Origin of the sequence: Comamonas sp. (genome assembly GCF_036643215.1) — a bacterium.
Taxonomy (GTDB): Bacteria; Pseudomonadota; Gammaproteobacteria; order Burkholderiales; family Burkholderiaceae_C; genus Comamonas.
In genome coordinates this window covers 57672-114884 of the sequence record NZ_JAVXSJ010000012.1, presented here as the reverse complement: position 1 = coordinate 114884, position 57213 = coordinate 57672, and the positions used below count along the sequence as shown (strand labels likewise).

The following is a 57213-nucleotide window of genomic DNA, read 5'->3' as shown; positions in this document are numbered from 1 at the left end:
TTTGACGGGCGACTGGTGGTATCTGCTGGCCGCGCTGGTCTGCGGTTACGCCTTTGCCTGGGTGGGCCATTTCGGTTTTGAGAAAAACCGGCCTGCCAGCTTCAAGCGCCCGCTCTACAGCTTTCGCGGCGACTGGATGATGTGGCGCGACATTTTGCTGGGCCGCATCAAGATGTGACCCACGCTCATCCACAAAAAAACGGGCCGCATGGCCCGTTTTTGATGGATCAATTGGCACTTAGCCCACGCGGCGATTGCCGTAGATGCTCTCAATTTCATCAGCATAGCGCACCAGAATAGGGGCGCGCTTGACCTTCATCGTGGGGGTGAGCAACTGGTTTTCTACGCTCCACGGCTCCAGCGTCAGCAGCAATGCACGCGGCTGGGCGTAGCTGGGAAAGTCCACACTCAAGGCCTGCAGGCGCTTGAGCACAGTCTGCACCACCACGGGCTGGCGCAGGGTTTCGGGGTTGCCTGCATCCCAGCCGTTTTCGCGGGCAAACAAGGCCCAGTTTTCTTCATTGAGTACCGCAATCGCGCTCACATAGGGGCGGTGGTCGCCCAGCACCATGATTTGATCGATCAGCGGGTCGGCAAGCAGCGACAGCTCCAAGTCAGCAGGCGAAATTTTCTCGCCGGTCGAAGTGACGATGATTTCCTTGAGTCGCCCCATCAGGCGAATGCGGCCCTTGACCAGCTCAGCCTGATCGCCGGTGCGCAGCCAGCCGTCTTCGGTAAAGGCGGCAGCCGTTTCTTCGGGACGCTTCCAGTAGCCCTTCATCACAATCGCGCCGCGTACTTGCAGCTCATGCTGCTCGCCGATGCGAACTTCAACGCTGGGCAGGGGCTCGCCCACCGTGGCAGGGTCGTTGCTGTCCAGCGTGACGACGGAGATCACGGGCGTGGTTTCCGTCATGCCATAGCCTTGCAGCAGCGGCACATCCAGTGCCAAAAAGGTGCGGGCCGTGCTTTGCGGAATGGCGGCGCCACCCGTAATCGCCATGCGCACGCAGCCGCCAAATATCTGGGCGATCTGCTGGCTGAGCTGCGCATGCGCAGCGGGTGCAGGCGTGCCAATCAGCGCCGCATCATGCTTGTGCAGATCGGTAATGTCTTGGCGCGCACAGAAGTTGGCCCAGCCCCACTCCACCGCAGCTTCAAAGGCCTGACGCTCTTCCTCGGGGCCCGCCAGAATTTTCTCCAGCATCTTGGCGTGCACGCGCTCATAAATGCGGGGCACGCAGACCAGGATGGTGGGCTTTTCGGTCTGCATATCCTGCATCAGCAAGGCGGCAGAGCGTGCATAGGCAGTGCATGCGCCGCTGGCAATGGCCAGGTAGTAGCCCACGGTGCGCTCAAAGGTGTGCGAGAGGGGCAGAAAGGACAAAAAGCGGTCGTCCTGACGCGGGTGCACGCGCTCGGCAAAGTCTGAGACATCGGCCATCACATTGGCGTGGGTCAGCATCACGCCCTTGGGCTTGCCCGTGGTGCCCGAGGTGTAGACGATGGCCGCCACATCACCGGGCTCTGGCAGGGGCGGTGCGGGCTGGCTTGTCATGGCTGTGCCTTCTTGCAGCCAGTCGGCCAGCGCCAGCACGCGGGGCTGGCCGGGGCTGACTTGCGGGGCTGGCAAGCCATCCGCCACCACCACGGTCTGCAGGCTGGACATTGCATAGTCTGTGGCGCGCAGGCGCTCCCATTGGTTCAGGCTGCTGAGCACCAACAGGCTGATTTCGGCATTGTCAAAAATATAGGCAATGCTGGCCGGGTTGTCCGTGGTGTGCACAGGCACCGAGATGACCCCCATCTGCAAGGCGGCCTGATCCGCGCACATGGCGTTGACACTATTGGGCAGCCAGATGCCGATGCGGTCACCATGCTGCAGCGCGCTTTGCTGCAAGGCCGCACGAAACTGCATGACAGCGGCACCAGCCTGCGCCCAGCTCAGCTGAGTCCAGGGCTGGTCTTTGCCCGCAAATTCACGATAGGCAGGCAGTTCAGGCGTGGCCGCCACGCGCGCTTGCAGCATGTGGGCCAGGCTGCGCTGCTGCCAGGGGTGGGTGACCGGTTGACCCAAAACAGATTGGCTCATAAATATCAAAAAATAAAATGCAACAAAGCGCAGGCTAGAGCCATGCTCTGAGCATGTTTGTAGGCTGGAATGAAATTCGCCCGAAGGCTGGGCCTGCGCAAGAGCATGTTTGCGACATAAGGCCTCAGTCTACCGGGCAGGTGATGGATTCGCTGATTGTGCAGCGCCCCACCAGGAAGCGCGCACTTGCTATCAAATATCTAGCTGGTCTCGCTGGCTATTCATAGAGTTTCGTGGTTTTCATCAACTCTATGAATACCCTCTATGGGAGCCGCAATCAGCTCGGCCACAGTCATCACATCCAGCTGGGCGCGCTGCCACAGCGGCTTCACCGCTTCAGATGGCTGCAGCAGCAGGCGCTGCACTAGTGGCTCGACCAGCGTGGTGTGCGGGTCCACCAGCAGCACATAGCGGGGCTCCGTGCTCTCCAGCGACACATAGGCATCTGGCGGCTGCACGGCACCCACCCAATCCAGCTGGGCCAGCGCCTGCAGCACAGGCTGAATCTGCGAAGCTTCTATGCGCAGGCGGCGCGAGAGCTGGTGCACAAACAGGCCTTTGTGGGGCAGCTCTCGCTCTTTGGCCAGGCATTGCAGCACCTCGACGGCCAGCTCAAACTGCCAGCCCTTGTGGCCCGTCATCCGCTCTACCCCGCTGAGGATGGTGGGCAGATAGGCGGTGACCAAAGCACCCGTCAGCACAATGCTCCATGCCACATACATCCAGATCAGCAAGATGGGCAGCGTGGCAAATGCGCCGTAAATCACCGAGTAGGTGGGCACGGACGACAGGTAAATACCCAGCGCCTTCTTGGCCACTTCCATGAAAACAGCCACAAACACGCCGCCCACCATGGCATGGCGCCAGCGCACCGGCGTGTTAGGCACGTAGTGATAAAGCCCGGCCATGCCTGCGGCCAGCACCACAAACTCGATGGAATCAAACACAAAGCGCAGACTGCCTGGCAATGCGTTAACCAGCCCTTTGGATGCCGACATCACATACGACGACAGCACCAGACTCAGGCCCAGCAGCAGCGGCCCCAGCGTAATGGCGGCCCAGTAAATCAGCACGCGCTGGCCCAGCGGGCGCAACTGGCGCACGCGCCAGATGTTGTTGAGCGTGCGGTCAATGGTCAGGATCAGCGCAAGCGCCGTCACCATCAAAATGGAAAAGCCCACCAGACCCAGCTGACTGGCCTTGGACGCGAACTGCGTCAGATAACCCAGCACCTGCCGCGCAATGGTGTCGGGGATCAGGCTGTCCATCAGCCAGCGCTCCAGCACCTGTTGCGCCTTGCCAAAGATGGGGAAGGCCGTGAACAAAGCCAGCGCCACGGTAAAGAACGGCACCAGCGCCAGCAGCGATGTGAAAGTGAGGCTGCTGGCCGTAACTCCCAGCCGGTCTTCCTTGAAGCGGGCCAGCAGCACCTGCGCGGTGTTTTGCCACGGGAAGGTGCGCATCCGCAACTGCACGCGGCGGCTTTTGCGGTGGAATTCGTCCTTCAGCTCTTGTTTGCTGGGCACGCGTGGTTTGGGAATGCGCCCAGCCAGGTCTTTACAGCCAGCCAGCAGCACTTTCGCCTTGCCAAACCTGTCGGCAGACGCTGCGCTTGCTCCTGAAACAGAAGCATCTCCCGCCTGATGTGACTGCGCTGGCGGCATGTTTGGTGCTGAATTCGCAGCATAGCCAGACCAGCTCTGACCCGCCTGACTGAAGGATGCGGCCGGTGGCGCAGCCTGTGGTGCAGCGGGTGGAACGGCTTGCTGTGGAGGCTGCTCCGCATGGGACAAATCCAATGGCGGCGCAAACTGAGGTTCTTGTGCATCAAACTGCGGCTCTTGCAAGCTGGGCTCTTGACGCAGATGCGGCTCGGGCGAAGGCGTCACGCCAGCGGGTGATGGCTGCTGCACCTGCGCATTTCCTTCCAGCGCAGCCCAGAAACCAGTCCGATCATTTTTCTTCATGACTGCACTCCTTTCACGCAAAAAAAGGAGTCGCGGGCCTGCGCAAAATCAAACGCAAGATCGAAAAGAAAAGATCCGGATTCAAAGGAAGCTGCCATGGTCGATATGATGCCACTGCTATGACCGACGCCCTCTCGCCCCACGCCCCCGAAAACACTTGCTCACCAATCAATCAGCCCGGCACCGACGTGGCCGCCACACGCTGGCTGGCCGTTGGCAGTCTGCTTGCGCTGATGGTGCTGTGCGTGGCCTGGGAGCTGTGGCTGGCGCCCTTGCGCCCCGGCGGCACACTGCTCTTCCTCAAGGCGCTGCCGCTGGCCTTTGCAGTGATTGGTCTGCTCAAGCGCCGCATGTACACCTATCGCTGGATGAGCCTGCTGGTGTGGCTGTATTTCACCGAAGGCGTGGTGCGCGGCTGGAGCGACCCTGCCCCCAGCCGCTGGCTGGCGCTGATTGAGGTGGCGCTGTGCGTGCTGCTCTTCATCGCCTGCGCGGCCCATGTGCGCCTGCGCCAGAAGGCAGCCAAGGCGGCCTTGGCTGCTGCCACGGCTCAATCCGGCGCGATGCCCTCATAACGCGCCAGCGTCTGCACCTGCCCGGCTAGCGCTTCAAACAGCAGTTGCGCAGCGGGTGACAGCGCCCGGCGTGGCCGCTGAATCAGCAAGGTGCGGCGCAGAATGCGCGGTTCATCAAGCAGCCTAAAGCCCAAGTCCCCCTGCAAACCCAGCGACGGATGCCGCGCCGTCAGCGCCGGGACAATGCTCACGCCCAGCCCCAGACTCACCGCTTCAAACAGCAATTGCGGGTTAGACAGGCGCAGCGACGGTTGCAGCACATTCACCGGCATGCCCGGCGCAGCGGCCAGCAACTGGCTGATGGCGGTATCGGTGGTCAGCCCCACAAACGGCAGATGGGCCAGATCAGCCGCCACCAGCCGCTGGGCCTGCAACAAGGGCTCGTCCGCGCGGGCGACCAGCCCCATCGCATCACTCACCAGCGGCTGGGTCAGCAAATCACCGCCTGCCGGGTGGGCCGCACCCACGCCAAAATCCACCAGCCCGGCCTGCACACGCTGGGCAATGCCTTCGGCGCTGTCTTCAACCAAGTCCACCTCAATACCCGGGTACTGCTCACGCAGCGCGGGCAGCACCGGCAAAAGCAACACAGCCAGCACCGAAGGCGCAGCCGCAATTCGCACCTTGCCCCGGCGCAGCGCCGCCAGATCGCCGAGGTTCTGAAAGCCCTGCTCCAGCGTGTCAAACGCCTGGCGCACATCGACCAGAAAGGCCTGGCCCGCGCTGGTCAGCCCCACGGTGCGTGTGGTGCGGTCAAACAGGCGCATGCCAAGCGCTTCTTCCAGCTGACGAATGGATTCGGACAGGGCCGACTGCGTCAGGCACAGCTCCCGCGCTGCCGGGGCAAACGCGCCCTGCCGCGCCACTTCATCAAAGGCGCGCAGCTGGCGCAAGCTGACATTATTCGGAAAAACTGGCATAACCCATCAATTTATTTCGATTGCCCCGAAGTCTGCCATGTTCTACGCTTGCGGCTTCATGGTTTTCCTCGGCCAGTGCCGGTATGTGGCTTAGGATTTCCTCTGTTCTCCCTCTATGCCGCTCCTGCTGCGGCCCGCTTGCCATGACTTCCACTGCCCTGCTTGATTCCCTGCGCCAGATCGTTACTGCCAACCATGTACTGACCGACGGCGATTTGAGCGCCTATGAACAGGACTGGCGCAAGCGCGTGCACGGCAAGGCGCTGGCCGTGGTGCGCCCCGGCAATACCGCAGAAGTAGCGGCAGTGGTCAAGGCCTGTGCAGCAGCGGGCGTGCAGTTGGTACCCCAGGGCGGCAACACTGGTCTGTCGGTGGGCTCCACCCCTGACCAAAGCGGCCAGCAAATCGTGCTGAACCTCACACGCCTGAATGCCGTGCGCCATATCGACAAGGACAACCTGACCTTCACCGTCGAAGCGGGCTGCATTCTGCAAAACCTGCAAGAACTGGCAGACAAGCAAGGCCTGCTGTTCCCTCTGTCGCTGGCCGCCGAAGGCAGCTGCACGATTGGTGGCAATCTGGGCACCAACGCAGGCGGCACACAGGTGGTGCGCTATGGAAATACGCGTGATCTGTGCCTGGGTCTGGAAGTGGTCACGCCGCAGGGCGAGATCTGGGATGGCCTCAAGGGGCTACGCAAGGACAACACCGGCTACGACCTGCGCGACCTGTTCATCGGCAGCGAAGGGACGCTGGGCATCATCACCGCCGCGACCATGAAGCTGTTCCCCCAGCCCGCCGCGCAGCTGACGGCCTTTGCCGCTGTGCCCAGCATGGAAGCCGCCGTGCGCCTGCTGGGGCTGGCGCACCAGCATCTGGGTGCTGGCCTCACGGGTTTTGAAGTCATGGGCCAGTTTGCGCTGTCTCTGGTCGTCAAACACATGCCGCAGCTGCGCGTACCGTTTGCCGATATGCGTGACGAAGCCCCTTACTGTGTGCTGCTGGAAAACAGCGATAGCGAATCCGAACAACATGCGCGCCTGCGCTTTGAGCACCTGCTCGAACTCGCTTTTGAAGACGGCTGCGTGGTCAACGCCGTGGTGGCAGAGAGCCTGAGCCAGGCCCATGATCTGTGGCATATCCGCGAGAGCATTCCGCTGGCGCAGGCCGAGGAAGGCCTGAACATCAAGCACGACATCTCGGTCGCTGCATCGCGCATTCCCGCCTTTGTGGAGCACGCTGATGAGGTGCTCAAGCGCGAGATTCCCGGCGTGCGTCTGGTCAACTTCGGCCATCTGGGCGACGGCAATCTGCACTACAACGTGCAAGTCCCCGAGGGAGAAGACGGCAAGCAGTTTCTGCGCGAGAAAGAAGCGCTGGTCAACCACCTCGTCTATGAAGCCGTGGCGAAGTTTGACGGCTCTTTTTCGGCCGAGCATGGCGTGGGCGCACTCAAGACGGACAAGCTGGAAAAATACCAGTCTCCTGTTGCCCTGCAAATGATGCGCGCTATCAAAAATGCACTGGATCCGCAGGGCATCATGAACCCCGGCGTAGTGCTGACACGGGCCTGATCACCAGGCGCCCACAAAAAAGCCCTGCAAGAAATTGCAGGGCTTTTTGCATGTTCACGACTCAGGATACGGGCTGCTGATTGGCAATCAAGGTCTGCATATCCTTGGGCCATGGAATGTCTGCGCCATCCACATCGGTAAACACGATCTGCTTGCCCTCCGTCAGCAGCCAGATGCGCAGGCCGTTGCGGGCGGGGTCAATCACCACGCCCGCAGACTCTTCGCCACCCATGCGCTGGCGGTTGCCAAACACGGTCAGCATGTTTTCCTGCATCTCAAGCGGGCCCACAGTCTCCAGATTCTTGAGCACGGTTTCATAGTATTGGCCCGTCAGCGCCTTCAGGCGCTCAGCCAGCACACCGGTTTTCAAATAGTCCACGCCATCCCAGCGGTACTTGCCTTCCATGCTTTTCAGGCTGACCAGTCCCTCTTCGCCATCCTTGGCCACATGCAGCACGCGCACTTGCTCAATGGCGGTGCCGGGGACGACCTGGGCGGTCGCCGCAGGGACTTGCTCAGTCGCGGTGGCCGCTGGTACGGCTGCTGGCTCAGGAGCCGGTGCAGGTGCTTGCGCAGGGGCATCAACGGGCGCTGATGCTGCAGGGGCCTTGGTCTGGTCACAGCCCGCCAGCAAAGCCGCGCAGGCCAGTGCACTTGCGGCGGCAGTCATCAAAATTCGCGACATCCAGCAACTCCTTATGTAATGGCTCAATTGTGCAGGTGCAGCAATGCATCAGCCCACTTAACGCCGCAGCACATAGGCCTTTGATCTGACCCACACTGTCAATCAACCTACACGTGGCAAACTCAAACCATTGCACCCGCGCAGAGTTCTGATCTGGGTGCCAGCCCCATTCAAGAGTCGGCCCGCGTCCTGTACGCTGAGCCGTCCCGTCCATCTATAGCACCATGAACGCCAACACCCCTCTGCGCCCCGTGCGCAACCAGTACGAATCCTTTATGCGCCATGTCTTTGAGCAAGGCGTGGCCAAGGGCGACCGCACCGGCACGGGCACGCGCAGCGTGTTCGGCCACCAGATGCGCTTTGACCTGAGCGAAGGCTTCCCGCTGGTGACGACCAAGAAGGTTCACCTCAAGTCCATCATTCTGGAACTGCTGTGGTTTCTCCGTGGCGACAGCAACGTGAAGTGGCTGCAAGAGCGCGGCTGCACCATCTGGGACGAATGGGCCGACAAGACCACGGGCGACCTGGGTCCCGTGTACGGCGTGCAGTGGCGCAGCTGGCCTAAGGCCGACGGCACGCATATCGATCAGATTGCAGAAGTCGTCAAGCAGCTCAAAAGCACCCCCGACAGCCGCCGCATCATCGTCAGCGCTTGGAACGTGGCCGAGCTCGACCAGATGGCGCTCATGCCCTGCCACTCGTTCTTCCAGTTCTATGTAGCCGAAGGCAAGCTCAGCTGCCAGCTGTACCAGCGCAGCGCCGATATCTTCCTGGGCGTGCCCTTCAACATCGCCAGCTATGCGCTGCTCACCCACATGCTGGCCCAGCAATGCAACCTGGAGGTGGGCGACTTCATCTGGACTGGCGGCGACTGCCATATCTACAACAACCATTTCGAGCAGGTGCAGACCCAGCTGGCGCGCCAGCCCTTTGCCTACCCGACGCTGAACATCAAGCGCAAGCCAGACTCCATCTTCGACTACGAGTTTGATGACTTTGAAGTGCTGGACTATCAGCACCACGCGGGCATCAAGGCGCCTGTTGCGGTTTAAGCTGCACACTGTTCACTATAAAAATCAAAGCTGCTTGCGCTTGATTTCAATAGGTTTCAAGGTTTTTCACCCATGAAATCTATGAATAACAAGCGCAAGCAGCTTCTTTATTGATAGCTATATGGCCATCCAACTCATTTACGCCCGCGCAGCCAACGGTGTCATCGGCAAGGACAACACCATGCCCTGGCACCTGCCAGAAGACATGGCTCACTTCAAGGATCTGACCCGGGGCAGCGCCGTCATCATGGGCCGCAAGACTTGGGACTCCCTGCCAGCGCGCTTTCGCCCCCTGCCCGGCCGCACCAATATCGTCGTCACCCGTCAAGGCGACTGGCAGCCCGAACCCGCATCCGACAAAGTGGTTCGCGCAGCCAGCCTTGAAGAGGCGCTGGAGCTGGCCCAGAAGCTGTCGCAAGATGTCTGGGTCATAGGCGGTGCGCAAATCTACGCGCAGGCCCTGCCCCTGGCCGATGCCGTAGAAGTCACAGAAATCGGCCGCGACTACGAAGGTGATGCCTACGCGCCCGAGTTGGGAACCGACTGGAAGGAAGTGCGCCGCAGCAGCCACATTGCCGCCAACGGTCTGCCCTACAGCTTTGTGCGCTTTGAACGATAGGTTTCATCACGTCGCCGACTGACACATAGACAGTCCAGCAAGAGACAGCGTCCCTCTTGCCGTATCACTGCTGCATTGCAACAATCGTCAGGTTCACGCTGGCTTGCCGTATGACAATGGCAAGTCCGTCATCGCCCCTCCAACCGCGCAAGCCCACAGCCTTTCACCATGAGCCTAGTCCAGCCTCTTCCCCCTGGTGCCCTCGACATCGTTGGCGATATCCACGGCGAATACTCCGCGCTGGTTCAGCTTCTGGCCAACCTGGGCTATGACCTGCAAGGCAATCACCCAGACGGAAGACGCCTGGTCTTTGTGGGCGATTTTTGCGACCGCGGGCCAGACAGCCCTTCCGTGCTCGCGCTGGTAGGAGGCATGCTGGCCTCAGGCAAAGCCCATGCGGTGCTGGGCAACCACGAAATCAATCTGCTGCGTGAAGATGCCAAAGACGGCTCCGGCTGGTTCTTTGACAGCCGCGTTGATGCTGATCAGCCCAAATACGCCCCCTTTGCACGCATGCCTGCGGCCGAGGCACCGGCCATGCTCAGGCTACTGAACCAGCTACCCATTGCGCTGGAGCGCGAAGACCTGCGCATCGTGCATGCTGCATGGCGGCCCGAGCAGATCGCCATGATTCGCAAGCTGCCCAGCGGCAGCGCCCGAGCCTCCTACGATCATTTTGAAAAGCTTGCCGATGCACAGTCCACCGCCCAGCGCGTGGCTGAGCGCATGCGCCAGGAAGAGCTCAGCTGGCCGCACAGTCTTGAAGACTACCGCTACGAGCCGCCCTTTCTGCCCGCGCACAGTGAAAACGAGCTGAACAAAGCCATGGTCAACCCCCTCAAGGTGCTGACAGCCGGCGTGGAGCGTGAGTGCCGCAACCCGTTTTACGCAGGTGGCAAATGGCGCTTTGTGGAGCGCGTGGCCTGGTGGAATGAATACAGCGAAACGCCCGCCGTCATCGTCGGCCACTACTGGCGCCGCATGCGCGCAGCCGATGCGCCCGCGCACGGTGCGCAGTTTGAAAACCTGTTTGGCGGCACCTCGCCGCTTTCATGGCATGGCCTGCGCAGCAATGTGTTTTGCGTGGACTACTCCGTCGGCGCACGCTGGCTAGATCGCCTGCGCGGCGATGATCCCATTCAACGCAGCAAACTGGCCGCCATGCGCTGGCCCGAGCGCGTACTGGTCTTTGATGACGGCATGCAAGCCGCAACCGAAAATTTTGGGGTCGAGGTGGTTTTGCGGGACTAAGCCGAGCTTGTTACGCGCTTAGCCCCTGCGTATCAATGGCTGCGCTATCGGTTCTTATTGCGCGACCAGCAACACACGGCTCAGATCCACACCCAGACCCTGAGCCTTTTCAAGCAGCTGCTTGAATTTCTGCTCAGGGATGGACTTGCTGCGCGAGAGCAGCCAGAAATAGTCAAGGCTATCGCCAATCACCAGCGAGGTCTGGTAATCATCATCCAGACTCACCACGTTGTAGCCGCCATAAAACGGGCCAAAGAACGAGACCTTGAGCGCCGCCACATCGGACTCGCCCAAAAAACGTGCCTTGCCATTGGCTTGACGCCATTCTTTCTTTGCCGCGTCATAACCCCGGTTGACCACCAGCACCGAGCCATCGTCATTGAAGCTGTAGTTGGCCGATACCTCAGTCAAGCCCTTTTCAAACCGGTGGTCGATACGGGCCAGTTCATACCAGGTGCCCATATAGCGCTTGGCATCAAAACCAGTGACCGGCTTGATGCCTCTTGGCACCGAGACCGCGCAACCCGAAACCACCGCAGCGACGCCTGCCGCCGCCACGGTCAAAGCAGCTGTACGGATCAAAGAGCTTCTCGATAAACGCATTGTTGTGTCCTCAGGTTCAAAGCCCTATTCAACCATCGCACAGCAGGCTTGGCACCCAAAGCGGGTTTTGCATTCAGAGGAACATTTGGACAAACAACACCGCCGCGAATCCCTTGAAAAACACCTCAATGCGCTACGCATTCAGAATGATGGGAGCGCCGCTTTGGCAGGCCTTGAGTGACTGGCGACTAGACTCACCTCAGGACCCCGAAGACGAAGTCACAACTGATTGAATAAAGTTTTTATGACGATGAAAATTGCCACCTGGAATGTGAACTCTCTGACGGTGCGTCTGCCTCAAGTACTGGACTGGCTGGCGGCCAACCCCGTCGATGCGCTGGGCCTGCAAGAGCTCAAGCTCACTGACGACAAGTTTCCCCACATGGCTTTTGAAGAGGCCGGGTACAAGGCCATCAGCCACGGACAAAAAACCTATAACGGCGTGGCATGGATCACCCGCGACACTGGCCGCGATGTGGTGCGCAATATTCCCGGCTTTGAAGATGAGCAAGCCCGCATCATTGCAACAACGATTGATTCACCCTCAGGCGAGATTCGCCTGATCAATGGCTACTTCGTCAACGGCCAAGAGCCGGGCTCTGAAAAATTTGCCTACAAGATGCGCTGGCTGCAAGCGCTTCATGACTGGGTCAAAGAACAGTTGGCTTTGCATCCGCGTCTGGTGCTGGTGGGCGACTTCAACGTAACCCCCGAAGATCGCGACTCCTATGATCCTGTTGGACTCAAGGACACGATTCACCACACAGTCGAAGAGCGTGGGCATTTTCAGGACTTGCTGAAATTGGGCCTGAGCGATTCATTTCGCATGTTTGAGCAGCCCGAAAAAAGCTTCTCATGGTGGGATTACCGCATGCTGGGCTTCCAGAAAAACCGTGGCCTGCGCATCGACCATATTCTGGTCAGCGACGCACTGAAAAGCAGTGTGACCGCCTGCGTCGTGGACCGCACTCCTCGCAAAAACAAACAACCCAGCGATCACACCCCTGTGGTGGTAACGCTGGGTTGAAGTGAGCAAGTGGCGGCGAAATACGCTGAATATGTCTCAGGCTGGGCCGCGGCTCAGCCACTGCAAAGCCTCAACGTGACCGCGCAGCACCATCACATGGTGCTTGAGCAGCTTGGTGACGTCTGACGGCAAGGCCTGCTGAACAATGCACTCAGTTCTGTCTAGCCATGTCTGCAAGCGCTGCAAAACGCCGCTCAATGTCTCGGCAGCCGCTGCACCCAGATAGCCAACCCAGGCCCTGCGCAGGCGCTCCAGCAGGCCCAAGTGCTCTTCTGCTGTTACCACCTCTTGCACAGACGTGCCGTCAATCAGCCCTTCCAGCTCGACCACCAGTTTGTGAGAGTCATGTGAGAAGCGACGCAGCGCATCATTGGTCATGCTGGACTCTGCCGTGCGCAAAAAAGAGCTTGAGCTTTCTGCAAAACTCTGTCCGGCCTGCAACACCAGCGCAAGACCCATTTTTGCGGTGTCACCCAAAGGCTTGGGCTGCAGCTCCCTCTTTTGCGGTGCAACAGCGCGGCTATAAGCAGCTTTGACAGCGGCTTTGACCTGCGCCCAATCGAGCAGGCTGTGACCATGCGCTTGCAGCCAGCGGGCGCGCAATTCGTTTTCCTGAGATTCAAAACTGGGCAAGCCCACCTGACTAGCCCCTTGCTCATGGCCAGCTTGCCAGCCCAGTTGATAGGCGGGCGCGTACTGATCAAAGCCGCGCCCGGCGACAAAGTAGGACTCAAGCGTGTACTGGGTGTGCCAGAAGGCGTCTTCCGCCTCGGGCATCTGCGGAAGAAGTGACCCACTCGCTGCAGACTGCGGCTCAGACATTGTTGCAGGCAGGTGATTGGTAGAAAGCAGGTCAGCGAGCAAGGCAGTGATCCAATTGACAAAGTATTTGTTAATTTTTGTCGAGCTGCCAATCAACCTGTGTCGTCAGCCGTAATTGCACTCCGTAGGACTAATGCACTCAAAAAAGAGAGCAAAGGCAATCACGGTCTTACTGAACACCGCAAATACAAGCCAGAAACTGAAGATTCGCCTTTGAGATAAAGCCCTTAACCAGGGATTCAATCAAAGTTTTCGTTCTCCAGCCCCAGCTCCTGCAGCTTGCGGGTAATGGTATTGCGACCAATGCCCAAGCGGCTTGCCGCCTCAACGCGTCGGCCATGGGTAGCGGCCAGCGCTGTACGCAGCAGTTGCGCTTCAAACTTGTGTGAGAGTTGATCCCACACATCGTTATGCCCCTCTGCGAGCAGCTCTTGAGCTTGCTTGCCAAGCCCTTCCAGCCAGGCTTCAGTCTCTGCAGGCAATGGAATGAAGGACTGAGTCGCCTCTGCACTGAGCACAGGCTCCACTTTCTCAGCAGGCTGTGCAGCACCTGACAGTGCAGACGACTCAGCCACTGCGCCGCTATTGAGCACTTCAGGCGGCAAATCTTTAAGTGCAATCTGCTGCGCAGGGGCCATGACGGTGAGCCAGTGGCAGATGTTTTCCAGCTGGCGCACGTTGCCCGGAAAGCCAAAAGTCTGCAACCGGTTCATGGCGACACCGCTCATGCGCTTGGGCTCCACCCCCAGCTGGCGTGCGCTTTGCTGCAGAAAATGCTGGGTCAGCATGGGCACGTCCTCCTTGCGCTCACGCAGGGCGGGCAAACGCAGGCGAATGACGTTCAAGCGATGGAACAAATCCTCGCGGAAGGCGCCATCCTTTACGCGGATTTCTAGATCTTGATGGGTGGCTGCAATCACGCGCACATGGGCTTTGACGGCCTGATGACCGCCCACCCGGTAAAAATGTCCGTCAGAAAGCACACGCAGCAGACGCGTCTGCAGCTCAAAAGGCATGTCGCCGATTTCATCGAGAAACAGCGTGCCACCTTCGGCTTGTTCAAACCGGCCACGACGCTGGGTTTGCGCGCCGGTAAATGCACCGCGCTCGTGCCCGAACAGTTCGGACTCCAATAGGTCTTTGGGAATTGCTGCGGTATTGATAGCTACAAACGGTCCTCCAGCAACGGGAGAGTGCTTGTGCAAGGCTCTAGCAACCAGCTCCTTACCCGAACCGGATTCGCCAGTGATCAAGACCGTGACCTGGCTCTGGCTCAATCGACCAATGGCACGGAACACATCCTGCATGGCCGGGGCCTGACCCAGCATTTCGGCCTGCACAGGGGCCTGCACATCGGCCACTTCTTCGCGCTGGCTTTCCTCAACCGCGCGGCGGATCAGCTCCACAGCCTTGGGCACGTCAAAAGGTTTGGGAAGATATTCGAACGCACCGCGCTGAAACGCAGAGACCGCGCTATCAAGATCGGAGTAAGCCGTCATGATGATCATGGGCAGGCCGGGTTGCTGCGCCCTCACCTGCTCCAGCAGCTCAAGGCCTGAGCCACCGGGCATGCGGATATCGCTGACCAGCACTTGCGGGGCCTGACGCTCTGGGTCGCTGCTGTCTACATCTGCCAGGGCCTTGAGGACATCACGCGCCTGGGTAAAGCTGCGAATGGGCCAACCTTCGCGCCCCAATGCCTTTTCAAGCACAAAGCGGATGGAAGGGTCGTCGTCCACAATCCAGATCGGCTTCATTCGTGCAACACCCTTTCCTTGTTCGGAATATTAGTAATGTCAGGCTTTATGGCAGCGGAATCAGAATTCGGAAATCCGTCCTCCCGGGCTGGCTATCGCATTCGATCAAGCCATGATGGCGCTGCACAAAGGTCTGAGCGAGCGTCAGACCAAGGCCTGAGCCACCATCTCTGCCAGATACCAAGGGATAGAAAATTCGCTCCTTGATGGCATCGGGTACACCTGAACCGTTATCAATGACATGCAATTCCAGTGCCAGTCTGTGGCGCTCACGCCCTAAAGTGGCCTGCCTAGCCACACGGGTCTTGAGAATGATCTCAGCATCGCCTTCGGCAATACGCCTGCCCAGTGCCTGCGCAGCGTTCTGGACAATGTTCAGCAGAGCCTGAATCAGCTGCGCGCTATCGCCGCGGAACTCAGGGATGGAGATGTCGTAGTCACGCAGAATCTTGAGCCCTTGCGGGTGCTCGATCAGCACCAGCGAACGAACGCGCTCACACACCTCGTGAATGTTGACGTCGCCCACATCATGCGGCTGGCGATGCGGTGCCAACAAACGATCGACCAGGGCCTGCAGGCGATCTGCCTCATGGATGATGACGGTGGTGTATTCCAGCAGCTCCGGCATGACCAGATCCATTTGCAGCAACTGCGCCGCACCGCGAATACCGCCCAGCGGGTTCTTGATCTCATGCGCGAGATTGCGAATCAGCTCTTTATTGGCCTGAGCCTGCTCGCGAATGCGCTCTTCGCGGTCCTGGCGGGCCTGCTGCTCAAGCGGCCACATCTCGACCATCACATGCCCAGCCTTCTCCGCCAGAGAGACTGCAGCGTGAATGGGCAATGGCTCCAGCCCCAGACGCAGCAAGTTCGCCTCAAAGCGCAGCGCAGCGAAATCATTGGAGCGCGCGCCGCTCAAGGCCTTGTCCAGCAAGGCGGGCTCGGCCACACAGGTGGCAAACTCGCTCCCCACCATGATTCGGCGCGACTGGCCGAGGGCATTCTCAAGCGCCGCATTGACAAAACGCACCATGCCGCGCTCATCCAATACGGCAATCAAGGTGCAAAGCCAGTCTAGAGACTGGTAGTTTTTCTGGTCGGTTTCATCCAACTCCAGGTTGGATGCATCGGGGGGGGGCAAGTCAGCGGTTGAACTCATGCAATAGATCAGATGTAACCAGCCCCGTGGACTGGGTTAATTGCCTGCGGGCAAGCGATCCAGTTCTCGCTTGATACCTGCGACATCGCTCTCCTGGCGGGCGATGTCTGCTTTTAGCTTGGCCACCCGCTCTGGGTAGCCCTGAGGATTGCGCAACTCCAGTGCCGTGCGCACAGGGTTGCCGTCGTTGTACTCAGCCTTCAACTCACTTAAACGGGCTTGTGCCTTGCTCAGCTCGCTTTGCAAGATGGCGCGGGCATCAGAGTCACGTGCTTTTTGAGCAGCGTTATCGCTGCGCACAGGCGCAGGTGCTGCGCTGCTAGATGCAGATGTTGCAGGCTTGGGCTTGGCCGGTGCAGCGGTTGTGCCAGCGCTGCTGCTGCCAGATGAGCGCGTGCCATGAATGACAGTGACGCCGCCGCCATCAACCGGCTTGCAGCCTTTGGCCTTAGCCTGCGCCACATTGTTGGTGTATTCATTGCCACAGCGGTAAATCACATCCTGCGCAAAGACAGCGCCAGACACCGCAAGCAGCAACGACAACACATAAAGCTTCTTCATTCGTTCCCTCTCAGGCAGACAGCGACAGCAAGTCCGCGATACCTTGAGTATCGCTCCAAGCTTGCAGGTTTATTCACTACTTGATTGCTGCCGTCCTGTTTGGTTCCTTATGCGCCACGCTACCTCAATGACTGTGCAATAAAAAAGGCGGCTTGCGCCGCCTCTTTTGCTCCTCGCTTTACAGCGAGAAGTACATGTCGTATTCGACAGGGTGCACCGACTGACGGTAACGAGTCACTTCGCCCATCTTCAGCTCGATGTAGGCATCCAGCATGCTGTCGGAGAAAACGCCACCCTTGGTCAGGAAGGCGCGGTCTTCGTTCAGCGCGTCCAGGGCCTGGTCCAGGCTGTGGCACACGGTAGGCACCAGCTTGTCTTCTTCGGGAGGCAGATGGTACAGATCCTTGGTGGCTGCTTCGCCGGGATGGATCTTGTTTTCCACGCCGTCCAGACCCGCCATCAGCAGAGCCGCGAAGCCCAGGTAGGGGTTCATCAATGGATCGGGGAAGCGGGCTTCCACGCGGCGGCCCTTGGGGTTGCTCACGTAAGGAATACGGATGGAAGCGGAACGGTTCTTGGCCGAGTAAGCCAGCTTCACAGGAGCTTCAAAGCCAGGGACCAGACGCTTGTAGCTGTTGGTGCCGGGGTTGGTGATGGCGTTCAGAGCACGGGCGTGCTTGATGATGCCGCCGATGTAGTACAGCGCGAAGTCAGACAGACCGGCATAGCCGTCGCCAGCAAACAGGTTCTTGCCATCCTTCCACACGGACTGGTGCACGTGCATGCCAGAGCCGTTGTCGCCAGCGTAGGGCTTGGGCATGAAAGTAGCGGTCTTGCCGTAGGTGTTGGCTACGTTCCAGATGATGTACTTTTGCAGCTGTGTCCAGTCAGCGCGCTCAACCAGGGTCGAGAAGCGTGTGCCGATTTCGTTTTGACCAGCGCCGGCCACTTCGTGGTGGAACACTTCGACGGGAATACCAACGGCTTCCAGCAACAGCGACATTTCTGCGCGCATGTCTTGCGTGCTGTCAACGGGAGGCACTGGGAAATAGCCGCCCTTGTTACGGGGACGGTGACCACGGTTGCCGGTTTCAAACTTGGTTCCAGTGTTCCATGGCGCTTCGTACTCTTCGATTTCGAAGAAGGGGTTGTGAGGCTCGGTACCCCAGCGCACGCCGTCGAAGATGAAGAATTCGGGCTCGGGTCCGAAGTAGGCGGTGTCGCCCAGACCAGAGGCCTTCAGGTAGGCTTCAGCGCGCTTGGCGATGGAGCGGGGGTCACGGTCATAGGCCTTGCCATCACCGGGTTCGATCACGTCACACTGCAAAATCAGTGTGGTTTCTTCAAAGAAGGGGTCGATGTTGGCAGTATTGGGATCGGGCACCAGTTGCATGTCCGAAGCTTCAATACCCTTCCAGCCCGCGACGGAAGAGCCGTCAAAAGCGTGGCCGGAGACAAACTTGTCTTCGTCAAAGTGCGACACGGGCACGGTTACGTGCTGTTCCTTGCCACGGGTATCGGTAAAGCGCAGGTCTACGAACTTGACCTCGTTATCCTGCACCATCTGCATCACATCTGCTACGGTCTTCGCCATTAGATCTCTCCTGCCAACGTGGCTGATCAAATAAAGAATAAATACTATTAAGCAGTTTACGTGCCAACTTCCGTTGCACTACGGTGAACAAGCATATTTGTCACTTACAGATACGCTGAGCAACGTGTGTTTCGCACACTGCACCAAACAGGCCCATATTGTCGCACTGCCTGAGCCTCACTCTTGATTGCACCAACTTGGTGACTTATGTGCACCAAATTAGTGCAGTTCTAGAAAATGACTGGTTTTGGTGCGCGCCATGCAATGCACTTAGCGGCAAGCAGGCTCAGCGGGTAATCTGAGCTGCATCACCGACATCGTGGGCAAACGGCACCTTGGGGTCTGCGGCCTGAGGTGTGGACTGCGCCCTCATCTGCTCCAGCGCGCCTAGACAGAAATGCGCAAACCACAGCGCCGAGAAAGCAAACACCAGCGCATAAATCCAGATGGCGATGGGAATCAAAATCCAGAACGCGGCCAGAAACACCAGACCTGAAACCCAGACGATTCCCGGCGCAGCGCCCAGATAGCCGCAGATGATGCCCATCAAAATCAGCGACATGCGGTAACGCACAAACAGATTGCGGCGCTCGTCTTTGCTGGCATGTTCAGCCAAGGCATCAAAAGCCATGACGCGATAAGTCAGCCAGCCCCAGATCAGAGGCGCGACCACCAGCATCAAGGGTGGAAAGACCCACAGCGGCAGCGTGACCAACAAAGCCAGCAAGGCAATCAAGGTGGAGCCGCCTGACCAGAACACGCTGGCAATGGTGGATGCACCGTGTTTTTTCTCAAGCTGGGCAAAGCGTTTTTCAGCCACCAGCCTGGTCAGCACCGGCGCCATGAAGAGGCCTGCAAACAGCAAAGTGAGAACCACCAACACTGGCGTGGCCCCCAGTACGACAAAAATAGAAGCGACCACCTCAGAGGCGTAGCTCATTCCGTGCTCTTGCAGCCACACCCAGATGGAATGCAGCCAGCCTACGCCGTCGAGCAGGTTTTGCACCCGCTGAACGGCATCCGCCCAGAAGAAGTAGCCCAGCACCCAGGTCAGCAAGCCCATAGCCAGCAAAGGCAGCAGTGACCAGGCGATAACCCGCTTATGCAGGCAATACGCCAATGCACGCCAAAAAGAGTCGAGTAGCAAGCCCATGTCAGCAAGCATACCGAAGGAAGGCCTTAAGCGCGACCTATCAATCGTAGGACGCCCCGCCATTGTTGCGCCCAGAAGCCACGGCCATAGTCACGCAGCTTGCCTTGTGCATCTGGTTGTACTTGATCGCGAACACCCGTCGGGTCATAGCGCAGGTCAAAATTGACTGTGCCAAACAGCATGTCCCACCAGGGCAGCAACACGCCGAAGTTGTTGCCGTGCACCTTTTTGTTGCGCACCGGCGCCATGGGCTCATGGCCAATGCCGACGGCATGGTGGCGGCGATGAAAGCGCGGGCTGACCCACAGGCGTTCCCCCAGATGACCAAACCAGATACGCACATTGGCATGCTGAAAGCTCTCGCTGAGCTGGGTCAGCGCCACAATCGCCACAAACTGACCTGGGGCTACGCCGATAAGTTGAGCCACCAGCACGATGATGGCGTCGTGAATGACATCGTCGAGCAAATGATTGCGGGTGTCGCTCCACACCGTCATCTGGCGCTGCGAGTGGTGCAGCGCATGCAGCTTCCACCACCAGCGCAGGCCATGCTGGCCACGGTGAATCCAGTACTCAACCAGATCAAACACCACCAGGTACAGCAGCAGGCTGACCCAGGCGTTGTCCGTCACACCCGGCCACAGATCATCCAGATGAAAAGCGGGAAAGCCCCAGACATGGACCGTACCCATGACCGCGTCCCACATCGGGTCAATGCTGAAGAACAGTGCCAGACGGAACAGACCCAGCCGGTGAATCAGCGTGTAGATGATGTCCACGCGAATAGCCTGATGGTCCACCACGGGCTCCACCGGCTTCCAGCGCTGCAGCGGCACGATGACGGCAATCATGATGGCAATTTGCAGCAGGCCGACCAGCAGCCAGCCGGTGGCGGCGTAACCATCTTCCAGCAGGTTGGCCATGCCGAAGTGAAACAGAAACGGCTGCACCACGCCCTCAAACAGGCGTTGCTGCGCATCTCCAAAAATCTGAATCAACAAGTCCACAAATCACTCCTGGCGCGGCACTCAGCGGTGCTGCGCAATCCAGCCTTGATACGCAGGATGCTCGGCCAGCGTACGGAAGCAAAAGCCTTTATCCAGCAGGCCGACGATCAGCGGCTCCAGCACCGCTGGCGCCCACGGGTCTTGACGTGACCAGATACCAAGGTGGGCCAGCAAGATATCGCCGCTGCGTATGTTTTTGAGCGCCTGCGACAGCAAACGTTGATTGGGGTATTTATCGCTGGGCAGCTCATCGCCCAGAAAGCCTGCAGGCGCCCAGCCAATGTGCTGATAACCACCCTGCTGCGCCGCAGCAATCAACGCGGGCGATGTCTTGCCGCCCGGTGCGCGGTACAGCGGCAAGGGCTTGCGCCCAGTCATCTGCGTGAGCCGCTGAGCGGCGCGGGCAATTTCTTGCTGATATTCGGCCACCGAGACCACAAAGCTCTGCCCTGCTCTGGGCCCTGCCGATGGCTTGACCTTGAAGTGCGTGACCTGCCCTGTGGCCTTGTCACGAATATCAGCCAGCCAGTACATGTGGTCAAAGGTGTGCGATGCGAGCTGGTGGCCCTCATCGGCGCGCGCCTTCCACCAGGGTGCCCAGAAGTCGCTGAGGCTGCTGCTGCCCTCTTTCGTCGGCTCATTGGCAGCGAAGAAGGTAACGGGCACCTTGTGCTTTTGCAGCACCTGGGCGACCAGATTGGCGATGCCCATGTGCCCTGTATCAAAAGTCAGATAAACCGGCTTGTTGCATGCGCTAGCAGCTATCTTTTTTGAAGAGTCTGCAGCCACAGACAACCCGGGCAGGCCAGCTGCCGCGGATGCGAGCATGAATTGACGTCTTTGCATCCACCCTCCTTCAGGTGAACTGGTAGGCGCTCAACACGCACTGAAGCCGCTCCCCGCCACTTGACTGCAGCAGGGAGAGCCTCACTTAGCGTGCGGCGTGGGACAGTGTCCAGACACCGTGGGGCGACTTGCCCACATTGACCTGATTAACCACCTTCTTCTCTACCGTGTCGATCACAGAGAGCTTGCGCGCCCAGCGCGAGGCCACATAGATGTAGCGGCCGTCAGCCGACACATCCATACAGTCCGGGCCACCCGGTGCCGGGTAATTGGCGACGACCTGACTGGTGACCATATCGATCTTGCTGATGGTATTGGCCACTCGGTTGCTCACGAACAGGTGACGATCATCGCCCGCAGCACGGAAGGCATGTGCGCCCGCAGCCGTCTTAATCTGCCCCACGCTGCGTGGCTCAGCACCCGTGAGGTCAAATACCTCCACGCCATCACCGCCGGTCAGGCCCACAAACAGCTTTTTGCCATCAGGGCTGCCATAGACGTCAGCAGGCATAGGACCGGTGGGCACGCGGGACTTGATGGTCTGCGTGGCGATGTCGATGGCCACCAGCGCATCGCTGTCCTGCATGGTCGAGTAAAGCGTCTTGCTTTGCGCGTCGATAAACAGGTGGCTAGGCGTCTTACCCGTGGACACGCGCTTGACCAGCGTGGGGGTCTGCGTCGCCGCATCCCAGCGATAGAAGTCGATGTGATTGAGGCGGTTGGCCGCCGTGATGAACCACTTCATATCGGGCGAAAAGCGCAGGTGGTAAGGGTCCACGATGTCGCGAATCACGCGCTGCACAGCGCCTGTACGCGGGTCAATCAGCGACAGCGAGTCACCCAGCGCATTGGCCACGACCAGCGACTTTTCGTCAGGTGTCAGATACAGGTGATGCGGCTCTTTGCCTGTAGGGATGCGCGATTGCTCCTTCCAGGTCAACGGATCCACCACGCTGATGGAGGCATCCAGAGAGTTCAGCACAAAAATAGGGGTCGGGCCTTGTACGGCACGCGATGCCTGCGCCGGCATGACGACTGCCGGACGAGCCGACGCGTCAGAAGCTGCCACGGTTGTTGCAGCCGTCGTTGCAGGCTTTACCGCTGGCGATGCCTGCGCCGAAGCAGATTTGAATCCAGGCATTGCCGAAGCACCCAGCCAGGCCGCGGCCCCCACACCAATCACCAATGCCACAGCAGCGCCAGTGCGCCCAATAGAAAGACGTCCCACAACCACCACCTTCTCAGAATCTCTGCAGTGTATCCGCGCCAGAGCAGCCACTGCCCACACAAGCCAACTGTTTGCAGCACTTGCTGCTGTACAAGCCAAGCGAAGCCTTAGCGGCACTGGCTCCCACTATGGAAAAACATCAAAAACAGGAGCAGCTAGCGCCTGCCTTGCATATTATTCAGTACTAAAAATACTTGAAACCGTTGGAATAAAGGCACATATTGCTCACCAAATAATGAGCATCATGTTTCTATAAAAAAAGGAGCCCAGAGGGCTCCTTTTTTGCAAGGCTGAGCGAGGTGCTCAGTCCTTCCATTTCTCTGCCAGCTTTTCAGGGCTCTGAGAATCGTAACCCTCGAACGGCTGGTGAATCCAGGGGTTGGTACCCAGGAAGTCCACCGAGTAGTCGGCCTCGAAGGTCGAGATGCCCTTGGTCCAGATCACAGCGCTGCGCAGCTCGGTAATCGGGGCGTAGTTGGTCTTGAGCATGGCAATCACGGCCTTGAGCGTAGCGCCCGAGTCCGCCAGATCATCGACCAGCAACACGCGGCCAGCAATTTCACCCTTGGGGGTCGCAATGAAGCGACCGATATCCAGATGGCCCTGCACCGTGCCGGCTTCGGCGCGGTAGGAGCTGGTGGACATGATGGCCAGGGGTTTGTCGAAAATGCGGCTCAGGATGTCGCCGGGACGCAGACCACCACGTGCCAGGCACAGGATGGTGTCGAATTCCCAGCCGGACTGGTGAATCTTGACAGCGAGCTTTTCGATGAGACCGTGGTACTCGTCGTAGCTCACATACAGGTGCTTACCGTCTTCAGTCAACATGGGCACAGTTCCTTTGAAATTTCAGTGAAACCCCAGTCCGCTTACGCGGCGCTGTATGGGTTATGCATCAGGATGGTGTGATCGCGGTCAGGGCTTGTGGAAACCATGGCAATCGGCACACCCGTTACTTCCTGGATGCGGTCCAGGTAACGACGCGCATTCACAGGCAGCTTGTCGTACTCGGTCACGCCCACGGTGGTATCAGTCCAGCCGGGGATGGATTCATAAATGGGCTTGCAACGCTCGATGTCGTCGGCACCCAGGGGCAGCAGGTCGATGGTTTCACCATCCAGCTCGTAGCCCACGCACAGCTTCAGCTCTTCAATGCCGTCCAGCACGTCCAGTTTGGTAATGCACAGGCCGGACAGACCGTTGATCTGCGCCGAGCGCTTGAGCAGCGCAGCGTCAAACCAGCCGCAGCGGCGCGAACGACCGGTGGTCACGCCCTTCTCGGCACCCACGGTGCTCATCACGTAGCCAGGAGTGCCTTCCTTTTCCCATTCCAGCTCGGTAGGGAAAGGACCGCCGCCCACGCGAGTGCAGTACGCCTTGGTGATACCCAGGATGTAGTGCAGCATGCCAGGACCCACACCAGCGCCGGCAGAGGCATTGCCAGCCACGCAGTTGGACGAAGTCACATAGGGGTAGGTGCCGTGGTCAACGTCCAGCAGCGTGCCTTGGGCGCCTTCAAACAGCAGGTTGCCACCGGCAGCGTGCGCAGCGTTCAGTTCGCTCGACACGTCGGCGATCATGGGCTTGAGCAGCTCTGCATGGCGCATGGCTTCTTCGTACACGGCTTCGAATTGAATCTCGCCGTCCTTCATGTAAGGAGCCAGACCAGCGCCGAAGTCGAAGTTCTTGGAACCCAGCACGTTGACCAGAATGTGGTTGTGCAGGTTCAGCAGCTCGCGCAGCTTGGTGGCGAAGCGCTCGGGGTGCTTCAGATCTTGCACGCGCAGAGCACGGCGGGCGATCTTGTCTTCGTAGGAGGGGCCAATGCCCTTGCCAGTCGTACCGATCTTCTGCACGCCGCCCTTTTCACGGGCTGCTTCGCGGCCAATGTCCAGTGCCACGTGGAAAGGCAGGATCAGCGGGCAGGCTTCGGACACGCGCAGACGGTCACGCACTTGCACGCCGGCCTTTTCCAGGCCTTCGATCTCTTCAAACAGCTTGCCCACGGACAGCACCACACCGTTGCCGATGTAGCACTTCACGCCGGGGCGCATGATGCCGCTGGGAATCAGGTGCAGAGCCGTCTTCACGCCATTGATGACCAGAGTGTGACCCGCATTGTGGCCGCCCTGGAAACGCACGACGCCGTTGGCGCTTTCGGTCAGCCAGTCAACCAGCTTGCCCTTGCCCTCGTCACCCCACTGGGTTCCGACTACGACGACGTTGCGACCTTTGGATGTATTCATATCTCAATCCGATAAATCGAAGAATTAGTCAAAAGCCTTAAATGGCTTGCACGACCCATTGCCCGCCAACATTGGCAAGCTCACGGTCGCAGTGAAACTCGTCCACTTCGCTTTCATGCCCAGGCAGTACGCAGACCACCGTCTCGCCCTGCTGACGCAATGCGGAAATGGCAGCCGCCACTTGCACGTCATCACCCCAGGGAGCGCGAATGGCAGCCTTGAGCGGACGCTCGGGCACGACAGCCACCAGTTGTTTGATATCCAGACTGAAGCCGGCAGCAGGTCGGTTACGACCGAACACTGCACCCACTTCGTCATAGCGGCCACCGCGCACCAGGGCATCGCTGCCGCCGGGCACATAAATCGCAAAGCGCGTGCCGCTGTAGTAAGAGTAGCCTCGCAGATCCGCCAGATCAAAGCTGACCTTGACGCCATCCAGACGCTGCACCAGCCAACGCAAATGTGATAGCACATTGCGCACACCAGCTGTGCGTTCCAGCACGATTTCTGCCTTATCCAGCACTTCCATGCCGCCGTACAGCTGCAGCAAGGCCATCAGGCCTTCGCGCGAAGCTTCAGGGAAGTCCACGGTCAGTGCAGCCAGCTCAGTCGCATCCTTGGAAGCCAGCGCTGCATGCACACCACGCAACACCTGCTCGTCCACCATCACGCCAGCCAGCAGGCTGCGCACGATGCGCACATCGGCCAGGTCCACGATGACGTCCTTGACGCCTGCGCCCTTGAGGCAGTCGAGCGCCAGAAGCAGTGCTTCCAGATCGGCCTCAAGACCTTCGTGACCATAAATTTCAGCGCCAAACTGGAAGGGCTCACGTGTGGCACGCGGGCGATCGGGGCGCGCATGCACCACGGGGCCGCAGTAGCACAGGCGAGTCACGCCTTTGCGATTGAGCAGATGAGCATCAATGCGCGCCACTTGCTGCGTCATGTCGGCACGCAAGCCCATGGTGCGACCAGAGAGCTGGTCAATCAGTTTGGAGGTTTGAAGGGCAAGAGCTTCGCCTGTACCCGTCAGCAAGGATTCCAGATACTCGAGCATGGGTGGCATGACGAGTTCATAGCCATAGCTGCGCGCAGTATCGAGCAATCCTCGACGCAATTCTTCGATGTGCCGTGCCTCGGAAGGCAAAACATCGGCAATGTGATCCGGCAGGACCCAAGCAGACATGGAGAAATGGGGAGGCTGTTAAAAACGTGATTCTACCGGCTTTGCCAGCCCTGCCCAATTTGACCCGCAACGCCTAGCCAGTATCGACGGTATTTATAGCAAGGCCAGCGAAATTACGCCCGCTGCGATACACAGCAATCCACAAAAGCGTAGCTGCCCGTCTTTGAGCTGCAATAGCTGCGTAAACATCTGTCGCCATTGCCTTGGGGCAAGCAGCGGCAGCAGCCCTTCAAGCACCAGCACCATGGCCATCGCCATACCCAACGACTCCCACCAATCCATTTCTGCCTCCTGAAATAAACAATGGCCCTCAAAGGGCCATTGTTTCAATCTAAGTCAAAGCTTATTTGCTGCCTGAGCCGCCATTGCGGTAAGCCTTGAAGAACTCGCTTTGCGACGGATCCAGCACCAGCACATCGCTCTTCTTGGAGAAGCTTTCCTTGTATGCATCCAGGCTGCGGTAGAACTGCGCGAACTGCGGGTCTTTGCCAAAGGCTTCGGCATAGACACGAGCAGCTTCAGCATCGCCCTCACCCTTGACCTTCTGGGCATCGCGGTAAGCGTTGGCGATGGTGATGTCACGCTGGCGGTCTGCCTCAGCGCGAATCTTTTCACCTTCAGCGGCACCGGTAGAACGCAGCTCGTTCGCTACGCGCTTGCGCTCCGCTTCCATACGGCGGTAGACGGACTCGGTAATGGTCTCGGCGTAATCCACGCGAGTAATACGCACGTCCACGATGTCCACACCCCAGGGCTTGGCGCCGCGCACGGTCTCCAGCACTTCACGCTTGACGTCAGACATCAGCGTTTCGCGCTTGGAAGAAAGCAGCTCGCGCACAGTGCGGCGGTTGATCTCTTCCTGGAAGGCGTTGCGCACCACACGGTTGAGCTGCATGGCACCTGCCGACTCATCCAGGCCCACGTTACGGATGTATTCCGAAGGCTCAGAGATGCGCCAGCGCACATACCAGTCAATGACCACGCGCTGCTTTTCAGCCGTCAGCATGGGCTCGGTATCGGTGCTGTCCAGCGTCAGCAGGCGCTTGTCGATGTAACGCACATTCTGAAATGGAGGAGGCATCTTCCAGTTCAGACCCGGCTCGGTGATCACTTCCTTGATCTGACCCAGGGCATAGACCACGCCAAACTGGCGCTGATCCACCACAAACAGGGTGGAGCTCAACAAAGCCAGCACCACGAGAATGCTGGTGACAAAAAATCCGATTCGATTCACTGCATTCTCTCCTAGCGTGCGTCACGATCGCGGCTACGGGCATCGCGGCTGCGAGCGTCACCGGCGGGATTGGGTACTACACGTGCGGCAGCAGGAGTCGTCGAAGCGCCCCCCGCAGCAGCATCACCCGAAGCGGCAGGTGCGGCAGCACCATTCACACCCTGCATGATCTTGTCCAGCGGCAAGTACAGCAGGTTGGAACCCTGACGCGACTCGACCAACACCTTGGTCACGTTGCTGTAGACCTGCTGCATGGCATCAAGGTATAGACGGTCACGTGTGACTTGAGGCGCCTTCTGGTATTCGGTGTACAGCGAGCTGAAACGACCGGCATCACCCTGAGCCTGAGCCACGATCTTGGCCTTATAGGCCTGAGACTCTTCACCCAGACGTGCAGCCGTACCCGTGGCACGAGGCACCACATCATTGGCATAGGCCTGTGCTTCGTTCTTGGCGCGCTCACGCTCTTGACCTGCCTTGAGCACATCGTCAAACGAGGCCTGCACCTGCTCGGGCGGACGCACGCCGCCTTGCTGCATATTGATGCCCACCACTTCCACACCCACCTTGTAGCGATCCAGAATGGACTGCATCAGGTCACGCACGCGGGGGGCAATCTGGTCACGCTCTTCAGCCAGAGCCGTGTCCATCTTCATCTTGCCGACCACATCGCGTACCGCAGATTCAGCGACCTGAATCACGGCTTCGGAAGGGCTACGGCTTTCAAACAGCCAGGCACGTGCATCGCTCAGGCGGTATTGCACAGCAAACTTGATTTCGACGATGTTCTCGTCTTCAGTCAGCATGGCCGACTCGCGCAAACCAGTGCTGCGCACGATGTTGTCGCTACCCACATCGGCAGAGCGAATCTGCGAGACATAGACCAGCTCATGCTTTTGCACCGGGTAAGGCAAGCGCCAATTGAAACCTGCTCCCACCGTGCTCTTGTACTTGCCAAACTGCGTGATGACGGCCTGCTGGCCTTCCTGCACGATGAAAAAGCCTGTACCGAGCCAGATCAGCACCGCCACGCCAGCAATCAGGAACATGCCCTTGCCGGGGTTGAAGGGTTCTGTGGGCTGACCACCGTTGCGCGCAGGCGGCACGCCACGGCCATTGCCGGAGCCACCACCAAACAGGCCCGAGAGCTTGCGATTGAGGTCGCGCCAGACTTCCTCCAGATCAGGCGGCTGGCCGCCCTGCTGAGAAGAAGGTCGAGGACGCTGCTCCGGAGCAGGAGGCGGCGAAGGACGCTCCCCCTCAGGTGCCGAGTTATCGGGCTTGGAGCTATCTTCGTTGTTATTGTCGCCACGACCCCAGCGCGGATCGTTCAAATTGAACATCCCGCGAATGCGTTGCGGCAGCACCGCCAGGCGATGGACGCGTTGTGAAAAATTCATGCGAGACGTCTCTGTGTTTTCAAAAAGACATGGACCATGGCAAGCATTGTGCCCAATAGGGACGTAAGCCCCTAGTGTTGTGCGTCGTCGTCAGGGGACATCCAGGACGTATCGCCCCGAGCCTCAACTTCTTCGCTTGCTGCCTCTTCACGTACCTGCAAAACCCGATCAGCCAACATTTGTCGCAGCTGCGCAAGCCCTTGCCCAGAGCGGGCACTGACAAACACGCGCGGCACTGGCTCGCCATCGAGCTCGTACATATCCTGCAACTCGGCAGGCATCCGTTCGGGATCAATCGCATCCAGCTTGTTGAAGACCAGAATCTGCGGCACATCATCAGCCCCGATTTCCGCTAGAACTTTTTGAACTTGTTGTATTTGTTCCGGGAAACCTGGGTTCGATGCATCCACGACATGCAGCAACAGATCGGCGTCAATCGCCTCCTGCAAGGTGGCCTGGAAAGCATCCACCAGACCATGCGGCAAATCGCGAATAAAACCAACGGTATCTGACAGAGACACTGATTCCTCAGCCTCGACCAGATACATCTGTCGGGTTGTCGTATCCAGCGTGGCAAACAGCTGATCCGCAGCGTAGGCACGAGCCTTCACCATGGCATTGAACAGCGTGGATTTGCCGGCGTTGGTGTAGCCAACCAGAGAAATATTGAAAACGTCGCGGCGCGAGCGCTGACGGCGCTGCGTGGTGCGCTGCTTTTTGACTTTCTTCAAACGCTCTTTGGTGCGTTTGATGGATTCGTCAATCATGCGGCGATCCAGCTCAATCTGCTTTTCACCGGGGCCGCCACGGCCGCCGATACCGCCAGCCTGACGCTCGAGGTGACTCCAGCGACGCACAAGGCGAGTGCTGATGTACTGCAGCCTGGCCAGCTCAACCTGCAACTTGCCTTCGTGGCTGCGCGCACGCTGGGCAAAAATTTCCAGGATCAGCATGGTCCGGTCGTTGACCGGCATCTGGATATGTCGCTCAAGATTGCGCTGCTGCGCCGGGCTCAGGGACTGGTCAAACCAGACCTCCTTGGCGTCGTGCATCTGGGCCAGCATGCGGATTTCATCCGCCTTGCCGCTGCCCACAAACAATGCTGGATCAGGAGCTTTGCGCTTGCAGGTCAAGCGCGCCACGGGTTGCAAGCCAGCAGTCTGAGCCAGCAGGCCCAGCTCTTCCAGCTCGTCGTCGAAATGGGGAACGCCAAAATCCACGCCGACCAGTAACACTGGCGCAGACGCGGAACGTTCAAAGGATTCAGAACTCAAATACCTGTCCCGTAGGGTAAGCCGCGCCGGGCAAGCCGGCGGGCGTTGACGCAAAAAAGCTTAAGAAGCAGTGGCTTCGGCGTCGTTATCAGCCGGAGTAGCGGCCGAGAAGTTCACGGCACGGCCGGGAACGATGGTGGAGATGGCGTGCTTGTAAACCATCTGAGTTACGGTGTTGCGCAGCAGCACCACGTATTGGTCAAACGACTCAATCTGGCCCTGCAGCTTGATACCGTTCACCAGATAGATGGAGACCGGCACATGTTCACGACGCAGTGCGTTCAGGAACGGATCTTGGAGGAGTTGACCTTTGTTGCTCACGATATTCTCCGTGTTCGAGGAGTGTTGTTGTAAACCGACACGTTACCACAGCCCCCGAGAAAACCATTCAAAAAAGGGTTTTCCCTAGGGTTCCGCGACAACAGTTAATCCTTGTCGGCGTAAGGATTATGAGAGGTTTTCAAGTCAATGCGCAACGGGGTTCCTACAAGATTGAATTCCTTGCGGAAACGACCTTCCAGGAAGCGCTTGTACGCCTCGGTGACATGCTCCAGCGAGTTGCCATGAATCACGATGATGGGCGGATTCATGCCGCCTTGGTGGGCGTAACGCATCTTGGGGCGGTACGCACCAACCTTCTTGGGCGTCTGGAACTGGATGGACTCCAGCAGAATGCGCGTCAGCACAGGCGTAGGCATCTTGCAGGTGGCTGCACGGTGCGCCTGAATGATGGACTTCCACAGCGGCTCGATACCCTGACGCTTTTGCGCAGAGATGAAGTGCATGGGAGCGAACTTCAGGAAGGACAGTCGCGTCTCGATAGAGCGCTCCAGCATCTGGCGCTGGTAATCGTCCACGGCATCCCACTTATTGATGGCCAAAACCACCGAGCGACCGCTTTCGAGAATAAAGCCCGCAATGTGCGCATCCTGATCGGTCACGCCAGCCGTGGCATCAATCAGCAACAGCACCACGTTGGCGCCTTCAATGGCCTGCAGTGTCTTGACCACCGAGAACTTCTCGATCGCCTCAAACACCTTGCCCTTGCGGCGCAGACCCGCCGTATCGATCAGCTCAAATTTCTGACCATTGCGCTCAAACGGCACAGTGATCGCATCACGCGTGGTACCCGGCATGTCAAAGGCCACCAGACGTTCTTCACCCAGCCAGGTGTTGATCAGCGTGGACTTGCCTGCATTGGGGCGGCCAGCAACGGCCAGGCGCACGGGGCGCTGGTCTTCATCACCAAAGACTTCTTCTTCGGGCTCTGGCAGATTGAGCAGGCCCAGAGCCATATCAACCAGGTCGCGCACACCTTGGCCGTGAGCCGCAGACACCGCCTGAACCTCGCCCAGACCCAGTTCATAGAACTCAGTGAGCTGCAGGCCGTCTTTCATGCCTTCGGCCTTGTTGGCCACCAGCAGCGTGGGCTTGCCCAGGCGACGCAGGTAATTGGCGATCTCATGGTCCTGACCAGCAAGACCGGCACGGGCATCCAACACAAAGATCACCACATCGGCTTCGGCGACTGCCTGCTGCGTCTGCTTGGCCATCTCCTTGAAGATGCCGCGCGATGCGTCAGGCTCGAAACCACCGGTATCGATGACGATGTACTCATGCTTGCCCTGACGACCCTGGCCGTAATGGCGGTCACGCGTCAGCCCTGCAAAGTCAGCGACGATGGCATCTCTCGACTTAGTGAGTCGATTGAACAGCGTCGACTTGCCCACATTGGGGCGCCCTACCAGGGCAATAACTGGCTTCATTCCAAAAACAATCTATCAATCAGGCTTGAAGCCATACACCGTGCCGCTACGGCTGACGACCACCAAAGTATTGGCAGCAACAACCGGCGACGTGGCGACTCCCGCCTTGTCAGTTTCCAAACGGGTCAGTGCAGAACCATCTTCACGCGAGAGCATGTGCACTGTCCCAAAATCATCAGCCAGCACCACCGAGCGGCCCAGCACCAGTGGTGCGGTCAGCTTTCGGTACTGCAATTTGTCAATGGACCACAGACGCTGGCCATCATTGCGGCTCCATGCCTGCACCGTGCCATTGCCTTCAGCGCCAAACACGGCCTGCGCATCGCCAGCCACGCCATCGCTGCCCTTGGAGCTTTGAGTCCAGCGCACGTTGGCAGTACTGACATCCACACACCCGACCGACGCCTGGAATGCGCGAGCGCAGACGCTGTTGTCAACACGGCTGACGGGGCCAACCAGATCAACCAGTCGCTCCACATCGTTCGTGCCACGCGGTGCGGCCAGAGGCGCCATCCAGCGCACGGAACCATTGTCAGGATCGACTCCGGCCAGACGACCAGAGACACCTACAACCAGATTATTACCAACAGCCTGCAAAACGCCGGGCTGTCGCAAAATAAGCGGTTCGTTGCTGGGGCCTTCAACCGCCCACAGTTCGCGGCCGGTATTTCCATCAAATGCGGCCAGTGAACGATCAGCAGCCATCACAAACACGCGACCACCGGCCACCAGTGGTGGCGTATAGACCGCTGCGTTCAGCGTCTGCTTCCACAGTTGCTTGCCTTCAGCAAACACCATGAGCTGGTTGCTGCGTGTGACGACAGCGGTGCGCTGGCCATCACTGCCCACGCCCGTGGTCAGCGCTTCGCCCGCGTTGAACTTGCCCACTTGGCTGCCCGTGCTGCCATCCAGCGTCGTGACGCTGCCATCCTTGGTCACCACGGTCACGTTATTACCCTGCACCAGAGCAGGCATGGCCAAAGGCACTTCGCTGCCCAGCTTGACCGTCCAGGCCTGATGCACTGCAATCTTGGCTGGGTTAGGACCCAGATCCTGAGGCTTGGGCTTGTCCTTGCCGCTGAACATGGAGCAGGCTGCCAGCGATGCGGTCAACGCAGTCAACACCAGCACGCGGGCTGCAGATTTCGCCGCAGGAGCAGCCGATTTCATGGGATGGGCAAAAGTCTTCAAGATTATTTCTCCGACGACGTTGTCTTGACCAGAGTGGCAGCTTCAGGAGCGGCACCCAGCGCATTGAGCTTGAACTCCACCAGATGACGGTAGTCCAGCTCTTTGTCCATCGCCTTGTAGGCAGTCTGGTACTGAGCGATTGCCTCGGCCTGCTTGCCCAGAGCGGCATACAGATCACCACGGCGATCAGCCTGCAGACCTGCAAAGGACTCGGGCATGGAAGCCTCAAGCACCTTCAGACCTTCGTCATAGTTTTTTTGCTCTTCCAGCACAGCCGACAGACGCAGGCGCGCCAGAGCCTTGTAGCCCTCGTCGCCCTTTTCTGCCACCCAGCTCAGTTGAGCCTTGGCATCATCGAGTTTGCCCGCCTCTACCGAGGCCTTGGCCATCTGCAGCGCGGTTTGCGCAGCCTGGGTTGTGCCAGCGAACTTTTCCTTGAGCTCGGCAAACGCATGGTCAGCACGCGCAGCGTCCTTGGCGAGCAACGCCTCATCGACCGCATACTCCAGCGCCGAAGCCTGAACGGCCTGACGCTTTTGCCAGTACTGCCAGCCATTCCAGCCAGCCAGAGCGGCGAAGACCACCACCAGAACGGCGGTGATCAGAGTCCCCCAGGAGTTCCAAAAATGCTTGAGCTGCTCAATTTGCTCTTGTTCTTCAAGATCTAGATGGTTTGCCATGGCTACTTTGGTTGAATGGAACGCTGGTCAGAAAACGAGAAGCGGAGAATCAAACCGCTGATTTTAGGCTGTCAGCCCACTGGGTCACATCCGCCAGCGATTGCTGGGATTGCTGGCCTTCGCCGTCGCGCAGCGACTTGACGGTGACCTTGCCCTGGGCCAGTTCATCGCTGCCGAAGATCAGGGCAAAGCGCGCACCCGATCCGTCGGCCTTTTTGAACTGAGACTTCATCGAGCCCATGCCTTCGGCCGAGCCACCTGCGGCAGCGTGCATCTGCACGGCCACGCCGGCGGTGCGCAACTGCTGCACGGTCTTGAAGACCTGAGGCAGCGATGAAGCATCGGGAATGATGGCGTAAACATCAGCGGCAGGCGCTGGGATCTCGGTGCCAATTTCCTTGAGCAATTCGAGCACGCGCTCAACACCCATGCCCCAGCCCACGGCCGGAGCGGGCTTGCCGCCAATTTCTTCAATCAGATAGTCGTAACGACCGCCGCCGCAGATGGTGCCTTGCGAGCCCAGCTTGTCGGTAATGAACTCAAACACCGTGAGGTTGTAGTAGTCCATGCCGCGCACCAGACGCGGGTTCAGCGTCCAGGCCACGTCGTTCGCGTCCAGAATGTCCTGCACGGCCTTCAGGTGCGCCTTGGAGGCATCACCCAGATAGTCCATCAACTTGGGCGCAGCGTTGACCATGTCCTGCATCGCAGGATTCTTGGTGTCCAGAACACGCAGCGGGTTGCTGTGCATGCGGCGCTTGGCCTCTTCGTCCATCACATCGGTGTGCTGCTCGAAGTAGGCAATCAGGGCTTCGCGGTGGGCCTTGCGCTCGTCGGGCTGACCGAGGCTGTTGAGTTCCAGGCGCACATCAGTAATGCCCAGCTCTTTCCACAGCTGTGCAGCCAGCAAAATCACTTCAGCATCCAGCTCAGGGCCCGCAAAGCCCATGGCTTCAACACCAACCTGGTGGAACTGGCGATAGCGACCGCGCTGGGGACGCTCGTGGCGGAACATCTGGCCGATGTAGAACAGGCGCTTGCCGCCTTCATACAGCAGATTGTTTTCAACCACGGAGCGCACCACACCGGCTGTGCCTTCAGGGCGCAGGGTCAGGTGCTCGCCATTGAGCTTGTCTTCAAAGGAGTACATCTCCTTTTCGACGATATCGGTCACCTCGCCCAGACCACGCACAAACAGGGCGGTGGGCTCAACGATAGGCGTGCGGATATTGCGATAGGCAAAGCGGCCCATCAGGTCGCGCACCTTGGATTCAAACCATTCCCAGCGTGCCGAATCCGGCGGGAGGATGTCGTTCATGCCTTTGACGGCAGTCAATTTTTCGTTCTTGGCCACGTGAAATCTCACATTGGGGCTACTAGCAAAACAAGAGCACATTGCGCTTGGCAATCAAGCTTTTTGCCTAGAAACCTTATTCAAATCCATACAGATAGTGCGCTAGCAGCTATCAATTCCAAAGTCTTAACTCGCTGGCATTGTGCCAGCAAGCCCAATAACCAGCCGGTTTCAGGCCGCTATTGATGCAGCCTGATCCCAGATGACTCAGGCTTTCTGGCCGTAGCGGCGCTGCACATATTCCAGCACCAGCGTCTGAAACTCTTCGGCAATATGCTCGCCGCGAAGCGTCAGGGCTTTTTCACCGTCGATAAACACCGGCGCAGCAGGCGCTTCGCCGTTGCCGGGCAAGCTGATACCGATATCGGCATGCTTGCTCTCGCCGGGGCCGTTGACGATGCAGCCCATCACGGCCACCTTCATCGCCTCTACACCGGGGAACTGGGTTCGCCACACAGGCATTTCACCGCGCAGAAAATCGTCGATCTTCTTGGCCAGTTCCTGGAACGTGGTGCTGGTCGTGCGACCGCAGCCGGGGCAAGCCGTAACGCTGGGCACAAACACGCGCAGACCCAGAGCTTGCAAAATTTCGGAAGCAACCACCACCTCTTGCGTGCGCGCTTCTCCCGGCAAGGGCGTGAGCGAGACACGAATCGTGTCGCCAATACCCTCTTGCAGCAGCACAGAAAGCGCAGCAGTCGATGCGACCGTGCCCTTGGTGGCCATGCCGGCCTCTGTCAGGCCCAGATGCAACGCATAGTCACAGCGGCGAGCCAGTTCGCGGTAGACAGAAATCAAATCCTGCACACCACTGACCTTGCAGGACAGGATGATGTTGTCAGGGTTCAGGCCAATGTTCTTGGCCAGCTCTGCGGAAGTGATGGCCGAGGTAATCAGCGCCTCGTACATGACCTGACGCGTTTCCCAGGGCTTGGCACGGCGCGAGTTCTGATCCATCAGCTCGGCCATGATTTCCTGGTCCAGCGAGCCCCAGTTCACACCGATGCGCACGGCCTTGTCGTACTTGGCAGCAATCTCAATCATCTGACCGAACTGCTTGTCCTTTTTGTCGCCCTTGCCCACGTTGCCGGGGTTGATGCGGTACTTAGACAATGCCTGCGCGCAATCGGGGTAGTCCGCCAGCAGACGGTGGCCGTTGTAGTGAAAATCCCCCACCAGCGGCACGTACTCGCCCATGCGATCAAGCTGCTCGCGGATATAGGGCACCGCCGCCGCCGCTTCAGGCGTGTTCACGGTGATACGCACCATCTCCGAGCCAGCTTGCGCCAGCTGACGCACTTGAATGGCGGTCTCCACAGCATCCACGGTGTCGGTATTGGTCATGGACTGCACGCGAACGGGCGCATCGCCCCCCACAGTGACCACGTTGTTGCGCCACACCACTTTGGCCTGGCGCGATTTGCGCGGCAGCGGGCTGGCGATGGCAATGCCCTGCTCGGCTAGCTGCTGCAAATTTTGAGAATCTTGCACTCTTGTTTACCTCGAATGGCTTACTTCACCTCGAAGCGAGCCACGTTGTCACGCGTGGTCGAAATATCGAGAGGTTCACCACGTACTGTTACTTGCGTGCCCTTGGCATTGCCCACAATCACGGTCAGGGGCACCTGGCCTTCTGCGGTTGCGGACTCATCCTTGGCCAAAGTCTTTTCCAGCACCACCTTGCCCGTCGCATCCTTGACCTTGACCCAGGATTGACCGGTGTTCACCTTCAGGGCCAGCAATGCACCTGAGCCTGCTGCAGGCGTTGCATTCGCCGCAGTAGCGACGGCTGAAGCAGGTGCTGCGGTTGTTGCAGCAGCCGCTGGAGTGGCTACTTCAGGGGCCACAGCAGCAGTGGCAGGCGCAACAGCTGGAGCGGTACCATGGGCCAAAGGCTCAGCCGATGGCTCTGTCACCACCGTCTCAGCCTCAGGATTATTAGACGCCTGACCCAGAGGCACTGCAGCAGTCGGGTCTGTGGCATCAGAATGATTTGTGACGTCAGGCTGCACCGTGCCAGCGACAGTACCTTCAGCACCATCTACCGACTGGTGGAATGGCACGAAGTACACAGCAGCGGCTGCAGCCAGCAACACCAGCACACCTGCCGCAATCTTGCGCGAGCTGCCACTACCAGAGCCCAGCGGCGTGCCCGAAGACTTGAAGTTGCTGCGCACCTTCACCGCCTCGTTGATACCGGGGCCGGTCTTGGCCAGACTTTTCAGCGCTCTTTGTGGCAGCAGAGCCAGTACAGGCTCGGCATCGATATGCAGAGTTCGGCACATGCCCATGGCCAGAGCACGCATGAACACATGATCCGGGAAGGCATCATAGTCATCGGCCTCCAGCGCTTCCAGCTTGCGCTGGGGCACTTTCAGTGTGGCTGCCATGGTGTGCAGTTGTATGCGGGCCGCTTCCCGCGCCTGGCGCAACATGGTCCCCGCTGTGGCATGGACCGGTGTTTGCACCTGCTCTTCGCTTTGCATAGTTTCCTCTTCCACCGCACCGTCACTCATTGAAAGCTCCGCGTTCATAAGCCAGCCACTGGCGCGATTGCGGGAAGCGATCGCGCAGTTGATCTGCCAACTGACGCACTCCAATATCGTCGTGCAATGCCCTGTCTATCTTGATACCCAGCCAGAGGCTGTCTGCGCTGGCCAGGTTGCTATTGTTATTCAAGCGGCGGATGTAAAACTGGGCTTTTTTCAGATCACCTTTGAGCCAGAGCACATTTGCCAAGTTGTAGCCCGCTGCGGGGTTGCCCACATCCATCTCATAGGCGCGAAACATATGCTCGTAGGCCTGCTCCAGCTGTCCCGCCTGCTGGTAGCACATGCCCTTGGCCAACAAGGTCTTAGCCTGCTCACGATAGCCCGGGGCCTGCAAAGCCTTGTCAAACCACTGGTTGGCAATATCAAAGTGTTTTTGCTGGCACTGCATCCAGCCGTAGTTGTGCAGCTGGTTGCCATCGCGTGGATTGAGGTCAATCGCCTTGCGCATGGCGATTTCGGCCTGCGTCCAGTCCCGGTTTTGCATGAGGATGAGAGCCAGCAGACCATAGGCATCGGCGTAATCAGGGCGGGCGCTCAAAGCCTGACCGACTTCATCCTGCGCGATATCAAGGCGCCCGGCCTGAAAGTAGCTGGCCGCCAGTTCAAGCCGGATTTGCGCACGGCGATGTGCATCCGCAACCTGAGCCCCCCCGGTGCCAACCACCGCAGCCTGAGGCACGGAGGTCGAAGACGTGGTTGTCGTCGTTGTCGTGGTACAGCCCATCAGCGCTGCAACCGCAACCGGTACTCCCCACCGGGCCATCAAGCCCCAATGTTGCCAAACCGATCGCTGTGCCACTGCCCGCATGTACTGTCCCTTTTTTTATTCAAAACTCCGTCAAGACACCTGCTTGAGCGGGATGATGCGCTGCTTGGCCATACGCTCAGCAGCACGCGTTCTGTCTTTCACGTCACCAGCCAGCTGACCGCAGGCGGCATCAATATCGTCGCCACGGGTCTTGCGAACCGTCGTCACAATGCCAGCATTGCTGAGCATGGCGGCGAACTCGGTCACACGCGCCGAAGGCGAACGCAGCAGCCCCGAAGCCGGGAACGGATTGAACGGAATCAGGTTGAACTTGCACCAGTTCTTGCCGTCGCCGCGCGCGCGCACCAACTCTATCAGCTGACGCGCATGCTCAGGCTGATCGTTAACGCCGTCGAGCATGCAGTACTCAAAGGTCAGGAAGTCGCGCGGTGCGAATTCCAGATAGCGCACGCAAGAATCCAGTAACTCAGCAATCGGGTACTTCTTGTTCAGCGGCACCAGGTTGTCACGCAGCGGATCGTTGGGCGCATGCAGCGACACGGCCAGCGCCACAGCGCAGTCCTGCGACAGGCGGTCCATCATGGGCACTACGCCGGAGGTGGATACCGTCACGCGGCGGCGCGACATGCCGTAGGCATGGTCGTCCAGCATCACGCGCAGCGCAGGCACCAGCGCGCTGTAGTTTTGCAGCGGCTCGCCCATGCCCATCATCACCACGTTGGAGATGACGCGCTCATCCTTACCCAAGCGCTTGCGCAGCGCATGCTCTGCATACCAGAGCTGGGCCAAAATTTCGCCCGTGGTCAGATTGCGACTGAAGCCCTGATGCCCGGTCGAGCAAAAGCGGCAACCTACGGCGCAACCTGCCTGAGACGAGACACACAAGGTGCCACGGTCGTCTTCAGGAATAAAAACGGTTTCAACGGCATTGCCGTCACCCACATCAAACAGCCACTTCACGGTACCGTCGGTTGAGACATGCTCAGACACAACGGGCAAAGCGGTGACATGGGCCCGGCCTTTAAGCTTTTCGCGCAGGGACTTGGCCAGATCGGTCATCTGGTCAAAATCGGATGCGCCACGCTGGTGAATCCAGCGGAACAGCTGCGTTGCACGGAAACGCTTCTCCCCGAGCTGCTCGCAATAAGCGGTCAGTCCTTCGAGGTCAAAATCAAGCAAATTTGTATTCATATCGGCGTGTGGCGAGGCGTCTTGCGAACGGGATTTGCCACGCCGTGGCCAGCAGCTTCAGATGCTGACACCGGCTTCGCAAGAGCAAAGCGCTGGCGTCAGCGAGAGCATGCTGTGAGGCTAGCGTGGAATTAACGTGTGTAAACGTTCATGCCGGGGAAGAAGAAAGCGATTTCCACAGCAGCAGTTTCAGCAGCGTCAGAACCGTGCACGGCGTTGGCGTCGATGCTGTCGGCGAAGTCGGCGCGGATGGTGCCCTTCTCAGCCTTCTTGGGATCGGTAGCGCCCATCAGTTCACGGTTCTTCAGGATGGCGTTTTCGCCTTCCAGAGCCTGGATCATCACGGGGCCGGAGATCATGAAGTCCACCAGGTCCTTGAAGAAAGGACGGGCAGCGTGCACAGCGTAGAACTGTTCAGCTTCCAGGCGGGACAGGTGAGCCATCTTGGAGGCGACAACCTTCAGGCCAGCGCCTTCGAAACGAGAGTAGATCTGGCCGATCACGTTCTTGGCAACTGCGTCGGGCTTGATGATGGAGAGAGTGCGTTCGATAGCCATGATGATTTTCCTAGTCAGGGTTACTATGGGTTTTTGCCAAAAAAGCAAAACACTTGATTTTAGCGGTGCCGCCATAGACCTTGAAGCCCGGGCACCACTGAAATGCTTTCAGCCGTCGATTTAACGACCGCCGCGGCGACCACCGCCGCCGCCACTGGGGCGACGCTTGGCGTTCTGGCGAGCACGCGAAAGGCTGTCGCTACCGATATAGCTCGCTGCGGTGCGCATTGGATCGGGCTGATTGCCAGCACCCTGCGAGCGATCACCTGAAGCCGGACGGTTTGCACCCTTTTTGCCACGCTGACCATCACGGCCATCGCCAAAAATACCCGTTGGTGCGGGACGGTTGCCATCCCACTCACTACGGCGCTGACCACCACCTTCGCGGCGCCCCTGAGGTGCGGGGGGATTCGCCCCTTCACCGCGAGCGATGCTGCGACCGGTAGCACGAGCGCCGCCGCGGTTGTTGGCGCCACGGGCGCCGGTATTGGTGCGCTCAACAGGTGCGCGCTCCTTCATGCCGGCAGCCGACATCAGGGCCTTAATATCGGCCTGATCCAGCTCCACCCACGCGCCGCGCTTCAGACCACGGGGCAGCATCATCGCGCCGTAGCGAATACGAATCAGGCGGCTGACCGCGTGACCCACGGCTTCAAACATGCGGCGCACTTCGCGGTTGCGGCCTTCAGAGATGGTGACGCGGTACCAGCAGTTAGCGCCTTCGCCGCCGCCGTCTTCCACTGCGCCAAAACTGGCTTCGCCGTCTTCGAGTTGCACGCCATCCAGCAGGCGCTGCTTTTCTTCCTTGTCCAGCTTACCCAGCACGCGGGCTGCGTACTCACGCTCCAGACCGAAGCGGGGGTGCATCAGCGAGTTCGCCAGCTCACCGGAGCTAGTGAACAGCAACAGGCCTTCGGTGTTCAAGTCCAGGCGTCCCACCGACTGCCACTTGCCGTGCTGCAGCTTAGGCAGCTTGCGGAACACGGTGGGGCGGTTCTGAGGATCGTCATGCGTCACCACTTCACCCACGGGCTTGTGATAGGCAATCACGCGTGCAGGTGGTGGATCGATACGGAAGCGAATGGGCTCGCCATTGACCTTGACGGTATCGCCAAACTGAACGCGCTGACCCACGTGGGCTGGCTCGTTGTTGACCGAGATACGGCCTTCCAGAATGAGCTGTTCCATCTCCAGACGCGAGCCCATACCGGCTTGTGCCAGGACCTTGTGCAGCTTGGGCGAATCGACTTGCGGAGCCAGCACGCGCTTGGCGGACACTTCGGCGCCGTTTTCTTCTTCGTCGTCAAAGTCACCCGAGATCACATCGGAGAAATCGATGTTCTGACCCTTAGTGGATTTTTGCGCCACAGTACCCTCTGCACCTGCGTCATCAGCTACGGTTTCTGTAGCATCCTGCAGTTCCTCGTCAGAGGCTTCCAGTGCTTGAGTGGCCTCAAATTCTGCAGCACGTGCTTCAGCGCGCTTGCGGGCCAGCTTGGCCTCAGCAGCATTGGTCTTCTTTTTGCCTTGCTTGCGCGTTGCACCGGGCTTGGGCGCTTCAGCGACGGGCTTGGGCGCGCGGGGCTTGCGGGCCTTTTTGACCAGCTCGGCTTCAGGCGAAGCGTCTGCGGGTTCAGGCATCTGGTTCGATGTCTCGTTGTTCATTCCGGTTTTCCTTCGGGGATGACTTCATCGTCATCCTCCACAATTCGCTCGTTTGCTGGCTCGGCTTGCAATGCAACATCGACCAGCGCAGTGTTCTTGTCTTCTACGGTCTCGTCTTCTTCGGCGCCGTAGTCATCATCGAGAAATGCCTTCAGCCCCACCCACTCAGGTCGACCAGATTTCTTGGCCACCGGCTTTTCCTCAGGCACCGCCGCTTTGGCGGGCCTTGCAGGTTTGACCGGTCTAGCCTGGCGGGCCTTCACCAGCTCGGGCTCATCCGTCTCAGCAACTTCAATGTCGACCGCTTCCGTCTCAGGCGCTTCAACCTCTATCGTTTCAGTAGCAGCTTGCGCTTGCTCCTCAAGGGCTTGGGGTTGATTTAACTCAAACTCTTGCACCTCAGACTTCGGCAACAGTTCGGCCTGCCCAACATCGTCTACTGCAGGCTCTACCACTCGCGTCAATGCATCAGCCTCTACAGAGGCTTCGCCATCAGCTTCCGCTTCAGCAGTCACCTCAGCACCCGCATCCACATTGGAATCTGGCACAAGCGCTTGCCCGCCCTCTTCACCATCCAGCGCCTTGAACAGGCTTTGCTGGGCTTGGGTTTCTTCCAGCATGGGCAGCTGATCCAGCGACTGCAGACCCAGATCATCAAGAAACTGACGCGTAGTGGCAAACAGCGCAGGCCGGCCCACGGTTTCCCGGTGGCCAATCACTTCAATCCAGCCCCGGTCTTCCAGCTGCTTGATGAGCAGACTGTTGACCGTGACACCGCGAATATCCTCAATATCCCCGCGCGTGACCGGCTGACGATAGGCAATGATGGCCAGCGTCTCCAGTGTTGCACGGGTGTACTTGGGCGGCTTTTCAGGGTGCAGCTTGTCCAGGTACACGCGCATCTCAGGCCGGCTCTGAAAGCGCCAGCCTGAAGCCACCTGCACCAGTTCTACGCCTTTGAGGGCCCAGTCCTTTTGCAAGTCCAGCAGCAAATCCTTAACCGTGTCCGAGCCCAGCACATCATCAAAAAGTGAGCGCATATCCCGCAGCGTTACGGGCTGCGAGGCACAAATCAATGCTGTTTCAAGAACCCGCTTGGCATCTACCGTATTCATGGGCGCAGCGTTTCGGGAGCGGCTGCCGCACCAAGACTGGTGGGTCGCCTGTTTCTAAGAGAGTGGAAGCGCCCCATCAGTGCCATGCGAGTGATGGTCAGAGGCTTTCAGGGGTATTGTAACGCAGCCCCCATAAATCCAGTGCTGCAGCCATGTCTTGTGGCAGCGGGGCATACAGCACCAGTGGCTTCTTACTCACAGGATGCTCAAACGCCAGCCTGAAGGCATGCAGTGCTTGCCTTTCCAGCCCGCCCTCTTGCTGGCCACCATAGAGCGTATCGGCAATCAGCGAGTGGCCCAGCGATGCCATATGCACCCGGATCTGGTGCGTACGACCCGTGTGCAGCGTGCAGCGCACCAGACTGTGCGTAGCATCACCATCCAGCAGATCAAAGTCAGTGCGCGCCTGCTTTCCGGGGTGCAAATTCAAATCCACAACGGCCATGCGCAGGCGATTGCGCGGGTCGCGCCCAATGGGCGCGCTGACCTCGCGGTGCTTGCGGCTGCCCCAGTCTTTGTGCGCAATGGCCAGATACTGGCGACTCACATCACGTGCGGCAATCATTTTGATGAGCGCATCCATGGTGCTGCGGTTGCGCGCCACCACCATCAGGCCGCTGGTGTCTTTATCCAGCCGGTGAACAATGCCTGCACGCGGCACCTGACGCGCTTTTTCATCGCGTGCCAGCAGACCGTTAAGCAGCGTTCCCGTCCAGTTGCCCGGCGCGGGGTGTACGACCAGACCGGCAGGCTTGTTGATGATCAGCAGATCGTCGTCTTCATAGACCACCTGCAAATCCATCTCTTCCGGCTGGAAGGCCATGCTCTGCTGGGTGGGGCGCATTTCCACGCGCAACTGGTCACCCACGCTGACTTTGGCCGAGGGCTTGCTCAAGACCTTGCCGTTGAGCGTGACAGCGCCATCGGCCAGCAACTGCTGCAGATAGCTGCGCGAGAACTCCGACACGCCCAGCGCCAGCACCTTGTCAGCGCGCTGGCCATGGTGCTCGGTGGTGGCGGTCAGCTCGCGCTGCTCGACTTCCGAGCCTGAGATCAGGTCTTCAGCCGCTTCATCCCAGCTTTGCTCTGGGGCGTCAGAAGGCACAAGCCCCTGCGGGGCAGGGGCTTGTGAGGCTTTTTTACCTTGCGATGCCATGCTTAACGAGAAGGCAGGTAACGAGAAGGGTCGACAGGCTTGCCCTGACGACGCACTTCAAAGTGCAGCTTGACGCGGTCCGCATCGGTGCTGCCCATTTCGGCAATCTTCTGACCCTTCTTCACGGACTGATCTTCCTTGACCATCAAAGACTGGTTGTGGGCGTAGGCAGTCAGATAGGTGTTGTTGTGCTTCAAGATGATGAGGTTGCCGTAGCCACGCAGGCCAGCGCCCGCATACACCACGCGGCCATCCGCAGCAGCCACGACCGAGTCACCAGCCTTGCCACTGATGTCATAACCCTTGTTGCGCTGCTCATCAAAACCGGCAATCAGCGAACCGCTGGCTGGCCAGATGAAAGCCACATCATCAGCGCCCTTGGCTGCAGGAGCCGGGCTGCTCGAAGGCACGGGGGCTGGGGTAGGAGTCGAGGTAGCAGCAGTGCCACCGCCCACCACCACAGGCGCCACAACGCGACCACCACCCGACGAGGGAGCAGAGGCTACATCACGACCTGGCGGCACCACGCGCACCACCTGACCAACTTCGATCACATTGGGATTGTCCAGATTGCTCCAGCGAGCGATGTCTTTCCAGCTCTGGCCGTGCTCCAGACCGACCTTGATCAGCGTGTCACCGGGCTTGATGGTGTAGTAACCAGGCTTGCCTGCATTTTCTGCACCGGGCAGAGACTTGACATCCACACCGGAAGAGGTGGAAGACGACGACTGTCCGCGATCTTCCACAGGAGCCCTGTTTGCCTGGGTGGAGCAACCAGCCAGGATGACACCTGCCAGCACTGCCGTTCCCAATGCACCAAGACTTCGCGATACCAACATAAGCTATTCCCTTCTAGGCGATCCCTGATTTTAGAGGGACAAAGTTAACTGCTTCTAAAACTGTTTGCGTAAAACCGTGTGAACTCTTGTCTATCACCAGCAGTGCCTGCTTACCAGAGCCCACAACGACGGGCGCCACAAGACGCCCACCGATGGCCAACTGGTCGCACCAGGCCTGCGGCACGGTGTCTCCGCCTGCGGCAGAGATGATGCCCGCATAAGGCGCGCCACTGGCAAAGCCCACCATGCCGTCACCCAGAATCAGGTGGACATTGGACAGGCGCATGGGTCGCAGATTGCTGCGCGCTTTTTCATGCAGGCCACGCAAACGCTCAATCGAATAAACCTCTTTGGTCACCATGGCCAGCACGGCGGCCTGATAACCGCAGCCCGTGCCAATCTCCAGCACACGACCCTGCCCGCTTCTGGCGGCGTCAGAGTCGAGCAGCAGCTCCATCATGCGCGCCACCACGCTGGGCTTGGAAATGGTCTGACCCAGACCAATCGGTAAGCTGGTGTCTTCATAAGCCTGATTGACCAAGGCGCTATCAACGAAGCGATGGCGCTCCACCGTCGCCATGGCCTGCAGCACGACTGGGTTGCTGACGCCTGCCGCGCCAATGCGCTGGGCCATGCGTGCACGCACTGTCGATGAATCAAGCCCCACCCCCACGGGCGAAGCCGCCACGCCTAAAGGGTTGATAGGCCGTGGAGCCACTGGCGAGCGCGCTGCGCTGACACCGGTTTGCACGGAGCGGGCGATCCAGCCCGGCACCTGGGGTGAGCGGCGCTCGCTCACGAGGCCACACCCGTCAGCTTGCTGGCGGTCTGTGCCCAGTAACCCAGACTGTCGTAATCGGTCAGATCAACCTTTAGCGGCGTCATGGCCACATGTCCATGGGCCGTGGCGTGAAAATCCGTGCCTTCGGAGTCATCTTTGGCCGCGCCTGCGCTGCCGATCCAGTACATGGTCTCGCCACGCGGGCTTTGCTGAACAATGGCTTGCTCCGCCGAATGGCGGCGACCCAGTCTGCACAGCTTGATGCTCTTGAGCGCCTCCAGCGGCATATTGGGAATATTCACATTCAGCAACCAGGGCGATGTGCCAATGAGCTGCTGGGACTTCATATCCAGCACCATCTGGCGGGCCGTTGCGGCTGCGGCTTCAATTTCGGCCCAGCCCTTGTCCACCTGCGAGAAGGCGATGGAGGGAATGCCAAACAAAAAGCCTTCCATGGCCGCACCCACGGTGCCCGAGTAAATCGTGTCGTCGCCCATGTTGGCGCCGTTGTTGATACCGGAGACCACCAGATCAGGCCGGTAGCCCAGCAAACCTGTCAGTGCGATGTGCACGCAGTCTGCCGGTGTGCCATTCACATAGCGAAAACCGTTATAGGCCTTGTGCACATACAGCGGCGCGTTCAGCGTCAGGGCGTTGGACTTGGCGCTGTTGTTGTGCTCCGGGGCCACCACTTCAACGTCTGCCACGGTGCGCAGGGCGTCGTGCAAAGCCACGATACCGGGGGCCTGAAAGCCGTCGTCATTGCAAATAAGAATCTTCATGGATGAGCGGATTGTAGGCGGCTCCAAGGTCACGGCAGAGACACGCGGCATTCGCACCACACTTCTATCATCAGCGGGCATTTTTCACCCAAAAGATCAGGAGACACCCTATGCACGCTTGGCTTTGCACCACCCCCACCGGCGTTGAGACTCTGCAGTGGACCGAGCTGCCCACACCCCAGCCCGGCCCCGGTCAGGTGCTCCTGGAGGTCAAGGCCGCCAGCCTGAACTTTCCCGACCTGCTGATCGTGCAGAACAAATACCAGATCAAACCGCCGCTGCCCTTTGTTCCCGGCTCTGAATACGCAGGCGTGGTGCAGACCGTGGGCGAAGGCGTCAAGCACCTGAAGGTGGGCCAGCATGTGGCCTGCCTGTCTGGAACCGGTGGATTTGCGACACATACGCTAGCACCTGCGGCAATGTGCATGACGCTTCCAGACGATTTCCCCTTTGTAGATGCCGCTGCGTTCATCATGACCTACGCCACCAGCCATCACGCGCTAATCGACCGGGGTCAGCTCAAGGCGGGAGAGACCGTACTGGTGCTGGGCGCTGCAGGCGGCGTGGGCACGGCAGCCATACAGATTGCCAAAGCCGCAGGCGCACGCGTGATTGCCGCAGCATCGACCGATGAAAAATGCGCACTCTGCAAGGCCCAAGGCGCGGACATTACGATTAACTACAGCCAGGGCGATCTGCGCGAAGCCATCAAGGCAGCAACCGATGGCAAAGGCCCGGATGTCATCTACGACCCCGTGGGCGGCGACTTTGCCGAGCCCGCCTTCCGCTCCATCGCCTGGCGCGGGCGTTACCTCATCATCGGTTTTGCGTCCGGCCCCATTCCGTCACTGCCGTTGAATCTGGCCTTGCTCAAGGGCGCATCGCTGGTCGGCGTCTTCTGGGGCGATTTTGCCAAGCGCGAGCCACAGAACAACGCCGCCATGATGCAGGAGCTGGCCCAGTGGTACAGCCAGAGCAAGATCAAGCCCGTCATTGACCGCACCATGCCCATGAGCGAGCTGTTTGCCGCCTACGAGCGCATAGGTTCGCGCCAGGTCCAGGGCAAGCTGGTGATGGTCAACGCGTAAATAAAGGGCGCCATGGCGGTGTTCACAAAAACAAGATGAGCGGCGCGCATACTGCCAGCAGACCGCATTCATCCCACCGCCATGTCCGCTCTGAAAAACGCCTACACCTTGCAACGCCGCCGCTTTCTCATTGCTTCTGGCTTTGCCACAGCGGCAGGCAGCCTGCCTGCATGGGCCCGCGCCAGCAGCACTCTGGGCTACAACCCCTTCACACTGGGCATCGCCAGCGGTGATGCCCAAAGCGACAACATTCTTATCTGGACACGACTGACCGCGCCGCCCGAATCTCTGGGCATGGAGGATGCGCCGCAACTATCGCCAATGAAGGTGCACTGGGAAGTGGCGCATGACGAGCAGTTCCGCCAGATCATTGCCAGCGGCAGCACCACGGCCACCGCCGAGTGGGGCCACAGCGTGCGCATACAAGTCGATGGACTGACACCCGACCGCTGGTACTTCTACCGGTTCATGCACGGCGATGCGGTCAGCACCACAGGCCGCGCCCGCACCGCTCCACAAGTGGGGGCAGATATTCGCCAGCTGCGTCTGGCAGTAGCATCCTGCCAGCGCTGGGAACACGGTTTTTACACCGCATGGCGGCAAGTCGCGCAGGATGCACCGGACATGGTTTTGTTTCTGGGTGACTACATCTATGAATATGCCCAGCCTGAAAAAGCCGAAGGACTGGCACGCCCCCAGCCTTTGCGCACAGCCCGCACACTGCAGGACTACCGTGACCGCTATGCCCTGCACAAAAGCGATGCGCACCTGCAAGCCGCCCATGCCGTGTGCAACTGGTCCGTCATCTGGGACGACCATGAAGTAGAAAATGACTATGTAGCCCAATTTGGACGTGGGGAGCCTGCTCACTTTTTAGAAAGGCGCATGGCCGCCTGGCAGGCCTTTTATGAAAACATGCCGCTGCGCCCCGCCGCCATGCTGCGCAACCAACAAGGACTGACCCTGTACCGCACGCTGAACTGGGGGCGTCTGGCAAGACTGCACATGCTGGACGGCCGCCAGTACCGCGACCTGCAAGCCTGCCGCACACCGGGCCAAGCCAGCACCGGCACGGTCGATATAGCAAGCTGCACGGCCTTGCAAGACCCGGCGCGCAGCTTTCTGGGCTGGGAGCAAGAACGCTGGCTGGACCAGCAACTGCAGACCGATGCACGCAGCGCGACCACCGCTCCGCGCTGGACATCGCTGGTGCAGACCACACTGTTCTCCCCACGCAGCTTCAAGAACGGCAAGCAATCCACCGACAGCTGGGACGGCTACCCACAAGCGCGCCAGCGGCTGGTGAGCCAGATCAGCCAAACCCGCCCGCGCAACACCGTGGTGCTGGGCGGCGACATTCACCAGAACTATGTCTGCGCCATTGCCCAGCAAAGCGCGCAAGCACCGGATCGTGACAACCCCATCGTCGCCAGCGAGTTCTGCGGCACCTCCATCAGCTCGCGCAGCGGCACCACGCAGACCAAGGTCGATGCCATCGTCGCTCACAACCCGCAGGTGCTTTATGCCCGAAGCGAAGAGCGCGGCTACAGCCTGTTCAATATCACGCAGCAAGCCATGAGCTGCGAGCTGCGCGCCGTTACCAACCCCTTACAGGCCGACAGCAGCATCTACACCTTGGCCCGGTTTGTGGTGCAAGACGGCAGGCCCGGCCCCGAAAAAATCGCCTGAGAGTTTCCTCAATGTGATTGGAAGGCCTGCGGCATACTGGGGCAATGCAATACACACAGGCCCTTCGCTCCGCACTTCCCCTGTGGCCCAGCACGGCCGCCTTGCTGATCGCGGGCCTGCTCACCGGCTGCAGCCTGCCGCCCATGCCCGATCGCACCGCCTCGCAATCACTGAGCACAGAAGCTGCAATCCAGTCACGGCTCGGTCAGGCGCTGGCTCCGCTGCAGCAAGCGCACCCCAAGCTGAGTGGCATTCACCCGCTTAGCGATGCCTATGCTGCCTACGCTGCCCGCGCCCTGCTGGCCCGCGCGGCACAGCACACGCTGGATGTGCAGTACTACATCTGGCGCAACGACACCACGGGTCACCTGCTGCTCAATGAGCTGCTGCAGGCCGCTAACCGCGGCGTGCGCGTGCGTCTGCTGCTGGACGACGGCGGCACCGCTGGCATGGATGCCACGCTGGCCGCACTCGATCAGCACCCGCACATTGAAGTGCGCCTGTTCAACCCCTTTGCCGTGCGCACACCCAAAGTGCTGGGCTATGTCACAGAGTTCTCGCGCACCCAGCGGCGCATGCACAACAAAGGCTTTACGGCAGATAACCAGGCCTCCATCGTCGGGGGCCGCAATATTGGCGACGAGTACTTTGCCGCCACGGATGGCGTGCTGTTTGCCGACCTTGATGTGGTCGCTGTCGGCACCGTGGTGCCCGATATTGGCCGCGACTTTGATCGTTACTGGAGCAGCCAGTCAGCCTATCCCAGCGCCAGCCTGCTGCCGCCCATGCCAGAGCAAGCCGTGCAGCAGGTCTATAGCAGCCTGCAGGCCGACACCCTGCGGCCTGAATCCCAGGCCTATATTCAGGCCGTGCAGGAAAGCCGGTTCAGCCAGGATTTGCTCTCGGGCAATCTGCCGCTGGAATGGGCTGCTGCCACGCTGGTCAGCGACGACCCCTCCAAGGTCTTGAGTCAGGCTGGCAAAGAAGACTTGTTGCTGGCCCAGTTGCAGCCAGCCATTGGCACACCAGCCCAGTCACTGGATTTGATCTCCCCCTACTTTGTGCCCACGCAGGCCGGCATCAACGCCTTTGCACAAATGCGCGCACAAGGCATCAAGGTGCGCATTCTGACCAATAGCCTTGAGGCCACCGACGTAGCCGCCGTGCACGCGGGCTATGAGCAGTATCGCAAGCCCCTGCTCAAACTCGGGGTCGAGCTGTACGAAATGCGCCGCCAGATCAATCTGCAGCCCCGCAATCCGCCCAAAACCTACGGAGAAGCACCATCGCCCGCCGCCTTCAGCGGCAGCAAGGGTGGAGTAGCAGGCAGCTCTGGCGCCAGCCTGCACGCCAAAACCTTTGCCATTGATGGGCAGCGCCTGTTTGTCGGCTCCTTCAATTTCGACCCGCGCTCGGCTCTGCTCAATACCGAGCAGGGGCTGGTCATACTGGACCCCAAACTGGCGCAAGAGGTCAGCCATACGCTCAATCAGTACCTGCCCATGCTGGCCTACAAAGTACAGCTGGATGCCAGCGGCAAGCTGCAATGGATCAGTGAAACAGGTCAGCCGCAAACCTTCAGCCACGACCCCGGCACCAGCTGGTTCAAGCGTGCCATGGTGCGGGTGCTGAGCTGGCTGCCTATAGAAGGCTTTCTGTAATCCAGTCAGCGCTGCAAAAATCCGCCCGGTCAACCATGCAATTTACGACTGCCAATATACGAAACGTATACCCGCCGTATGATGCGTGCCCATGGGAATCGTCAAAATTTCAGATCAATTGCACGACCAGATTCGTGTCTCCAGCGCGGCCCTTGGCCGCTCCATCAATGCTCAGGCCGAACACTGGCTGCGCGTAGGCCAATTGGCCGAGCATCACCCTCAGCTCAATTACGAAGGTATTTGCGCCCTGCTGCTGCAAGAGGCTGAACGCACGCTGCAACTGCAGCCGCTGGCAGGCTACGAGGTAGATGCCTCTGCACGTAGCCCCCGCTCTGTGCGTCTGGTTGGAGGCATGCAATGAAGCGCGGCAAACAAAAGATGGTGCCGATTCACGACGCATCCGACATTTTTCTCTCGCGCAAGGCCGGTGGTCTGGCCGCTCAGGTGCTGGCCATGCTCACGCCCCATGTGCAAGCCGGCGTCAGCACCGAGCAGCTGGACAAAATCTGCCACGACTACATCGTCGATGAACTCAAGTGCACGCCCACCAATGTGGGCTACCACGGCTTCCCCAAGACCGTCTGCACCTCCGTCAACCATGTGATCTGCCACGGTATCCCGGATGCCAAGCAAATCCTCAAGGAAGGCGACATCATCAATGTCGACGTAGCCGTCACCACGCCCGAAGGCTGGATTGGCGACACCAGCCGCATGTATTACGTGGGCCAGCCCAGCAATCTGGCCAAGCGCCTGGTCAACACCACTTATGAAGCACTGGTCGCCGGCATTCACGCCGTCAAGCCCGGTGCCACACTGGGTGATGTGGGCCACGCCATTCAAACCGTGGCGCAGCGCGAACGCTTTTCCATCGTGCGAGAGTACTGCGGCCACGGCATCGGCAAGGTCTACCACGACGAGCCACAGGTGCTGCACTACGGCACGCCCGGCCAGGGTCTGGTGCTGGAGCCCGGCATGATCTTCACCATCGAGCCCATGCTCAACGCCGGCAAGGCCGCCACGCGCGAGCTGGCGGACGGCTGGACGGTCATCACCAATGACAAATCGCTCTCCGCCCAGTGGGAGCACATGGTGGTGGTGACGGAAACCGGCTTTGATGTGCTGACGCCCTGGCCCGAAGGCACAGGCAGCTACCCCGCGATCTAAGGTAACAACTGTGCACATCGCACCGTGCTGGCGATGTGCGCACAGCCACAAAAATTTGGCAAGGTGGCCCAGAGCCTGAACGGGGTTTTGACGCAGCGGGTAAAACAGGCAGGACTCACTCGCACTAAAGTGCCTGCCATGACAAATTACCTGTATCTGGGCCTGGCCATCATCTGCGAGGTGATTGCCACCTCGTTTCTCGCCAAGTCGGACGGCTTCACCAAACTAATGCCCACGGGCGTGGCGCTGGTCGGCTATGCCATCTCGTTTTACCTGCTGTCGATGACGTTGCGCACCGTGCCCACGGGCGTGGCCTATGCCATCTGGTCTGGCGTGGGCATTGTGCTGGTATCGGCCGTGGCCTATTTCTGGCAAGGCCAGAAGCTGGACGCCCCCGCCCTGGCTGGCATGGCCATGATTGTGGGCGGCGTGCTGGTGATCAATATCTTTTCCAAAACCGCCGGTCATTGATCAGCGTCTGAGCCTTGCGCAGGCTCCGTCAAATCCTGCAGCCACTGCATGCTGGCCTTGAGTTCTTCCGGACGAATTTCATGCGCACCCGGGTATTCGTGATACGTCAGCTGCATGGGCAAGGCGCCCAGCCTGTCCCGGATGGCATGCGCGCTGGTCAGCGGAATCACATTGTCGTAAGTGCCGTGGCTCACCCAGGCTGACTTGCCCGCAAACGCAGCGGCGGGAGCATGCAGCGATGCAATCTCAGGCAGCAGGCGACTGTGCCAGATCAATGCGGCGCGCAGTGTCTGCGGCTGGGTCAGCAGCTGGCTCAGGCTCATGATGCCGCCTTGGCTAAAGCCGCCCAGCACCACACGCTCGGGCGGAATATCGAGCTGCTGCGCCGCTTGCTCAATCGTCTGCTGCACAAGCGTGCGCGCCTGCTGCTCCTGAGGCACGTTGATGTGGCGCGTGCCATCGGCATCCACCGTGAACTGAAACCACGCATACGCCCCCATGCCCATGGCAAACGGCGCACGCAGGCTGATGACATGAAACTGCGGCGGCACATAGGCCGCGAGACCAAACAGGTCTTGCTCATTGCTGCCCACGCCATGCATGAGCACCAGCAACCATGCGGGCTGCCCAGCGGCGGGTTGAGCGGGCCGCTCCAGATAAGTCAAAGGCAGTGTGGTCATGAAAACTCCCAAGGGAGGCAAAAATAAGAGGAAAACCGCCTGTAGCGCTTTTGTATTCTGCGGCGGCAGCTATCAAAAAAATATAGCGCAGACCCGCAACGCGCTATTGTGTGGCGCAAATGGCCACGGAGCTGTAATCAAGGATTTTTTGATAGCTGCCAGCGCTTGCAGTCATTGCGCTGGCGGCATAAAACAGCATCAATCCTGTACCCGGCCACGCAGCGCCTTGATGCCAGAGCGCACGCTTTTGCCCTGCAGCCGTCTTTGCTGCGAGCCCCATGTGGGCTTGGTGGCCTTGCGCGGGCGCGGCGGTCTGGCCACGGTGGCGACCAGCGCGTTGAGCCGCTCCAGCGCATCCCACAGGTTGTGCTCTTGCGTGCGGTATTTTTGTGCCTTGATGACCAGAACACCTTCCGTGGTGATGCGCGAATCGCCCAGCGCCAGCAGGCGCTGCTGCACATCTTCTGGCAAACGAGAGCCGCGAATGTCAAAGCGCAGGTGCACGGCGCTGGCCACTTTGTTCACGTTCTGGCCGCCCGGCCCCTGGGAGCGCACAGCAGTCCACTGCACATCGGCGTCCGTCAGCACAAAGGCTGCTGCGCTGGTCATGGCAGGGCCTGCTGCAGTGCAGCGCAAAATTCTGTAGGGCTCTCATGCTGCACCCAATGGCCAGCCTCTTCCATCACCTGCCAGTTCAACGGGCCAGCGCATTGGCGCTGCATCAGTGCATGCAGTTCAGGCAGACGCCCCACGTACAGTGGGTCATGCCGGCCATAAATGGCAGCCACGGGCACTTGCATGCGGGTCAGCGCCTGTGCCAGCGCATCGGTGCGCGACAGGCGTCTGCGCGGCAGGCGATCACGCGCCACATTGAGCGCATGCAGTGCCAGTGTCTCGTCGTCAATCAGCGCTGCGTCATGCAGCATCAGCTCGGCAATATTGTGGTGATGCGCCTGCATCTGCGCTTCAAGCCCGGGCAGATGGCGCCAGCCTTTGAGACGCACAGCCCGCCCCTCCGTCATGCCCATCCCCGGCGCGCCCACCATCACAAGGCGCTGCGCCAACTCTGGGTAGGCTGCGGCCAATAAGCCTGCCGCCATGCCGCCAAAGGAAAAGCCCACCAGATCACAGACTGGGCCTGTGCTGGCACCAGTACTTTCGTTACCCAACAACTGCTTGATTCCATAGGCCAGCGGCTCCAGCATGGTGTCCACATCCATGCCGCCGGGCACGCCGTCAGACTCGCCAAAACCGGGCAGGTCAGCCAGCCACAGGCTGTAGCCTGCGGCGGTCAGGGGTTCAATCACGCGTAGCCAGTGGGTCCAGCTGCCGCTGCCGCCATGCAGCATCACCAGGGGCTGGCCGCGCTGCGCCACGCCCGCAGGGGGCTGCCAGCCATGCCAGACCATCTGCCCACTACCCTCTTCTGCGCTGAGTGAGGTCACCACGCGCCGAGAGCGGGCCTGCAACTGCAGCATCAAAGGCGGCAGGGGCAGCCCCAGCTCCTGCGAGACTTGCTCAAGAGAGCAAGCTCGCTCAGCACTCACCGCAATCACCACTGCGCCACCGCATCAATGGCCAGGCCATAGCCCGCCACGCCAAAGCCGCACATCACTGCGCGGGCGGCGGCAGACAGGTAGGAGTGGTGGCGAAAGCTCTCACGCGCATGGACATTGCTGATATGCAGCTCTACCAGAGGCACGGCCGTGCCCTTGATGGCATCCAGAATTGCTACGCTGGTGTGCGTATAGGCGCCGGCATTCATGATGACGGCCGCCAGCTCACCCTTGGCCTGCAGGCGTCCGGCCTCATGCACCCAGTCCACCAGCTCACCTTCGTGGTTGGTCTGGCGGAACTCCAGCGCCAGGCCATGGCGCTGGCAAGCGGCTTCGCAGAGCTTTTTGACATCATCGAGCGTGGCCGAGCCATAAATAGCAGGCTCGCGCATGCCCAGCAGATTCAGATTGGGGCCATTGAGGACGTAAACGGTTTTCACGGAAGCACTCTCCTTGTTCTATGACTGCCCCGGATTATGCGAGCGCTACACCTTTGCTGCAGGCATAAAAAAACGGCTGCCTGAGCAGCCGTGGTTCTGTGAGCGATGGGCGTAATGCCCAAAACTCAATCACCCATTAACGATGGTGATGGTGGCGATGTCCGTGCCTGTAACCGTATCCGTAGCCACCGCCGTAGTAAACGGGTCCGGGCACCACCATGACGGGAGCAGGACGGTACACAGGAGGAGGAGGAGGTGCGTAATACACAGGAGGGGGCGGCGCATAGTACGCAGCGGGAGGCGGTGCGTAATACACAGGACGAGGCGGCATGTAAACCGGAGCCCCCACGCCCACAGCAACGCCGGGCACACCCACGCCAATCGACCAGCTGACGCCGCCGCCATGCGCCTGAGCGCCCGAAGCCGCCATCAAGCCTGCGACAGCCATGGAACCAGCCGCCAGCCACTTGGCAATGCGGGGGGAAGTGGTTTTGAACATCACAATCTCTCCTCTGTTTATGAGTCATCGAGGGCAGAGCTTGCAGATCTATGCTGAGTCTTCAGCCCTGAGGATATAACGCTTGTGACTCTGATTAGGTTGGCAGGTTCCCACAAGACATTGTGACCAAATGCACAGCAGCAGTGTCCGCAGGTCAACACGAGGTCATGGCAGCCAGCCTAAAATGGTGCAATGAGCTCTGTTGACGCCTCCAAATCCACCAACGCCGCCCCTGAGGCGGTCAAGCCCACCAACTTTCTGCGCCAGATCATTGAATCCGATCTGGACAAAGGCACCTATGCCACCCGCCACTGGGGCGGTACGCCCGGTGATGCCCAGCACCACCAGAGCGGTCAGGTCGATCAGGCCAAGATCCGTACCCGCTTCCCCCCGGAGCCCAATGGCTATCTGCACATTGGTCATGCCAAGTCCATCTGCCTGAACTTTGGTCTGGCCCGCGACTACGGCGGCGTCTGCCACCTGCGCTTTGACGATACCAATCCTGAAAAGGAAGAGCAGGAATATGTAGACAGCATCATCGATGCCGTCAAATGGCTGGGCTTTGACTGGAAAGATGCCAGCGGCAGCGACAACCTGTACTTCGCCAGCAACTACTTCGACTTCATGCACCGCTGTGCGGTCTACCTGATCGAGCAAGGCCTGGCCTACGTGGACGAGCAGTCTGCCGACGACATGAAGGCCAACCGCGGCGACTTCACCCGTCCCGGCGTAAACAGCCCCTTCCGCGATCGCAGCGTGGCCGAAAACCTGCAGCGCTTTGCCGACATGAAGGCCGGACTGCTGGCCGATGGCGCTGCCGTGCTGCGCGCCAAGATCGACATGGCTGCGCCCAACATCAACCTGCGTGACCCCGCTATCTACCGCGTGCGCCATGCAGAGCACCACAACACCGGCAACCAGTGGTGCATCTACCCGATGTACACCTTTGCGCACCCTATCGAGGACGCGCTGGAGCACATCACCCACTCCATCTGCACGCTGGAGTTTGAGGATCAGCGCCCCTTCTACAACTGGCTGCTCGACCACCTGCGCGAAGGCGGCCTGATTGACTCGCCCCAGCCACGCCAGTACGAGTTCTCGCGCCTGAACCTGACCTATGTGATCACCAGCAAGCGCAAGCTCAAGCATCTGGTGGACAACAACCTGGTCACAGGCTGGGATGACCCCCGCATGCCCACCGTGGTCGGCCTGCGCCGCCGTGGCTATACGCCCGAGTCCATTCGCAACTTCTGCGAACGCATTGGCGTGACCAAGGACTACGCCTGGATCGACTACGGCACGCTGGACGGCTGCCTGCGCGAAGACCTGGAAAACAAGGCCCACCGCGCCATGGTCGTGCTGGACCCCGTCAAGCTCGAACTCACCAACTGGGCCGAAGTGTTTGGCAGCGCCGACTATCTGGAGCCTTGCACCCTGCCTGCCCTGCCCCACCCCGCCGAAGGCGAGCCTGTGGCCGAGCGCCACTTCAGCATCGGCCGCGAAGTGTGGATTGAACGTGAAGACTTTGTCGAAGAACCACCCAAGGGCTACAAGCGCCTGTTCCCCGGCAACAAGGTACGCCTGAAGGGCGGCTATGTGATCGAGTGCACCGGCTGCGAAAAAGACGCCGACGGCCGCATCACCAAGGTGCTGGCCACCGTGGTGCCAGACACCAAGAGTGGCACGCCCGGTGCAGACACCGTCAAGGTCAAAGCCGCCATCACCTGGGTGGGCG

The 57213-nt window shown here is 59.6% G+C and carries 56 protein-coding genes (2 of these 56 running past the window's edge); 14 read left to right on the top strand and 42 right to left on the bottom strand.

Features of this window, described 5'->3' with window-relative positions; translation table 11 throughout:
• Positions 1-178: the 3' end of a DUF962 domain-containing protein gene (locus tag RSF91_RS10525; RefSeq protein WP_332568369.1), read on the top strand. The gene continues 191 nt to the left of window position 1, outside the view; only the last 178 of its 369 coding nucleotides appear in the window; its start codon lies beyond the left edge, outside the window; the stop codon is at positions 176-178.
• Between the two features lie 60 nt (positions 179-238).
• Here the strand turns inward: RSF91_RS10525 and RSF91_RS10520 are convergent, their stop codons facing one another.
• Together RSF91_RS10520 and RSF91_RS10515 are read right to left on the bottom strand one after the other, a co-directional pair.
• A complete protein-coding gene (locus tag RSF91_RS10520; RefSeq protein ID WP_332568368.1) occupies positions 239-2092 on the bottom strand; it encodes an AMP-dependent synthetase/ligase in 1854 nt (617 codons plus the stop codon).
• A 221-nt stretch (positions 2093-2313) separates the two neighbouring features.
• Positions 2314-3555 (bottom strand): YihY family inner membrane protein, encoded by a 1242-nt coding sequence (locus RSF91_RS10515; RefSeq protein ID WP_442878838.1) that lies wholly within the window; start codon positions 3553-3555, stop codon positions 2314-2316.
• Positions 3556-4178: 623 nt separating this feature from the next.
• Here RSF91_RS10515 and RSF91_RS10510 point away from each other — a divergent pair.
• The gene (locus RSF91_RS10510; RefSeq protein ID WP_332568366.1) at positions 4179-4634 is read left to right on the top strand and encodes a DUF2069 domain-containing protein; all 456 of its coding nucleotides are present in this window, start codon (positions 4179-4181) and stop codon (positions 4632-4634) included.
• On the opposite strand, the gene RSF91_RS10505 is transcribed toward RSF91_RS10510, so the two are convergent.
• On the bottom strand, positions 4610-5527 hold the full coding sequence (locus tag RSF91_RS10505) for a LysR family transcriptional regulator (protein ID WP_332568365.1): 918 nt from the start codon (positions 5525-5527) through the stop codon (positions 4610-4612). The genes RSF91_RS10510 and RSF91_RS10505 overlap by 25 nt on opposite strands.
• Positions 5528-5697: 170 nt before the next feature.
• On the opposite strand from RSF91_RS10505, the gene RSF91_RS10500 reads away from it, so the two are divergent.
• Positions 5698-7128 (top strand): FAD-binding oxidoreductase, encoded by a 1431-nt coding sequence (locus RSF91_RS10500; protein ID WP_332568364.1) that lies wholly within the window; start codon positions 5698-5700, stop codon positions 7126-7128.
• Positions 7129-7189: 61 nt separating this feature from the next.
• Here RSF91_RS10500 and RSF91_RS10495 read toward each other — a convergent pair whose 3' ends face one another.
• Positions 7190-7813, bottom strand: a complete 624-nt coding sequence (locus RSF91_RS10495) for a hypothetical protein (RefSeq protein ID WP_332568363.1) — start codon at positions 7811-7813, stop codon at positions 7190-7192.
• Positions 7814-8037: 224 nt separating this feature from the next.
• Here RSF91_RS10495 and RSF91_RS10490 point away from each other — a divergent pair, with 224 nt between their 5' ends.
• The 3 genes from RSF91_RS10490 (at position 8038) to RSF91_RS10480 (ending at position 10735) form a co-directional block, all read left to right on the top strand.
• On the top strand, positions 8038-8865 hold the full coding sequence (locus RSF91_RS10490; protein WP_332568362.1) for a thymidylate synthase: 828 nt from the start codon (positions 8038-8040) through the stop codon (positions 8863-8865).
• A 121-nt stretch (positions 8866-8986) separates the two neighbouring features.
• Positions 8987-9484, top strand: coding sequence for a dihydrofolate reductase (locus tag RSF91_RS10485; RefSeq protein WP_332568361.1), 498 nt, complete (start codon positions 8987-8989; stop codon positions 9482-9484).
• Between the two features lie 168 nt (positions 9485-9652).
• The gene (locus tag RSF91_RS10480; RefSeq protein WP_332568360.1) at positions 9653-10735 is read left to right on the top strand and encodes a metallophosphoesterase; all 1083 of its coding nucleotides are present in this window, start codon (positions 9653-9655) and stop codon (positions 10733-10735) included.
• A 54-nt stretch (positions 10736-10789) separates the two neighbouring features.
• On the opposite strand, the gene RSF91_RS10475 is transcribed toward RSF91_RS10480, so the two are convergent.
• Positions 10790-11233, bottom strand: a complete 444-nt coding sequence (locus RSF91_RS10475; protein ID WP_332568387.1) for a lipocalin family protein — start codon at positions 11231-11233, stop codon at positions 10790-10792.
• Positions 11234-11588: 355 nt separating this feature from the next.
• On the opposite strand from RSF91_RS10475, the gene xth reads away from it, so the two are divergent.
• Positions 11589-12365, top strand: coding sequence for an exodeoxyribonuclease III (gene xth, locus RSF91_RS10470; RefSeq protein WP_332568386.1), 777 nt, complete (start codon positions 11589-11591; stop codon positions 12363-12365).
• A 36-nt stretch (positions 12366-12401) separates the two neighbouring features.
• Here the strand turns inward: xth and RSF91_RS10465 are convergent, their stop codons facing one another.
• The 32 genes from RSF91_RS10465 to surE form a co-directional block, all read right to left on the bottom strand.
• Complete coding sequence (locus RSF91_RS10465) at positions 12402-13187, bottom strand: hypothetical protein (RefSeq protein ID WP_332568359.1); 786 nt, start codon at positions 13185-13187, stop codon at positions 12402-12404.
• A gap of 239 nt (positions 13188-13426) precedes the next feature.
• Positions 13427-14944 carry a nitrogen regulation protein NR(I) gene (ntrC, locus tag RSF91_RS10460; protein ID WP_332568358.1) on the bottom strand — a complete coding sequence of 506 codons (1518 nt, stop codon included), beginning with the start codon at positions 14942-14944 and terminating at the stop codon, positions 13427-13429.
• A gap of 46 nt (positions 14945-14990) precedes the next feature.
• Positions 14991-16103 carry a nitrogen regulation protein NR(II) gene (gene glnL, locus RSF91_RS10455; RefSeq protein ID WP_332568357.1) on the bottom strand — a complete coding sequence of 371 codons (1113 nt, stop codon included), beginning with the start codon at positions 16101-16103 and terminating at the stop codon, positions 14991-14993.
• 36 nt (positions 16104-16139) lie between these two features.
• Positions 16140-16664: a hypothetical protein gene (locus RSF91_RS10450; protein WP_332568356.1), complete on the bottom strand. Its 525-nt coding sequence runs from the start codon at positions 16662-16664 to the stop codon at positions 16140-16142.
• A 178-nt stretch (positions 16665-16842) separates the two neighbouring features.
• Positions 16843-18258, bottom strand: coding sequence for a type I glutamate--ammonia ligase (gene glnA, locus RSF91_RS10445; RefSeq protein WP_169106853.1), 1416 nt, complete (start codon positions 18256-18258; stop codon positions 16843-16845).
• A 286-nt stretch (positions 18259-18544) separates the two neighbouring features.
• Complete coding sequence (locus tag RSF91_RS10440) at positions 18545-19423, bottom strand: EI24 domain-containing protein (protein WP_332568355.1); 879 nt, start codon at positions 19421-19423, stop codon at positions 18545-18547.
• Positions 19424-19437: 14 nt separating this feature from the next.
• The gene (locus tag RSF91_RS10435) at positions 19438-20418 is read right to left on the bottom strand and encodes a sterol desaturase family protein (protein WP_332568354.1); all 981 of its coding nucleotides are present in this window, start codon (positions 20416-20418) and stop codon (positions 19438-19440) included.
• A 21-nt stretch (positions 20419-20439) separates the two neighbouring features.
• A complete protein-coding gene (locus tag RSF91_RS10430) occupies positions 20440-21264 on the bottom strand; it encodes a polysaccharide deacetylase family protein (RefSeq protein ID WP_332568353.1) in 825 nt (274 codons plus the stop codon).
• 85 nt (positions 21265-21349) lie between these two features.
• Entirely contained in the window at positions 21350-22294 is a 945-nt protein-coding gene (locus tag RSF91_RS10425) for a YncE family protein (RefSeq protein WP_332568385.1), read from the bottom strand.
• A 501-nt stretch (positions 22295-22795) separates the two neighbouring features.
• Positions 22796-23320 (bottom strand): phosphoribosyltransferase, encoded by a 525-nt coding sequence (locus RSF91_RS10420; RefSeq protein ID WP_332568352.1) that lies wholly within the window; start codon positions 23318-23320, stop codon positions 22796-22798.
• A gap of 41 nt (positions 23321-23361) precedes the next feature.
• A complete protein-coding gene (locus RSF91_RS10415; RefSeq protein ID WP_332568351.1) occupies positions 23362-24738 on the bottom strand; it encodes an adenylosuccinate synthase in 1377 nt (458 codons plus the stop codon).
• 37 nt (positions 24739-24775) lie between these two features.
• Entirely contained in the window at positions 24776-25924 is a 1149-nt protein-coding gene (locus tag RSF91_RS10410; protein WP_332568350.1) for an ATP phosphoribosyltransferase regulatory subunit, read from the bottom strand.
• Between the two features lie 93 nt (positions 25925-26017).
• A complete protein-coding gene (locus RSF91_RS10405) occupies positions 26018-26206 on the bottom strand; it encodes a DUF2065 domain-containing protein (protein WP_332568349.1) in 189 nt (62 codons plus the stop codon).
• Positions 26207-26267: 61 nt separating this feature from the next.
• Positions 26268-27158 (bottom strand): protease modulator HflC, encoded by an 891-nt coding sequence (hflC, locus tag RSF91_RS10400; RefSeq protein ID WP_332568348.1) that lies wholly within the window; start codon positions 27156-27158, stop codon positions 26268-26270.
• Between the two features lie 11 nt (positions 27159-27169).
• Positions 27170-28558, bottom strand: a complete 1389-nt coding sequence (gene hflK, locus RSF91_RS10395; RefSeq protein WP_332568347.1) for an FtsH protease activity modulator HflK — start codon at positions 28556-28558, stop codon at positions 27170-27172.
• Positions 28559-28629: 71 nt separating this feature from the next.
• Positions 28630-29793 carry a GTPase HflX gene (gene hflX / locus RSF91_RS10390; protein ID WP_442878837.1) on the bottom strand — a complete coding sequence of 388 codons (1164 nt, stop codon included), beginning with the start codon at positions 29791-29793 and terminating at the stop codon, positions 28630-28632.
• Between the two features lie 99 nt (positions 29794-29892).
• Positions 29893-30153 carry an RNA chaperone Hfq gene (gene hfq / locus RSF91_RS10385; protein WP_099736322.1) on the bottom strand — a complete coding sequence of 87 codons (261 nt, stop codon included), beginning with the start codon at positions 30151-30153 and terminating at the stop codon, positions 29893-29895.
• A 104-nt stretch (positions 30154-30257) separates the two neighbouring features.
• On the bottom strand, positions 30258-31598 hold the full coding sequence (gene der / locus RSF91_RS10380) for a ribosome biogenesis GTPase Der (RefSeq protein WP_332568345.1): 1341 nt from the start codon (positions 31596-31598) through the stop codon (positions 30258-30260).
• 15 nt (positions 31599-31613) lie between these two features.
• Positions 31614-32789, bottom strand: coding sequence for an outer membrane protein assembly factor BamB (gene bamB, locus RSF91_RS10375; protein WP_332568344.1), 1176 nt, complete (start codon positions 32787-32789; stop codon positions 31614-31616).
• A gap of 2 nt (positions 32790-32791) precedes the next feature.
• Complete coding sequence (locus RSF91_RS10370; RefSeq protein WP_332568343.1) at positions 32792-33469, bottom strand: YfgM family protein; 678 nt, start codon at positions 33467-33469, stop codon at positions 32792-32794.
• Between the two features lie 49 nt (positions 33470-33518).
• Positions 33519-34865 carry a histidine--tRNA ligase gene (hisS, locus tag RSF91_RS10365; RefSeq protein WP_332568342.1) on the bottom strand — a complete coding sequence of 449 codons (1347 nt, stop codon included), beginning with the start codon at positions 34863-34865 and terminating at the stop codon, positions 33519-33521.
• A gap of 165 nt (positions 34866-35030) precedes the next feature.
• Positions 35031-36314 carry a flavodoxin-dependent (E)-4-hydroxy-3-methylbut-2-enyl-diphosphate synthase gene (gene ispG, locus RSF91_RS10360; RefSeq protein WP_332568341.1) on the bottom strand — a complete coding sequence of 428 codons (1284 nt, stop codon included), beginning with the start codon at positions 36312-36314 and terminating at the stop codon, positions 35031-35033.
• A 20-nt stretch (positions 36315-36334) separates the two neighbouring features.
• Positions 36335-37339 (bottom strand): helix-turn-helix domain-containing protein, encoded by a 1005-nt coding sequence (locus tag RSF91_RS10355; protein ID WP_332568340.1) that lies wholly within the window; start codon positions 37337-37339, stop codon positions 36335-36337.
• On the bottom strand, positions 37332-38138 hold the full coding sequence (gene pilW, locus RSF91_RS10350; protein ID WP_332568339.1) for a type IV pilus biogenesis/stability protein PilW: 807 nt from the start codon (positions 38136-38138) through the stop codon (positions 37332-37334). Before pilW ends, RSF91_RS10355 begins: the two co-directional genes overlap by 8 nt.
• Before the next feature lie 75 nt (positions 38139-38213).
• On the bottom strand, positions 38214-39335 hold the full coding sequence (rlmN, locus tag RSF91_RS10345; protein ID WP_332568338.1) for a 23S rRNA (adenine(2503)-C(2))-methyltransferase RlmN: 1122 nt from the start codon (positions 39333-39335) through the stop codon (positions 38214-38216).
• Positions 39336-39466: 131 nt separating this feature from the next.
• A complete protein-coding gene (ndk, locus tag RSF91_RS10340) occupies positions 39467-39892 on the bottom strand; it encodes a nucleoside-diphosphate kinase (RefSeq protein WP_332568337.1) in 426 nt (141 codons plus the stop codon).
• A 120-nt stretch (positions 39893-40012) separates the two neighbouring features.
• The gene (locus RSF91_RS10335) at positions 40013-41557 is read right to left on the bottom strand and encodes a pseudouridine synthase (protein WP_332568336.1); all 1545 of its coding nucleotides are present in this window, start codon (positions 41555-41557) and stop codon (positions 40013-40015) included.
• Complete coding sequence (gene scpB, locus RSF91_RS10330) at positions 41554-42672, bottom strand: SMC-Scp complex subunit ScpB (protein ID WP_332568335.1); 1119 nt, start codon at positions 42670-42672, stop codon at positions 41554-41556. Before scpB ends, RSF91_RS10335 begins: the two co-directional genes overlap by 4 nt.
• Positions 42673-42769: 97 nt before the next feature.
• Positions 42770-43828 (bottom strand): RluA family pseudouridine synthase, encoded by a 1059-nt coding sequence (locus RSF91_RS10325; protein ID WP_332568334.1) that lies wholly within the window; start codon positions 43826-43828, stop codon positions 42770-42772.
• 2 nt (positions 43829-43830) lie between these two features.
• Complete coding sequence (locus RSF91_RS10320; RefSeq protein ID WP_332568333.1) at positions 43831-44667, bottom strand: peptidoglycan DD-metalloendopeptidase family protein; 837 nt, start codon at positions 44665-44667, stop codon at positions 43831-43833.
• 13 nt (positions 44668-44680) lie between these two features.
• A complete protein-coding gene (locus RSF91_RS10315; RefSeq protein ID WP_332568332.1) occupies positions 44681-45466 on the bottom strand; it encodes a protein-L-isoaspartate(D-aspartate) O-methyltransferase in 786 nt (261 codons plus the stop codon).
• Entirely contained in the window at positions 45463-46230 is a 768-nt protein-coding gene (gene surE, locus RSF91_RS10310; RefSeq protein WP_332568331.1) for a 5'/3'-nucleotidase SurE, read from the bottom strand. The genes RSF91_RS10315 and surE overlap by 4 nt, the downstream gene beginning before the upstream one ends.
• A 110-nt stretch (positions 46231-46340) precedes the next feature.
• On the opposite strand from surE, the gene RSF91_RS10305 reads away from it, so the two are divergent.
• The 6 genes from RSF91_RS10305 (at position 46341) to RSF91_RS10280 (ending at position 52303) form a co-directional block, all read left to right on the top strand.
• Entirely contained in the window at positions 46341-47318 is a 978-nt protein-coding gene (locus tag RSF91_RS10305; protein ID WP_332568330.1) for an NADPH:quinone oxidoreductase family protein, read from the top strand.
• An 81-nt stretch (positions 47319-47399) separates the two neighbouring features.
• Positions 47400-49007: an alkaline phosphatase D family protein gene (locus RSF91_RS10300; RefSeq protein ID WP_332568329.1), complete on the top strand. Its 1608-nt coding sequence runs from the start codon at positions 47400-47402 to the stop codon at positions 49005-49007.
• A gap of 44 nt (positions 49008-49051) precedes the next feature.
• Positions 49052-50668 carry a phospholipase D family protein gene (locus tag RSF91_RS10295; RefSeq protein WP_332568328.1) on the top strand — a complete coding sequence of 539 codons (1617 nt, stop codon included), beginning with the start codon at positions 49052-49054 and terminating at the stop codon, positions 50666-50668.
• A gap of 91 nt (positions 50669-50759) precedes the next feature.
• Complete coding sequence (locus RSF91_RS10290) at positions 50760-51029, top strand: ParD-like family protein (RefSeq protein WP_332568327.1); 270 nt, start codon at positions 50760-50762, stop codon at positions 51027-51029.
• On the top strand, positions 51026-51832 hold the full coding sequence (map, locus tag RSF91_RS10285) for a type I methionyl aminopeptidase (RefSeq protein ID WP_332568326.1): 807 nt from the start codon (positions 51026-51028) through the stop codon (positions 51830-51832). Before RSF91_RS10290 ends, map begins: the two co-directional genes overlap by 4 nt.
• A 138-nt stretch (positions 51833-51970) precedes the next feature.
• Positions 51971-52303 (top strand): DMT family transporter, encoded by a 333-nt coding sequence (locus RSF91_RS10280; protein WP_099736302.1) that lies wholly within the window; start codon positions 51971-51973, stop codon positions 52301-52303.
• On the opposite strand, the gene RSF91_RS10275 is transcribed toward RSF91_RS10280, so the two are convergent.
• The 5 genes from RSF91_RS10275 to RSF91_RS10255 all read right to left on the bottom strand — a co-directional run bounded on the left by RSF91_RS10275 (position 52297) and on the right by RSF91_RS10255 (position 55478).
• On the bottom strand, positions 52297-52983 hold the full coding sequence (locus RSF91_RS10275; RefSeq protein ID WP_332568325.1) for an alpha/beta hydrolase: 687 nt from the start codon (positions 52981-52983) through the stop codon (positions 52297-52299). The genes RSF91_RS10280 and RSF91_RS10275 overlap by 7 nt on opposite strands.
• A gap of 198 nt (positions 52984-53181) precedes the next feature.
• Positions 53182-53592, bottom strand: a complete 411-nt coding sequence (gene arfB, locus RSF91_RS10270) for an alternative ribosome rescue aminoacyl-tRNA hydrolase ArfB (protein WP_332568324.1) — start codon at positions 53590-53592, stop codon at positions 53182-53184.
• Positions 53589-54461, bottom strand: coding sequence for an alpha/beta fold hydrolase (locus RSF91_RS10265; RefSeq protein WP_442878836.1), 873 nt, complete (start codon positions 54459-54461; stop codon positions 53589-53591). Before RSF91_RS10265 ends, arfB begins: the two co-directional genes overlap by 4 nt.
• Before the next feature lie 74 nt (positions 54462-54535).
• On the bottom strand, positions 54536-54979 hold the full coding sequence (gene aroQ, locus RSF91_RS10260; protein WP_332568322.1) for a type II 3-dehydroquinate dehydratase: 444 nt from the start codon (positions 54977-54979) through the stop codon (positions 54536-54538).
• A gap of 136 nt (positions 54980-55115) precedes the next feature.
• A complete protein-coding gene (locus RSF91_RS10255) occupies positions 55116-55478 on the bottom strand; it encodes a hypothetical protein (RefSeq protein ID WP_332568321.1) in 363 nt (120 codons plus the stop codon).
• Between the two features lie 192 nt (positions 55479-55670).
• Here RSF91_RS10255 and RSF91_RS10250 point away from each other — a divergent pair, with 192 nt between their 5' ends.
• A protein-coding gene (locus RSF91_RS10250; RefSeq protein WP_332568320.1) for a glutamine--tRNA ligase/YqeY domain fusion protein crosses the window boundary here: on the top strand, positions 55671-57213 show its 5' portion. The gene runs 275 nt beyond the window's last position; only the first 1543 of its 1818 coding nucleotides appear in the window; its start codon is at positions 55671-55673; its stop codon lies beyond the right edge, outside the window.

Coding starts and splice junctions, on each gene's coding strand:
- RSF91_RS10520 (WP_332568368.1), bottom strand. CDS start 2,092: ATGAGCCAATCTGTTTTGGGTCAACCGGTCACCCACCCCTGGCAGCAG.
- RSF91_RS10515 (WP_442878838.1), bottom strand. CDS start 3,555: ATGCGCACCTTCCCGTGGCAAAACACCGCGCAGGTGCTGCTGGCCCGC.
- RSF91_RS10510 (WP_332568366.1), top strand. CDS start 4,179: ATGACCGACGCCCTCTCGCCCCACGCCCCCGAAAACACTTGCTCACCA.
- RSF91_RS10500 (WP_332568364.1), top strand. CDS start 5,698: ATGACTTCCACTGCCCTGCTTGATTCCCTGCGCCAGATCGTTACTGCC.
- RSF91_RS10495 (WP_332568363.1), bottom strand. CDS start 7,813: ATGTCGCGAATTTTGATGACTGCCGCCGCAAGTGCACTGGCCTGCGCG.
- RSF91_RS10490 (WP_332568362.1), top strand. CDS start 8,038: ATGAACGCCAACACCCCTCTGCGCCCCGTGCGCAACCAGTACGAATCC.
- RSF91_RS10485 (WP_332568361.1), top strand. CDS start 8,987: ATGGCCATCCAACTCATTTACGCCCGCGCAGCCAACGGTGTCATCGGC.
- RSF91_RS10480 (WP_332568360.1), top strand. CDS start 9,653: ATGAGCCTAGTCCAGCCTCTTCCCCCTGGTGCCCTCGACATCGTTGGC.
- xth (WP_332568386.1), top strand. CDS start 11,589: ATGAAAATTGCCACCTGGAATGTGAACTCTCTGACGGTGCGTCTGCCT.
- RSF91_RS10465 (WP_332568359.1), bottom strand. CDS start 13,187: ATGTCTGAGCCGCAGTCTGCAGCGAGTGGGTCACTTCTTCCGCAGATG.
- ntrC (WP_332568358.1), bottom strand. CDS start 14,944: ATGAAGCCGATCTGGATTGTGGACGACGACCCTTCCATCCGCTTTGTG.
- glnL (WP_332568357.1), bottom strand. CDS start 16,103: ATGAGTTCAACCGCTGACTTGCCCCCCCCCGATGCATCCAACCTGGAG.
- RSF91_RS10450 (WP_332568356.1), bottom strand. CDS start 16,664: ATGAAGAAGCTTTATGTGTTGTCGTTGCTGCTTGCGGTGTCTGGCGCT.
- glnA (WP_169106853.1), bottom strand. CDS start 18,258: ATGGCGAAGACCGTAGCAGATGTGATGCAGATGGTGCAGGATAACGAG.
- RSF91_RS10440 (WP_332568355.1), bottom strand. CDS start 19,423: ATGCTTGCTGACATGGGCTTGCTACTCGACTCTTTTTGGCGTGCATTG.
- RSF91_RS10430 (WP_332568353.1), bottom strand. CDS start 21,264: ATGCAAAGACGTCAATTCATGCTCGCATCCGCGGCAGCTGGCCTGCCC.
- RSF91_RS10425 (WP_332568385.1), bottom strand. CDS start 22,294: ATGCCGGCGCAGGCATCGCGTGCCGTACAAGGCCCGACCCCTATTTTT.
- RSF91_RS10420 (WP_332568352.1), bottom strand. CDS start 23,320: ATGTTGACTGAAGACGGTAAGCACCTGTATGTGAGCTACGACGAGTAC.
- RSF91_RS10415 (WP_332568351.1), bottom strand. CDS start 24,738: ATGAATACATCCAAAGGTCGCAACGTCGTCGTAGTCGGAACCCAGTGG.
- RSF91_RS10410 (WP_332568350.1), bottom strand. CDS start 25,924: ATGTCTGCTTGGGTCCTGCCGGATCACATTGCCGATGTTTTGCCTTCC.
- RSF91_RS10405 (WP_332568349.1), bottom strand. CDS start 26,206: ATGGATTGGTGGGAGTCGTTGGGTATGGCGATGGCCATGGTGCTGGTG.
- hflK (WP_332568347.1), bottom strand. CDS start 28,558: ATGAATTTTTCACAACGCGTCCATCGCCTGGCGGTGCTGCCGCAACGC.
- der (WP_332568345.1), bottom strand. CDS start 31,598: ATGAAGCCAGTTATTGCCCTGGTAGGGCGCCCCAATGTGGGCAAGTCG.
- RSF91_RS10370 (WP_332568343.1), bottom strand. CDS start 33,469: ATGGCAAACCATCTAGATCTTGAAGAACAAGAGCAAATTGAGCAGCTC.
- hisS (WP_332568342.1), bottom strand. CDS start 34,865: ATGTGCTCTTGTTTTGCTAGTAGCCCCAATGTGAGATTTCACGTGGCC.
- RSF91_RS10355 (WP_332568340.1), bottom strand. CDS start 37,339: ATGAGTGACGGTGCGGTGGAAGAGGAAACTATGCAAAGCGAAGAGCAG.
- pilW (WP_332568339.1), bottom strand. CDS start 38,138: ATGGCCCGGTGGGGAGTACCGGTTGCGGTTGCAGCGCTGATGGGCTGT.
- rlmN (WP_332568338.1), bottom strand. CDS start 39,335: ATGAATACAAATTTGCTTGATTTTGACCTCGAAGGACTGACCGCTTAT.
- ndk (WP_332568337.1), bottom strand. CDS start 39,892: ATGGCTATCGAACGCACTCTCTCCATCATCAAGCCCGACGCAGTTGCC.
- RSF91_RS10335 (WP_332568336.1), bottom strand. CDS start 41,557: ATGAACAACGAGACATCGAACCAGATGCCTGAACCCGCAGACGCTTCG.
- scpB (WP_332568335.1), bottom strand. CDS start 42,672: ATGAATACGGTAGATGCCAAGCGGGTTCTTGAAACAGCATTGATTTGT.
- RSF91_RS10325 (WP_332568334.1), bottom strand. CDS start 43,828: ATGGCATCGCAAGGTAAAAAAGCCTCACAAGCCCCTGCCCCGCAGGGG.
- RSF91_RS10320 (WP_332568333.1), bottom strand. CDS start 44,667: ATGTTGGTATCGCGAAGTCTTGGTGCATTGGGAACGGCAGTGCTGGCA.
- surE (WP_332568331.1), bottom strand. CDS start 46,230: ATGAAGATTCTTATTTGCAATGACGACGGCTTTCAGGCCCCCGGTATC.
- RSF91_RS10305 (WP_332568330.1), top strand. CDS start 46,341: ATGCACGCTTGGCTTTGCACCACCCCCACCGGCGTTGAGACTCTGCAG.
- RSF91_RS10300 (WP_332568329.1), top strand. CDS start 47,400: ATGTCCGCTCTGAAAAACGCCTACACCTTGCAACGCCGCCGCTTTCTC.
- RSF91_RS10295 (WP_332568328.1), top strand. CDS start 49,052: ATGCAATACACACAGGCCCTTCGCTCCGCACTTCCCCTGTGGCCCAGC.
- RSF91_RS10290 (WP_332568327.1), top strand. CDS start 50,760: ATGGGAATCGTCAAAATTTCAGATCAATTGCACGACCAGATTCGTGTC.
- map (WP_332568326.1), top strand. CDS start 51,026: ATGAAGCGCGGCAAACAAAAGATGGTGCCGATTCACGACGCATCCGAC.
- RSF91_RS10280 (WP_099736302.1), top strand. CDS start 51,971: ATGACAAATTACCTGTATCTGGGCCTGGCCATCATCTGCGAGGTGATT.
- RSF91_RS10275 (WP_332568325.1), bottom strand. CDS start 52,983: ATGACCACACTGCCTTTGACTTATCTGGAGCGGCCCGCTCAACCCGCC.
- arfB (WP_332568324.1), bottom strand. CDS start 53,592: ATGACCAGCGCAGCAGCCTTTGTGCTGACGGACGCCGATGTGCAGTGG.
- RSF91_RS10265 (WP_442878836.1), bottom strand. CDS start 54,461: ATGCTGCAGTTGCAGGCCCGCTCTCGGCGCGTGGTGACCTCACTCAGC.
- RSF91_RS10255 (WP_332568321.1), bottom strand. CDS start 55,478: ATGTTCAAAACCACTTCCCCCCGCATTGCCAAGTGGCTGGCGGCTGGT.